This is a genomic window from Lysinibacillus sp. 10T31, from assembly GCF_056394365.1.
Genome location: NZ_JBFTHS010000036.1, coordinates 1 through 50,468, shown reverse-complemented (window position 1 = coordinate 50,468; position 50,468 = coordinate 1). Strand labels below are relative to the sequence as shown.

48 protein-coding genes, 1 other RNA gene, 1 pseudogene and 1 riboswitch are annotated in these 50,468 nt (G+C 36.5%); of the genes and pseudogenes, 27 read left to right on the top strand and 23 right to left on the bottom strand.

From position 1 onward, the window contains the following. Both AC1DCY_RS19200 and AC1DCY_RS19195 read right to left on the bottom strand, forming a co-directional pair. Positions 1 to 200 (bottom strand): annotated as a pseudogene (locus AC1DCY_RS19200) (hypothetical protein); the annotation flags it as partial. Between the two features lie 18 nt (positions 201 to 218). Then, positions 219 to 1,349 (bottom strand): CamS family sex pheromone protein, encoded by a 1,131-nt coding sequence (locus AC1DCY_RS19195; protein WP_477352756.1) that lies wholly within the window; start codon positions 1,347 to 1,349, stop codon positions 219 to 221. Between the two features lie 357 nt (positions 1,350 to 1,706). Between AC1DCY_RS19195 and AC1DCY_RS19190 the strand changes: the two genes are divergently transcribed. Both AC1DCY_RS19190 and AC1DCY_RS19185 read left to right on the top strand, forming a co-directional pair. Further along, positions 1,707 to 2,294 carry a hypothetical protein gene (locus tag AC1DCY_RS19190; RefSeq protein WP_477352754.1) on the top strand — a complete coding sequence of 196 codons (588 nt, stop codon included), beginning with the start codon at positions 1,707 to 1,709 and terminating at the stop codon, positions 2,292 to 2,294. A 401-nt stretch (positions 2,295 to 2,695) separates the two neighbouring features. Then, positions 2,696 to 3,877 (top strand): NupC/NupG family nucleoside CNT transporter, encoded by a 1,182-nt coding sequence (locus tag AC1DCY_RS19185; RefSeq protein ID WP_477352752.1) that lies wholly within the window; start codon positions 2,696 to 2,698, stop codon positions 3,875 to 3,877. A gap of 213 nt (positions 3,878 to 4,090) precedes the next feature. Here AC1DCY_RS19185 and AC1DCY_RS19180 read toward each other — a convergent pair whose 3' ends face one another. Further along, positions 4,091 to 4,333 (bottom strand): DUF3923 family protein, encoded by a 243-nt coding sequence (locus AC1DCY_RS19180; RefSeq protein WP_477352760.1) that lies wholly within the window; start codon positions 4,331 to 4,333, stop codon positions 4,091 to 4,093. A 726-nt stretch (positions 4,334 to 5,059) separates the two neighbouring features. Between AC1DCY_RS19180 and AC1DCY_RS19175 the strand changes: the two genes are divergently transcribed. The 3 genes from AC1DCY_RS19175 to AC1DCY_RS19165 are packed head-to-tail and all read left to right on the top strand — an operon-like array spanning position 5,060 to position 5,999. Further along, entirely contained in the window at positions 5,060 to 5,539 is a 480-nt protein-coding gene (locus AC1DCY_RS19175; protein WP_477352750.1) for a DUF2975 domain-containing protein, read from the top strand. An 8-nt stretch (positions 5,540 to 5,547) separates the two neighbouring features. Next, positions 5,548 to 5,751, top strand: a complete 204-nt coding sequence (locus AC1DCY_RS19170) for a helix-turn-helix domain-containing protein (protein ID WP_049667274.1) — start codon at positions 5,548 to 5,550, stop codon at positions 5,749 to 5,751. Positions 5,752 to 5,780: 29 nt separating this feature from the next. Next, a complete protein-coding gene (locus tag AC1DCY_RS19165; protein ID WP_477352748.1) occupies positions 5,781 to 5,999 on the top strand; it encodes a DUF3955 domain-containing protein in 219 nt (72 codons plus the stop codon). 458 nt (positions 6,000 to 6,457) lie between these two features. Here AC1DCY_RS19165 and ssrS read toward each other — a convergent pair. Then, a non-coding RNA gene (gene ssrS / locus AC1DCY_RS19160) (6S RNA) lies at positions 6,458 to 6,650 on the bottom strand. A 247-nt stretch (positions 6,651 to 6,897) separates the two neighbouring features. Here ssrS and AC1DCY_RS19155 point away from each other — a divergent pair. Further along, positions 6,898 to 7,236 (top strand): zinc ribbon domain-containing protein YjdM, encoded by a 339-nt coding sequence (locus AC1DCY_RS19155; protein WP_402775111.1) that lies wholly within the window; start codon positions 6,898 to 6,900, stop codon positions 7,234 to 7,236. 140 nt (positions 7,237 to 7,376) lie between these two features. Here AC1DCY_RS19155 and AC1DCY_RS19150 read toward each other — a convergent pair whose 3' ends face one another. Together AC1DCY_RS19150 and AC1DCY_RS19145 are read right to left on the bottom strand one after the other, a co-directional pair. Beyond that, on the bottom strand, positions 7,377 to 7,889 hold the full coding sequence (locus tag AC1DCY_RS19150) for a zf-HC2 domain-containing protein (protein ID WP_477352746.1): 513 nt from the start codon (positions 7,887 to 7,889) through the stop codon (positions 7,377 to 7,379). 106 nt (positions 7,890 to 7,995) lie between these two features. After that, positions 7,996 to 8,634 carry a YfbR-like 5'-deoxynucleotidase gene (locus AC1DCY_RS19145; RefSeq protein WP_477352744.1) on the bottom strand — a complete coding sequence of 213 codons (639 nt, stop codon included), beginning with the start codon at positions 8,632 to 8,634 and terminating at the stop codon, positions 7,996 to 7,998. A 404-nt stretch (positions 8,635 to 9,038) separates the two neighbouring features. Here AC1DCY_RS19145 and AC1DCY_RS19140 point away from each other — a divergent pair, with 404 nt between their 5' ends. After that, the gene (locus AC1DCY_RS19140; protein WP_477352742.1) at positions 9,039 to 9,479 is read left to right on the top strand and encodes a DUF2269 family protein; all 441 of its coding nucleotides are present in this window, start codon (positions 9,039 to 9,041) and stop codon (positions 9,477 to 9,479) included. Between the two features lie 617 nt (positions 9,480 to 10,096). Here AC1DCY_RS19140 and AC1DCY_RS19135 read toward each other — a convergent pair. The 4 genes from AC1DCY_RS19135 to AC1DCY_RS19120 all read right to left on the bottom strand — a co-directional run bounded on the left by AC1DCY_RS19135 (position 10,097) and on the right by AC1DCY_RS19120 (position 14,475). Beyond that, a complete protein-coding gene (locus AC1DCY_RS19135) occupies positions 10,097 to 11,941 on the bottom strand; it encodes an FtsX-like permease family protein (protein WP_477352741.1) in 1,845 nt (614 codons plus the stop codon). Beyond that, entirely contained in the window at positions 11,931 to 12,692 is a 762-nt protein-coding gene (locus AC1DCY_RS19130; protein WP_477352740.1) for an ABC transporter ATP-binding protein, read from the bottom strand. The genes AC1DCY_RS19135 and AC1DCY_RS19130 overlap by 11 nt, the downstream gene beginning before the upstream one ends. A 116-nt stretch (positions 12,693 to 12,808) precedes the next feature. Further along, entirely contained in the window at positions 12,809 to 13,789 is a 981-nt protein-coding gene (locus AC1DCY_RS19125) for a sensor histidine kinase (RefSeq protein ID WP_477352738.1), read from the bottom strand. After that, positions 13,786 to 14,475, bottom strand: coding sequence for a response regulator transcription factor (locus tag AC1DCY_RS19120; protein ID WP_460013710.1), 690 nt, complete (start codon positions 14,473 to 14,475; stop codon positions 13,786 to 13,788). Before AC1DCY_RS19120 ends, AC1DCY_RS19125 begins: the two co-directional genes overlap by 4 nt. A gap of 98 nt (positions 14,476 to 14,573) precedes the next feature. Between AC1DCY_RS19120 and AC1DCY_RS19115 the strand changes: the two genes are divergently transcribed. Beyond that, the gene (locus tag AC1DCY_RS19115) at positions 14,574 to 14,882 is read left to right on the top strand and encodes a hypothetical protein (protein ID WP_477352736.1); all 309 of its coding nucleotides are present in this window, start codon (positions 14,574 to 14,576) and stop codon (positions 14,880 to 14,882) included. Between the two features lie 105 nt (positions 14,883 to 14,987). Here the strand turns inward: AC1DCY_RS19115 and AC1DCY_RS19110 are convergent, their stop codons facing one another. Further along, the gene (locus tag AC1DCY_RS19110) at positions 14,988 to 18,032 is read right to left on the bottom strand and encodes a hybrid sensor histidine kinase/response regulator (RefSeq protein ID WP_477352735.1); all 3,045 of its coding nucleotides are present in this window, start codon (positions 18,030 to 18,032) and stop codon (positions 14,988 to 14,990) included. 636 nt (positions 18,033 to 18,668) lie between these two features. Here AC1DCY_RS19110 and AC1DCY_RS19105 point away from each other — a divergent pair. Beyond that, complete coding sequence (locus AC1DCY_RS19105; protein WP_477352733.1) at positions 18,669 to 19,691, top strand: GGDEF domain-containing protein; 1,023 nt, start codon at positions 18,669 to 18,671, stop codon at positions 19,689 to 19,691. A 372-nt stretch (positions 19,692 to 20,063) separates the two neighbouring features. On the opposite strand, the gene AC1DCY_RS19100 is transcribed toward AC1DCY_RS19105, so the two are convergent. After that, positions 20,064 to 21,194 (bottom strand): response regulator, encoded by a 1,131-nt coding sequence (locus tag AC1DCY_RS19100; RefSeq protein WP_477352758.1) that lies wholly within the window; start codon positions 21,192 to 21,194, stop codon positions 20,064 to 20,066. A 60-nt stretch (positions 21,195 to 21,254) separates the two neighbouring features. Continuing rightward, entirely contained in the window at positions 21,255 to 21,629 is a 375-nt protein-coding gene (locus AC1DCY_RS19095; RefSeq protein ID WP_477352732.1) for a YjfB family protein, read from the bottom strand. Positions 21,630 to 21,715: 86 nt separating this feature from the next. On the opposite strand from AC1DCY_RS19095, the gene AC1DCY_RS19090 reads away from it, so the two are divergent. The 10 genes from AC1DCY_RS19090 to nhaC all read left to right on the top strand — a co-directional run bounded on the left by AC1DCY_RS19090 (position 21,716) and on the right by nhaC (position 31,343). Beyond that, positions 21,716 to 22,498: a 3D domain-containing protein gene (locus AC1DCY_RS19090; RefSeq protein WP_477352731.1), complete on the top strand. Its 783-nt coding sequence runs from the start codon at positions 21,716 to 21,718 to the stop codon at positions 22,496 to 22,498. A gap of 187 nt (positions 22,499 to 22,685) precedes the next feature. Further along, positions 22,686 to 23,237, top strand: a complete 552-nt coding sequence (locus tag AC1DCY_RS19085) for a superoxide dismutase family protein (RefSeq protein WP_370082891.1) — start codon at positions 22,686 to 22,688, stop codon at positions 23,235 to 23,237. A gap of 271 nt (positions 23,238 to 23,508) precedes the next feature. Further along, the gene (locus AC1DCY_RS19080; RefSeq protein WP_477352729.1) at positions 23,509 to 23,715 is read left to right on the top strand and encodes a hypothetical protein; all 207 of its coding nucleotides are present in this window, start codon (positions 23,509 to 23,511) and stop codon (positions 23,713 to 23,715) included. A 9-nt stretch (positions 23,716 to 23,724) separates the two neighbouring features. Further along, entirely contained in the window at positions 23,725 to 23,892 is a 168-nt protein-coding gene (locus AC1DCY_RS19075; protein WP_477352727.1) for a hypothetical protein, read from the top strand. 255 nt (positions 23,893 to 24,147) lie between these two features. Next, a complete protein-coding gene (locus AC1DCY_RS19070) occupies positions 24,148 to 25,140 on the top strand; it encodes a TAXI family TRAP transporter solute-binding subunit (protein WP_477352725.1) in 993 nt (330 codons plus the stop codon). A 142-nt stretch (positions 25,141 to 25,282) separates the two neighbouring features. After that, positions 25,283 to 25,798 carry a DUF1850 domain-containing protein gene (locus AC1DCY_RS19065; protein WP_477352723.1) on the top strand — a complete coding sequence of 172 codons (516 nt, stop codon included), beginning with the start codon at positions 25,283 to 25,285 and terminating at the stop codon, positions 25,796 to 25,798. Further along, the gene (locus AC1DCY_RS19060; RefSeq protein ID WP_477352721.1) at positions 25,795 to 27,834 is read left to right on the top strand and encodes a TRAP transporter permease; all 2,040 of its coding nucleotides are present in this window, start codon (positions 25,795 to 25,797) and stop codon (positions 27,832 to 27,834) included. Before AC1DCY_RS19065 ends, AC1DCY_RS19060 begins: the two co-directional genes overlap by 4 nt. A gap of 201 nt (positions 27,835 to 28,035) precedes the next feature. Continuing rightward, a complete protein-coding gene (locus AC1DCY_RS19055) occupies positions 28,036 to 28,179 on the top strand; it encodes a hypothetical protein (protein ID WP_477352720.1) in 144 nt (47 codons plus the stop codon). Between the two features lie 327 nt (positions 28,180 to 28,506). Continuing rightward, entirely contained in the window at positions 28,507 to 29,622 is a 1,116-nt protein-coding gene (locus tag AC1DCY_RS19050; RefSeq protein WP_477352719.1) for an amidohydrolase, read from the top strand. A gap of 275 nt (positions 29,623 to 29,897) precedes the next feature. Next, the gene (gene nhaC, locus AC1DCY_RS19045) at positions 29,898 to 31,343 is read left to right on the top strand and encodes a Na+/H+ antiporter NhaC (RefSeq protein WP_477352717.1); all 1,446 of its coding nucleotides are present in this window, start codon (positions 29,898 to 29,900) and stop codon (positions 31,341 to 31,343) included. A gap of 107 nt (positions 31,344 to 31,450) precedes the next feature. Here the strand turns inward: nhaC and AC1DCY_RS19040 are convergent, their stop codons facing one another. After that, positions 31,451 to 32,692, bottom strand: coding sequence for a hypothetical protein (locus tag AC1DCY_RS19040; protein WP_477352715.1), 1,242 nt, complete (start codon positions 32,690 to 32,692; stop codon positions 31,451 to 31,453). A gap of 83 nt (positions 32,693 to 32,775) precedes the next feature. Between AC1DCY_RS19040 and AC1DCY_RS19035 the strand changes: the two genes are divergently transcribed. After that, complete coding sequence (locus AC1DCY_RS19035; protein WP_477352713.1) at positions 32,776 to 33,888, top strand: mandelate racemase/muconate lactonizing enzyme family protein; 1,113 nt, start codon at positions 32,776 to 32,778, stop codon at positions 33,886 to 33,888. Positions 33,889 to 33,900: 12 nt separating this feature from the next. Beyond that, positions 33,901 to 34,581: a GNAT family protein gene (locus AC1DCY_RS19030; protein WP_477352712.1), complete on the top strand. Its 681-nt coding sequence runs from the start codon at positions 33,901 to 33,903 to the stop codon at positions 34,579 to 34,581. 68 nt (positions 34,582 to 34,649) lie between these two features. Here the strand turns inward: AC1DCY_RS19030 and AC1DCY_RS19025 are convergent, their stop codons facing one another. Continuing rightward, the gene (locus tag AC1DCY_RS19025) at positions 34,650 to 35,357 is read right to left on the bottom strand and encodes a Fe-S oxidoreductase (protein WP_477352710.1); all 708 of its coding nucleotides are present in this window, start codon (positions 35,355 to 35,357) and stop codon (positions 34,650 to 34,652) included. 119 nt (positions 35,358 to 35,476) lie between these two features. On the opposite strand from AC1DCY_RS19025, the gene AC1DCY_RS19020 reads away from it, so the two are divergent. Both AC1DCY_RS19020 and AC1DCY_RS19015 read left to right on the top strand, forming a co-directional pair. Then, positions 35,477 to 35,908 carry a DUF4395 domain-containing protein gene (locus AC1DCY_RS19020; protein ID WP_477352709.1) on the top strand — a complete coding sequence of 144 codons (432 nt, stop codon included), beginning with the start codon at positions 35,477 to 35,479 and terminating at the stop codon, positions 35,906 to 35,908. A 453-nt stretch (positions 35,909 to 36,361) separates the two neighbouring features. After that, complete coding sequence (locus tag AC1DCY_RS19015) at positions 36,362 to 36,850, top strand: N-acetyltransferase family protein (RefSeq protein WP_477352707.1); 489 nt, start codon at positions 36,362 to 36,364, stop codon at positions 36,848 to 36,850. Between the two features lie 78 nt (positions 36,851 to 36,928). Here the strand turns inward: AC1DCY_RS19015 and AC1DCY_RS19010 are convergent, their stop codons facing one another. From AC1DCY_RS19010 to AC1DCY_RS19000, 3 genes are all read right to left on the bottom strand, one after another. After that, positions 36,929 to 37,894: a DMT family transporter gene (locus AC1DCY_RS19010; RefSeq protein WP_477352706.1), complete on the bottom strand. Its 966-nt coding sequence runs from the start codon at positions 37,892 to 37,894 to the stop codon at positions 36,929 to 36,931. 86 nt (positions 37,895 to 37,980) lie between these two features. Then, a complete protein-coding gene (gene pepT, locus AC1DCY_RS19005; RefSeq protein ID WP_477352704.1) occupies positions 37,981 to 39,210 on the bottom strand; it encodes a peptidase T in 1,230 nt (409 codons plus the stop codon). Between the two features lie 121 nt (positions 39,211 to 39,331). Continuing rightward, positions 39,332 to 39,985: a lysoplasmalogenase gene (locus AC1DCY_RS19000; RefSeq protein WP_477352702.1), complete on the bottom strand. Its 654-nt coding sequence runs from the start codon at positions 39,983 to 39,985 to the stop codon at positions 39,332 to 39,334. 163 nt (positions 39,986 to 40,148) lie between these two features. On the opposite strand from AC1DCY_RS19000, the gene AC1DCY_RS18995 reads away from it, so the two are divergent. Beyond that, positions 40,149 to 41,828: a hypothetical protein gene (locus AC1DCY_RS18995; RefSeq protein ID WP_477352700.1), complete on the top strand. Its 1,680-nt coding sequence runs from the start codon at positions 40,149 to 40,151 to the stop codon at positions 41,826 to 41,828. Positions 41,829 to 41,891: 63 nt separating this feature from the next. On the opposite strand, the gene AC1DCY_RS18990 is transcribed toward AC1DCY_RS18995, so the two are convergent. Together AC1DCY_RS18990 and chrR are read right to left on the bottom strand one after the other, a co-directional pair. Next, positions 41,892 to 42,317 carry a hypothetical protein gene (locus AC1DCY_RS18990; protein ID WP_477352699.1) on the bottom strand — a complete coding sequence of 142 codons (426 nt, stop codon included), beginning with the start codon at positions 42,315 to 42,317 and terminating at the stop codon, positions 41,892 to 41,894. A gap of 209 nt (positions 42,318 to 42,526) precedes the next feature. Beyond that, positions 42,527 to 43,258, bottom strand: coding sequence for a class II chromate reductase ChrR (gene chrR, locus AC1DCY_RS18985; protein ID WP_477352697.1), 732 nt, complete (start codon positions 43,256 to 43,258; stop codon positions 42,527 to 42,529). Between the two features lie 284 nt (positions 43,259 to 43,542). On the opposite strand from chrR, the gene AC1DCY_RS18980 reads away from it, so the two are divergent. Together AC1DCY_RS18980 and AC1DCY_RS18975 are read left to right on the top strand one after the other, a co-directional pair. Then, complete coding sequence (locus tag AC1DCY_RS18980; RefSeq protein ID WP_477352695.1) at positions 43,543 to 45,063, top strand: succinate CoA transferase; 1,521 nt, start codon at positions 43,543 to 43,545, stop codon at positions 45,061 to 45,063. Positions 45,064 to 45,197: 134 nt separating this feature from the next. Continuing rightward, positions 45,198 to 45,569, top strand: coding sequence for a hypothetical protein (locus AC1DCY_RS18975; protein WP_477352693.1), 372 nt, complete (start codon positions 45,198 to 45,200; stop codon positions 45,567 to 45,569). On the opposite strand, the gene AC1DCY_RS18970 is transcribed toward AC1DCY_RS18975, so the two are convergent. From AC1DCY_RS18970 to AC1DCY_RS18960, 3 genes are all read right to left on the bottom strand, one after another. After that, positions 45,561 to 47,042: a DASS family sodium-coupled anion symporter gene (locus AC1DCY_RS18970; RefSeq protein WP_477352691.1), complete on the bottom strand. Its 1,482-nt coding sequence runs from the start codon at positions 47,040 to 47,042 to the stop codon at positions 45,561 to 45,563. The genes AC1DCY_RS18975 and AC1DCY_RS18970 overlap by 9 nt on opposite strands. Before the next feature lie 187 nt (positions 47,043 to 47,229). Then, positions 47,230 to 47,862 (bottom strand): glycerol-3-phosphate acyltransferase, encoded by a 633-nt coding sequence (locus AC1DCY_RS18965; protein WP_477352689.1) that lies wholly within the window; start codon positions 47,860 to 47,862, stop codon positions 47,230 to 47,232. A 35-nt stretch (positions 47,863 to 47,897) separates the two neighbouring features. Beyond that, the gene (locus tag AC1DCY_RS18960; RefSeq protein ID WP_477352687.1) at positions 47,898 to 48,152 is read right to left on the bottom strand and encodes a hypothetical protein; all 255 of its coding nucleotides are present in this window, start codon (positions 48,150 to 48,152) and stop codon (positions 47,898 to 47,900) included. Between the two features lie 244 nt (positions 48,153 to 48,396). After that, positions 48,397 to 48,509: riboswitch (SAM riboswitch) on the top strand. Positions 48,510 to 48,625: 116 nt separating this feature from the next. Between AC1DCY_RS18960 and AC1DCY_RS18955 the strand changes: the two genes are divergently transcribed. Next, positions 48,626 to 49,927: an O-acetylhomoserine aminocarboxypropyltransferase/cysteine synthase family protein gene (locus AC1DCY_RS18955; RefSeq protein ID WP_477352686.1), complete on the top strand. Its 1,302-nt coding sequence runs from the start codon at positions 48,626 to 48,628 to the stop codon at positions 49,925 to 49,927. Positions 49,928 to 50,468 lie beyond the last annotated feature (541 nt).

Genomic DNA, 50,468 nt, shown 5'->3' with positions numbered 1-50,468 from the left:
GCTTTCGCACAGATAAAACCCTGTTGCTGACGCTTCGCTTTCGCACAGATAAAACCCTGTTGCTGACGCTTCGCTTTCGCACAGATAAAACCCTGTTGCTGACGCTTCGCTTTCGCACAGATAAAACCCTGTTGCTGACGCTTCGCTTTCGCTACAGAAAATACTTGTAGCTGACGCTTTGCTTTCGCTACATAAAACATTTGCTGAAAGAAGTTAAATTACATTGGAGTTACATAAATCTGTTTTTCAGTTGGATCCCAGAGGACAATCCCAACATCTTGATTTTGATCTATAATACGAATAGAAATGGGAATATAATCAAGTAAAATAGTATTCAATTTAGTACTAGTCAACTGTAAAAGGCCAATCAATTCAGTATCATTTATTAAAGGCACATTAACATCCATTCTTAATTCCGTTAAATTCCCGTTCTCATATCGAAGTTTACCAACTATTTTAGGATTTAAATGTTTAAAGCCTTCTTGAATATCTTCTTTGAAAATTAATAATTTACTATAACTTTCTTTGTCTAAACTATAAAGTGAATCTGAAGGGAATGTATAATTTTTTATATCTATACCAGCCCATTTATCTATTTTATCCTCGCCTTCAGGAATAAATGTTTGAGCTAAAAATATTCCTGGAATTATATCGTTTTTGTTGGATTCTTGATATAAAGTTAGGTGAATAGGAACATTAGGTATTTTACTATTGCTTCTTATGTCTTGTATTATAGTTGCGGCTATTTTCTTACCGTAATTTTCTACGTCATTAACCTTATCTTCATTAGTATCGACTTTAACTTGATCCGTATAAGTTAAGCCTTTATCATCATGTACTCTAATGTCATAAAATTCATTTAAGGATATGGCTAAAGACATTCCTTCAATTTTTCCATTTTCTTTGTTAATAAAATTTTGTTCTAAGACATGGGATAATATTTTAGGATTATTTTTTTCATCCTCTAAAATATCTCCAGTACTTTTTTCAATAGGTGGGTTTAAACCAAAACCTTCTTTTGATTTTCTATCTAACCAATTATTGATCATTTTTTTATCCAAATATTGACCTTCCTGCATATAAAACTTCTTTGTAGGAAAGTAATTGACTGATAAATCCATTAATCCTTTTTCAATTTCACTGACGTTTAATGAATTGTTCATATTACTAAGTATCAACCCTCTTGAAACGTTAGGTTGTGCAGGTTGTTTAATTTCATATATTTCCTTTTGTTGTATTGATGATACATACGTTTTCTTATCATTTTTAATAACTTGATCATCATCACTACAAGAAGCTAAAAGAAATAGTGGTGATAGAAAAAACAACATACTCTTCTTTATATTCATTTTAAAATACTCCTTACTTGATTCTTATATAATTATCGCGTATCAAAAGTTACGATAACTTCAGTTTGGCTAATCAAAAGTGAAATTGTTCCGATAAATCTTCAATGTATTCCTATAAAAATGAATTCATCACAATAACGTGGCCGCCTCGCTTCGTTGCAGGGTCTCATCTGTGACACAATACCCAAGGAGTTGCTTAGTCTGTAACTTTTGGTAATACAACATTATATTTACATTTTAAGTTTGATTCTGGTAAAAGTATATAATAAAAACTGATATCTTTTTCGTACGTCATAAAATCAAAATTTGCCTTACGCCATCGCTTTAATTTTTTAATAAATTGGAGGCATTGATAAAATGAATTTTCCTGAGTTTAAAAACTGTCTTTTGACAATAAGCGAAATCATTTATTTTGATAGCAATGAGTATCTTCGTGAAAAAACTTCTAATCCTTTTAGATTAAAGGAAATCATAGACATTGCTGAAAATTTAGTGGCGAGTATAACGAATGAAGATGAGAAATATTTTCTAATGGGAACGCTGGGGAATTTATATAGAATTTACGGAGAACCACAAAAAGCCGTTAACATTTTAACTGAATGCGTTTTTATTACTAGCAATCAGCACAACAGCAATCGTGAAATCGCGGCATTAATACGTCTTGGAGAGGCAATCAAATATAAAGGTAATCCAATGAAAGCATTAGAAATCTTCAACGAAGTTTTAGAGAAATGTAAGGCAAACAATAACTTGTTATATTTGGACTTTGCCATACAACATAAAGGGAAGTGTTTGTTAGAATTAGGGGGAATTGCTGAAGCAGAAAAATGCTTTGAAGAAGCATTAAAGTTAAGGGAATTTAAAGGTGATATATCACTTATTGAATCTACCCGACAAGCATTGAATTTTATAAAGAAACGGAATGCTAAAAACTTTACTGAATAGCCGTTAAAAGATCACACATTTTTTATGTAAAATAAATTGAAGGATTTATGGGCGATAAATTATCCTTATAAGTTCATTTAATTAAGTATAATTTGAATAAAGTTTACAAAAACTTGTAGTAAGCTGAGGCCATCATTTATGATGGTCTTTTTTTATAAAACGATAATTTTGAAAGCGGATACACTTTTCGCAGAGTTTTTTTCTTGTAACTATTGAATTGCTAGTGAAAACAATGTATAGTGAAGTGATTTGTCTGACGTCTGACTATCTACATATATTCAGTTTTAAGATCTAAAGCTGTTATTCAAGTTTCAATAATGGAGCATAATGAGTGACAGAAGGATTTGTAGTTTCGGATATCGAACGCGCAAAAATAATCAATATTATTTATGGAGGAACTCATGAGATACTTAATATCCATTTGTGGATTGCTACTTGTTTTTGGTTTAGCTCTGTTAATGAGTAAAAACAAAAAAGAAATAAAATATAAAAACATAATTATGATGTTAATCATTCAATTTATATTTGCAGCATTACTGCTAAATACGAAATTTGGTTATGTTCTAATCAAAGGATTTACAAATGTATTTGATCATTTATTGTCTTACGCAAGTACGGGCGTAACTTTTGTTTTTGGTGGTTTAGCGAATAAAGGAGAGTATTCCTTCTTCCTAAATGTGTTATTACCAATTATTTTTATATCTGTATTGATAGGGATTTTACAGCATTTCAGAATTCTTCCTTTCATCATGAAATGGATAGGTTTACTTTTAAGTAAAGTAAGTGGTATGGGGAAATTGGAATCCTATAATGCTGTTGCTTCTGCAATGGTAGGTCAATCTGAGGTATTTATTACTGTAAAAAAACAATTAGATAAGATTACTCCACAGCGAATGTATACATTATGCGCATCAGCAATGTCGACCGTTTCGATGTCAGTTGTTGGAGCATATATGACGATGATTGAACCAAAATATGTTGTGACGGCGATTGTCTTGAACTTGTTTGGTGGATTTATTATTGCTTCAATCATTAATCCGTATAGTGTAAAAGAAAGTGAAGATATCTTAGCGATTGAAGATGAAAATAAGCAAACTTTCTTCCAAATGCTTGGAGAATATATCATGGATGGATTTAAAGTAGCCGTCATTGTTGGAGCTATGCTGATCGGTTTCGTAGCATTAATGGATTTAATCAATTCAGTATTTGATATGATTTTCGGTATATCCTTCCAAGACATTTTAGGTTATATCTTTGCACCAATAGCTTTCCTAATGGGTGTACCATGGGCAGATGCTGTTTCTGCCGGAGGAATTATGGCAACTAAATTAGTAACGAATGAATTTGTTGCAATGGTAAGCCTTGGAGAAGTGGCTAAGTCTATGAGTGCACATACACTGGCTATTATTTCTGTATTTGTTGTATCCTTTGCAAACTTTTCATCGATCGGTATTATTGCTGGAGCAGTAAAAGGTTTGAATGAAAGGCAAGGAGATGTAGTTGCTCGTTTTGGTTTAAAGTTGTTGTACGGAGCAACACTTGTTAGTATCTTAACAGCTACAATTGTTGGTTTGGTTATTTAATTTATAAAAAAGAAGCAGTTGACTGCACTCCAATATGTATTGGGTGCAGTTTTTTTTATGGCTAAAGTGTGTGATTTTTGTACTTCATGAATGTTCAACGGTACAGTTTAGTTGAAGAATAGAAGGGGAGTAAGATAGCACACAGGCGCTTTTACATTAGTACATAAAAAAGCCACTTTATTTAAGTGACTTAGAAAACTAAGACCACCGTTGTTAAGATAGTCTTTTTGTTGAATTATTGGTTGTACCTTTTCTAAGAAAATGAATAAAAATGAGTAGTATTAGTTGAAATAGTGCAACAATCATAAATGCAATACCCAAAACAATGAATGAGACCATTCTAACTTCAGGAGTTTGAACTACCCCTGCATAATCAACTTCTCTTACGCCAATATATATTGCCCCAGCAGTAAAAATGAATAGCCATACAATATTTATAGCCCACCATATTTTCATACCCAAAATAAATATCTCCTTTCTATTCATAATTGTATTTGGTTTGCTACCGTAACTTAGGGATGATTTCCTTTCCAGCGAGGCGTTTCCAGAGGCGTCCGATGTGCCGCTTTGAGGAAACAGAATTTTGGTCACAAAGAGAGTCGCTAAAGAACTAAAATAAGGAGTATTCTAAGTAGAAACCCTCTTAATAAATGTCATCCCAGGTGATGAATTTAATGCTCCGATTATTGTTTTTAATTGTAACGTTTTCCCTTTTAACTGGAAACAAACTTTAGGCGGTGCTACTTCTCAGCCTCAAGACTGATTTCCTAATGTTTCTGCGCTCTCTCTTAATTTACTCATCATTTCGATATAAAAAGATATCCTCATTTGTTTAGTTAAATAAACAAGTAGTCGAGCAAACATCGTTTTGGCTGAGTTGCATATATCGAGCTAGATGGCAAGTTATGCCGTGTTAGAACAGGTACATTTTCAGGCAAGGAAGCAGCCAAAGCAGGGGCAAGTAAAGTAGAAACAGTTAATTAGCACAGGTAACAGATGTTATATCCAAATAATATTAAGTCCTAGGTGCTAATTAATTTTAGTCTGGGCTTTTTGTCTTTATACCATTAATGGTGATTTATAGTGAATTAATAAAAATTTATCGTTTTACGATAAAAAAATATTGACTAAGGATGTGTTATCGATTATTCTAACATAAGAAAGTTGAGAAGGCGGTGAATTATGAAACATAAGGAATTAGCAAAGTGGTTAAAAATTATTATTTTTTTCTGCTGCGTATTTGGTTTATTGTTCTGCGTCTATGTTGGGCCAGAAACAGGGAAGAATATATTGTCAGATTCTCATTCCTTAAAGGAATTATATAAACCTTTTATCGCATTTATTTGGATAACGGGTATACCTTACTTTTATGCTTTATGTATAGGCTGGAGTATCTGTTCAGACATTAATTTAGGCAACGATTTTACATTGAAAAATGCAAAAAGGTTAATGCGTATAAGTGTTTTAGCAATGACAGAAGGAGTTTTATATGTTATTGCACTACTTTATGTATTTATTAGTGGGAACTACAATACTAATCTTTTAATGATTCTTTTGCTAATACTATTTTTTGCAGTAGTTATTTCTGTATTTACTTCTTTACTTTCTTATTTAATGGGTAAAGCTAGTGAAATTAAAGAGGATAACGAATTAACGATTTGAGGTGTAACATGGGCATCATAGTTAATCTTGATGTAATGCTAGCTAAAAGGAAAATGAGTGTTACAGAACTATCAGAAAAGCTTGGTATCACAATGGCAAACGTCTCAATTCTAAAAAATGGAAAAGCAAAAGCGATTAAATTTTCAACATTAGAGAAGATATGTGAAGTATTAGACTGTCAACCAGGTGATATCTTGGAATATAAAAAATAAATAAACTAACTTTATTGGAGGAAAATATTATGAAAATGAAATATGTTATCGCATCTACACCAATACTTTTAGGAGTAATATGTTTAATTGCAAAAGCTATCATTGGAAGTAAAGTAGCTATAGATGGCACTTTAGAAGAACCTTTTTTCTTAATTCCAATTGGAATTTTATTATTCTTCTTAGGAATTGTGTCACTAGCTGGTGTGGCTTTGATTTCAATGTTTAAGAAAACACAAGTTTCAAATTAAAGTAATCAATTCAACCAACCATTAAAATAACCAGGTATTCATATGAGCGCCTGGTTTTATTTTATCTCCCTAACAATTGCTTTTTCTTCGCGTCAAATTCTTCCGGAGTCAATAACTCATCATTTAATAAATAATTCAATTCGCGAATTTCATCACCAAATCATACATGTCCTTTTCCTGTTAGCTGCAGGTATAGAGGCAGTTTTGGGCATGGTCTTAGATATCTAAATACCTGTTTTAATTTCAAGTGCAATATGTACTGGTACATCGTCAATGATAGCTATGTTTCCAGAAGATACGAATTCAATTTGCTTAGAGCTTTTAAGTAATAAATCGAATAAATCATCATATATAGATGAAACAGTGAATAGAGAACGACTAGCATTTTGATAAAAAAAAATCACCCTCCAATAATGGAGAGTGATTCGTTCAAAAGCCTTGTGGCTGTATGATTAAATTAAAAAGCCGCGTATGCCGTAGTTATTATAGAAAGTTTTAAACCACCACTCCTCAAAGTGGGTGTTCGCAGAAGCTTTCCTGCTTATCCTCATGCACCTTAGTGTGAGGCCCGTCATTCCAACTCCAATAATAAAACTCCCTTTTACAGCTTAAAGGTTAAAACTTAATATTGTACGAACAATGCAGCCTTTAAGGATATAATAAGACATGTTAAACAAACTTGCAAGTAAGATGGTTTGTACAAAAAAGTCAATGGGCAAGTGACCCAATTCATACGTTTTCAAAATGAAATATCTCCAAAAACATGAAACAGATTCATACTTTTTTCACAAATGCGAACGAAAAATACGAACAACCTTTACTTAGTAGGGCTTAGTATGTAAGATAAAGGAGCATATATAGGGTTTACCTAGAGAATAAGTAAAAGGAGGAAGCGGAAATGGCAGCTTATCCAAATTGTCCAAAATGTAATTCTGAATACACATATGAGGATGGAACAAACTTTGTATGTCCAGAATGTGCGCATGAGTGGAGCACAGATGTCACGGAGCAGGACACAGATACGTTAATCGTAAAGGATGCTCATGGCAATCTACTTGCAGACGGTGATTCCGTTACAGTTATTAAGGATTTAAAAGTTAAGGGCAGTTCTTCAACTTTAAAAATTGGGACCAAGGTGAAAAGCATTCGTCTCGTTGAAGGCGATCACAATATTGATTGTAAAATCGATGGCTTTGGTGCAATGAAATTAAAGTCAGAGTTCGTAAAAAAAGCATAAGTAAAAAAGAGTCGTGAAAATGAAGCGCCCAACTAGGAATGATGTTGGGAAGCTATTCAAAAAACGACTCTTTTTTTATTTCTGGATAAAGGAAGTTGCCTCAAATACATTGAGACAACTCCTTTTTGCAAGGTGTAACATTATTTTGTAAATCTACGAAATAGAATAGCAAAAGCAGCACCGAATAGTGCAAAAATAGTATGTAAAATGGCTATGAAGCTAGCTCCAATCAACAGTGTACCAATTTCCGTTAAGGAGTAGTGGGTGACATAGAGTGAATTATTGATATTGTTAATAATAGCCCATACGAAAACAGGTACAAAGCTGATAGCAAAAACAATCCAAATATTTTTGTAAAAGAAATAAGTAAGGCAGCCAAAAATTGCGTAAGATATAGCAAAGCTTGTTTGATTACCTAGTAAGGAAGAGTTAATGGCAAACATAAAGGATAGTACGATAAAAACAAGATGGAAAAATGTTATCGTTCTTTTCATTAATAAATGATAGCCTGGTGATTGCTTTGAAGTAGCGAGCTGCCGACAATGCTCACAAGTAGCTAAATGTTGTTCGACGAATTCTACAGTAGTTGCTTGGAGCACTTGTTTTTTATACAAAGGTAATAAATCCTCTACAATTGAACATTCCTGTGACAAAAGCTTCCCTCCAATCGAAATCTCCTTCCATTATACGACTTTTTTAAGAAAATAAAAAAAGCCTTCCGTGAGTTAATTCGTTCGGAAAACTTGTACATGCACCCTATTAATTTGATGTTAATACTTCATTGGTCAAAGCTTGAATATCAATATGTGTTTTTTCCTTCACAGCATCCTTCAGAATCTCAGTACGGAAATAGTGAACCGACGCTTCAAGAGGAATAGTTAAAATCTTGGAAAGGGCTGATTGATACATATGCACAAATTCTTTATCGGTGTTTCCTCGTTTTAACTCAGCAAAGGCTTCATAAAATTGATCAAGCTTATCAGCAAATTCAAGTAGGCGACCCTCTATTGTTTTATCCTTACCTTCTTTCATGCGCTCAAAGAAGACAGCCTGAAACTCTTGTGGAATCTCATCAATAATAAATTTCTCCATCATTTTATCTTCCACATGTGCAAGCATTTGTTTAAGCTCTGGGCTTGCATGCTTTACCGGTGTTTTAATATCGCCGATAAATACTTCAGCAAAGTCGTGGTTGATGGTTTTTTCATATAATGATTTCCAATTGATCGTAGCTCCGTTCATTTCTTCAAGTGTGGCAAAAAACATCGCATACTGCGATACCTTCCAAGAGTGAGCAGCCACATTGTGCTCCTCAAATTTGAAGCGTCCAGGGCAACGAATAATACGCTCTAAATCGTTAAGGCTTGTAAAAAATTGATGAATTCCTATAAAAATCACTCCTTTTTGGTCTATATGTGCATGTTACTATAATCCATACCCTCTTTGTGCAAATTTCAAACATCTTAACAATGATTCATTTTGCGTTTACAAAGGATTCACAATTGACGATAAAGCGCGTTTATGTTGGTGCTATAATGAGGGGGACTGAATCAATTATGCCTCGCCATAATTTAAGTAACTTAAACCCGCATTCATCTCACCACCTATAGAGGGGGGAGACATTTGTAACTACCGTTTCACTTACGTTACATTAAACACGTGTAGCTGACGCTTCGCTTTCGCTACATAAAAACACTTGTAGCTGACGCTTCGCTTTCGCTACATAAAAACACTTGTAGCTGACGCTTCGCTTTCGCTACATAAAAACACTTGCTGAAAAAAGTTAAAAGGGAGTATGCACCGTGATTTCAACTTATACACTTCTTCTTTACATACATATTTTAAGTGCCATTCTTTCGATTGGGCCATTGTTCGTTGTTTTAACAATTGTTAAAAAAATGCGTACAGCATCTCATGTTGAAATGTCACCATATATTGAGGCTTTTAAAGGAGCAATTACGATCGTCAAGCATTCGGGGCATGTTCTTGTTGCATCTGGTATTTTATTAATGTGGCAAGCGGGCTATCAGTGGAGTACCTCGTGGATAGTTCTTACATTTCTTGTGATGTTGGCCTCCATTGTTTTTTTAGCAAGAGCGTTCAAACCGACTTTACAGACATTTAATACACCTGCCTATGACCAGCAAAAATTTGCTTCATTGTTACATCGCAAAGCATGGATGTACATTTTATTATTGCTAATTATGTTATGGCTAATGGTAGCAAAGCCTGTACTTTGGTAAGAAGCTGGCTCATCACCAAAACGTGTGGTTGATTTCCGTTCCGACTGGGCGCTTTCCTGGGGGCGTCCGATGAGCCGCTTCGCTTCGCTGCAGGGTCTCATCTGTGACGCTTATCCCCAAGGAGTCGCCCAGTCTCCACTCCAATCAACCACTTCACATAGCAAATATCTTCTGGCATGACACTCTAATTTATAGTTATAAAACGATACTAAAGCAATTTTATGCAATAGCGTAGATGCTAACGTAGCGGCAGCAACAGATGTCTTAGGAAACGAAGCATTAGAATAACAGGCGTACAATTGCGTCACTGTAATAAGTCTTTTTTGTAGATTAAGTTGGGTAGCAATAGTGTTCACTTTTGAAATGAATAAAATTTCTAAAAGTTCTACACTATTGCTGATTGGAGTGAAGGGCTACTCGACTCCCGTGGGAAAGCGAGACAGGCGAAGACCCTGCACGGAGCGAATGTTTTCCGTGCGAAAGCGAAGCGACAGCAACGCCAGCGGAGGAAGCGGCTCGACGCTCGCCCACAGGAAAGCGAGTAGCCTGCACCTTCATTCAATGCGCCACAACATTCTCAAAGATCACCTTTAATTTTGTTTTTCAACATTTTTTCATCAATTGCTAAGCAAGCGTTTGAAATAGCTTTTGCGAATAAATATAAAACTAACGAAGAACAGGACAAAGAAGCATAAAGAGCTCATCATTGAGACTTGTAAAAATGATGTTGAAACCATTGTTCGCATAGCAAATAATGTAGCAAATAACATTGTAGTGGCTATCGCGAATGGTACAAATATAAGGATTGTCAGCTCTTTAGAAACAACAGTGAATAACTCTTTTTTAGATAGCCCGAGTTTTCGTATGCCTACATACTTTTCTTTTTCCTGAAGAAGTGTCGTTTGTAAATAGAAGTAGAGTATGCTCATAGCTGCACTTAAGAAAATTAAGCTCAACATAGATCCGATAAAGAACATAACACTTTTTGTAAACATCTCTGCGTCATACAATTCGATTTTTGAAGTTACATAACGTTCTTCATATATATGTGGGAAATCTTCAATAATTTTTTTCGCCAACTCTGTATGTGCCGTCCAATTGTCTAGCTCAAATAAATAGGTTTTGTAGACAGGAAATCTGATGCTGTTATAAACTTCATCAGGCACAATAAAATACGTTTGTTGGAAACCTGTTGTTAATAGATTTTTTTCATTTATAGATAAAAGCTTAAATTGCTTCAGATATTTGTCACCACTTACATTGGTAATTGGTAATGTTTTACGATTACCAGCAACTGCTGTAAATTCATTTGCACCTAAGCTAACCTTTTCATTGTGTAACAAGTTATAATCGGAAGCTGACATATAACCGAGTCGTTGATCTTCATTCGATTTAAATTCAATAAAATATTTTTGTGAATCCACTGCGGATAATTGTTTTTCAATATTTTTAATATCAGCTTCTACCATACTTGGATCAGCTTTTGGCGTGGCAATATACTGAAAACTGTATGGATAATTCGCCTCACTATCTTTTTCAACATTGTAGTAAGAACTAAATAAAATGCTTGTACATAAAAATACGCCGCTTAATAAAATAGTCATTAAAAATAGCATATTTGCATGTGATTTCATTTTTGCATTCAGATTGGAAGCCAGTAGCATATTCGTTTGTTTCATATAGGCTGACGATTTCTCAAAAGCTTTTAGCAGGAAACGCATTCCTTGTGAGATGATTAAATAAATTGTACAAAGAACACTCACGAAAAACACTACATAGAAAAGAATACCGAGACTATCTACAATGTCATGTTCTATTTTTAAAAAATAGCCTAAACCAATAGAAATCATAATACTAATGAATAATAAAAGATAATGTGGTTTTATCGACTTTTCGATGACAACATCACTTTTTAATAGTTGAATGGAAGCTTCTTTATTAATAAATCTTGTCATTACTTTTGAAATAACAACGAATAATACAAGGAATAAACCAATCGTTAACATGATAGCTTTAATAGGGAAATACATACTGAAAGTTTCTGCATTTAAAACAACTTTGGCACCCATTAAGAAGAGAGGCGAAATGACAAGCCCAAGAATGATGGCTGTAATAATCGCCAATACACCGATAAGAATATTTTCACGAAAAACGAGCGTGCGAATTTGTTTCATGGATGCACCAGTAATCATAAAAATACCTAGTGTTTTTGTTTTCTTCTTTAAAAAGGCCATGATGGAATAGGCGATATAGATAAATGAAAACAAATAGACGAGCAAACTTGCTAATATTAATGCAAGGCCAAGTGTTGAGTCTGGATCTAAACCTGCAAGACTTGGATGAAATACAATGACTGTAAATAAAAAGAAAATAATGATAGAAAACATACTGCTAAGAAAATACGAAACATAGGTCCATTTATCACGTAAAATATTTTGGATAACGATATGATTAAAGCTCATGTTGTCCACCACCTAAAAAAGCAAGTGTGTCCATGATTTCCTGGTAAAATTGTTTGCGATTATGACCACGATGAATTTCGTTATATAATTTACCATCCTTAATGAATATAATACGATTTGCGAAGCTTGCTACATAAGGATCATGTGTCACCATTAAAATGGAAGTTTTCAGTTCTGTATGAATAGAACTAAATAAATTCATGACATCATTTACTGCTTTTGAATCGAGATTTCCTGTAGGTTCATCTGCCAACAATAAACTTGGTTCATGAATAACCGCACGAGCAATAGCTACACGTTGTTTTTGCCCACCAGAAATTTCATAAATTCGTTTTGAAAGAAGCTCTTCAATTCCAAGAAATTGAGATACATGTTGAAGTCGTTGCCGCATTTTATCGGCAGGTAAACTATCTAAAGTTAACGGTAATAAAATATTTTCTTTCACCGTTAATGTGTGTACAAGATTAAAATCTTGAAAGACAAAGCCTAATTCTGAACGGCGGAACTTTGCAAGCTCTTCATCATCTAATGAATAGGGATTTCTACCATTTATAAGAATTTCGCCAATAGTAGGGCGATCGATTGTTGACACGCTATTTAAAAATGTAGTTTTTCCACTTCCTGAAGGCCCCATAACGGCTACGAATTCATTCTCACCAAGTTGAAAATCTATGCCATTCAATGCCTTATATGTGATTTCTCCGATATATTCTTTTTGCAGATTGGTCACTTGTAGGATTGAGTTTCCCATCTTTGAACAACTCCCTTACTTCGATTGAATAGCTTAAGTATAAAGAAGGAGTAGCATTTTACCTATTTGGTTAAATGACGTCAATATGACAAAGTTGTCATATTACGAGCTTACAATCATGATTTTTTCACGCTATATGAAAAATCTATGGAGAAGGTAGTGACGCACTCATGGGACTGTAAAGTAAAAGGGTGCTCTAATTCAGTTAAAATCTTTTTCACTAAATACAAGCCTATACCTGTTGCCTCACCGCTCGTTCTACCTTTCACACCTGTATAAAATAAATCAAAGACACGTGAAATTTCACTCTCAGGAATCGTATCTCCATAGTTTTTAATTCGTAAAGTAGCTTCGTCATAAATAATTTGAATAGAACTTTCGGATTCACAGTACTTAATGGCGTTATTGATGATTTGATAAAGTACAATTTTTAACCATTTTCGATCTGAATAAATAATAGTATTTTCAACAAGCGTCACTTTTGGAAAAACTTCTTTGGCAATGAAATAATCCTTTAAATCGTTAACAACTTCTTTAATAAGCTCTTTTAATGAGAGTGCTTCTATTTTTAAATCAGCCACAAGATTGGACGTGCGTTCATATGTTAGCAGCTGATTAAGGGTAAACGTCAGCTTATCGCATTCTTGGTTAATTGTTTGCAAATGCTCGGATTGGCTATTTGCATTAGATTGAATAAGCAGTTGAATAACCGACAATGGCGTTTTCATTTGATGGGCAAAATGTGAAAGCACAAGTTGCTTTTCGTTTTCTTGCTCCTCTAAATGTTGCTGCTGTGTTAAGTATAGATATTGCATTTGTCGTAGTTTTTGGCTGTAGGCTTGCTCAATCCCAGCCTGTGGTTCATACAGATGGAGGTCATCGCTTGTTAATGTGTTGTTCTGTAAATGAGCATAGAGCTTTTTTCTGCGATAATAACGTCCGATCAGCCAAATGGTAAATAGGAAGCTAACGAGAAAGATAAAATAAAGATAGTGTGAAGATAAATCATCCAATGAATGAATGATCCAAGGTAATAACAGAAAGCTTACACAATAAAGAATGATGACACTAACATGATCTCGAAAGAACAGCTTCATTCTTCTGCCTCCACTAATTGATAACCAAGTCCACGAATTGTTTTAATTTCTAGTCTAGATTGGATAGTCTCGAATTTTTTGCGTAATCGGCCAATGTTAACAGATAAAGTGTTTTCTTCAACAAAGGATTCATCATCCCAAATGGCACTTAACAATTTTTGGCGAGGAACAACATTAGGATAAGCTTCAAATAGTAGTTTGCTGAGCTGCATCTCTTTTAACGTTAACAGGCTCTCATGTTTCTCGGTGTAAAGGCGAACTGTATTAGCATTTAACGTTGTATTAGCAATAGATATTGAATTAGATTCGGAGGAAGCATATTCTCCGTATGTACGACGAATAAGACCATTCACTTTTGCCATAAGCACATCTAACGAGAAGGGCTTAGTGATAAAATCATCCGCACCATTTTCAATACCGTGCACTTGATCGATGTCATTTACACGCGCAGATACAATGATGATAGGGCATTTGGATAGCTGACGGATTTTGCGTGACCAAAAGTACCCATCATAAGTTGGCAGGTTAATGTCCATAACAACGAGATGAGGTTGAATAGCTTGAAATTCTTCTGCTATATGATTAAATTGTTGGACGGTATGGCATTCAAATTGATATTTTGATAAATGCTCCACAATAATCTTTGAAATATTGGGATCATCCTCTATTATGTATATTTTGTACATAGTATCGACCTTTCTTTATAAGGTATCATTTAAAAATGGCGAATTTATCAAAATATACGATGTTGATTAGTTGATTGGAGTGGAGACTGGGCGACTCCTTGGGGATCAGCAATAGAGGAACGAAGGCTAAAATCATCACATCCTGTGATAACGCCTTCGTGACCAACATCGTGTTGGCCCGAGACCCTGCAGCGAAGCGGATGTTTTCTGTGCGAAAGCGTAGCGGCAGCAACAAAAGCGGCTCATCGGACGCCCCCAGGAAGCTTTGCTCTGTGCGAAAGCGAAGCGACAGCAATTGTTTTATCTGTGCGAAAGCGAAGCGACAGCAACAACAAAGCGCCCAGTCGGAACGGAAATCAACCACACGTTATGCTGATAATCTTCTTTATTTATATAATGTACCCTGATTTTTAAAATTCCATTAATATTCGTCATTGAATATAGTAGTAATTGTAACTTGAAAGTATAAAAAAGAGCCACCACCAACTCAATTGAGAAGGTGATGACCTCTTTCATTTATTTTTTGGAATATGGAAGGTGACAGTTGTTCCTTCATTTAATGTGCTTTTAATTTGTAACCTCTGTCCGTAAATCCTTTTAAGACGTAAATCTGTATTACGTAGACCTACGCCAGTGTTTGGCGAATTACTACCGGATTGTAGTTCATCTAATATACTTGGATCAATCCCAACGCCATCATCTACAACACTTACTGCTACATGATCCGGAAAATCCTTTATACGGATACAAACTGTACCGCCTTCTTCCTGTTTCAATACACCATGACAAATGGCATTTTCGACTAAAGTTTGTAAGGAGATAGGGGGAATATCAATATTAATATTGTCATCTATATCCCATTCAATGTTTAGTAAGTTCCCAAAACGCTGCTGATTAATATAGAGATATGACCGAACTAGCTCCAACTCATCCTTAAGTGGTACTACTCGCTGTAGATTCCGTACATCAAAACTTGCATGTAGATACTCACCAAAATGATGCATTAAATCAACCATTCGATCTGTATCGATCGTACTAAGTGATGCAATCGAATTTAATGTATTAAATAAAAAATGAGGATGTATTTGAGCTTGAAGCCAAGCTGTTTCCAAATGTAATCGTTGATTGATACTATATTTTAAGTCGATTAAGGCTCTACTTCTTACCTTTAGCTCTAAAGAATTAATTGGCTTCGTCACATAATCATTTGCACCATGGGCGAAACCAATATAGACATCCTCGGAATAACTACGAGCTGTTAGTAATAAGACAGGCAATTCAAGTAATGAGTAGTGTTCTCGAATACTTTCGATTAAAGCATAGCCAGATATATATGGTAGCATCGCATCGATAATGACTAAATCCCAATCGTCTTGCTGTAGTACTTCTAAAGCCTTTTCACTGCTAGTAACGGTAGTAACAGCATATTCTGTAGTTGCAAATAAGCTACGCATAATTGTTAAGTTCACAGGGTCATCATCGACCATTAAAATTTTGAATTGGTTTTCCATTGTCGGGGATGAATTATATTCTGCAATAGGAAGCTGCATGTCCGCTTCCTCTAGATAAGCTTGCTCTTCATTAACGTTTTCCTCTGCTAATGGTAAGGTGAAAAAGACATCCGAGCCTTTGTTAGGAACAGAATGTATTTGCAAAGTTCCACCATGTAATTCGATAAGCTTCTTTGAAATTAATAACCCCAGACCGATGCCATCATTGTTGTCATTGCCTTGTTCGTAAGGGGAAAATAGACGACTTTGGGTAGCATCATCCATTCCTAACCCAGTGTCACGAATGTGGATAACAGCCATAGTATTTTCTATATGGGCACTGATTTTTATTGATCCTGCACTCGTATATTTAATGGCGTTGTGCAGGAGATTAAACAGAATTTGAATCAATCTATTTTCATCAACCATTACATTAGGAAATGTCCTAGGAATCGTTGAATTCATTTGAATTTGTTTGCCACTTGTTATAAAGCGTAACATGTCGAAAACGCCATAAACGCTACCTTGAATACTGACGTTCTTTTTATGGAGATGTAAATTACCTTCCTTTAAACGAGAAAAATCTTGTATGTCATTTAATGTAAAGGACATGCTTCTCCCGATATCAATAAGATGCTGCAGGTTTTGCTTATCGTCAGCCATAAGCTTATTGTTTGGGTTATCATAAATGGATTGTCCTAATGTAATCATTTTATTCATAGGATCCCACAGTTTTTGTGAGCTACTGGATAAAAACTCATCCTTTAATGCATCGTCCTTTTGTAATTTAGTAATCAATAGATTAATTTGCGCTTGGTTTTCAAAAAAGCGTTTAAACCAATAACCCGAAAAACCGAGCATGACAAATAAATAATCGAACGGATACATGGGTATATCAAAATCATAGCTGGTTTTAATATACGCCCATATGATGCCATTCATTGTACCAAGGGCTGTCAATGCAATAAAGGCAGTGCTTTGTTTTTGATTTTCAAGATACTCTCTTAAAGCGAGTACTACTACAAATAAAAATGAAACGACATAAAGTATAAAGTAAAGAGAATTTATTGTGAATAACCAATTAATCGGTAAGACGATAGTGAAAAATGCTGAAAGGCCATAGAAAGCAAAGAGCCACTGAAAGCTTTTAGCATTATGATATTTGACTAGTAAAACACGCATAAATTGGATAAAGAAAAAAGAAGACCCGAGATAAATGATAGTAGATAGCTTAAATGACCATACATAATCGAGATGTAACCAAGTGATAATAGATTGGTCATATGAAATTAATTCATCTGCTAAAGGCAAAAGAAAACCTACTGTGAACAGTAAAACGATTGGCTTTGGATAAATAAAAAAGAACACAAGGGTGCTAAAAAGTGCGAACAATATGAGTGTTATCGAAATTGTTGCAAGAGATAGATCGTTAATCATTTGGTGATGTGCCATAGCTGAAGCAGAGCCAAATAAAACTCTTTTATCAATGTTAGGACTTACTGATGTATCAAAATTAGATACATGTAAAATTAAGTCAATTTCAGGCTGCTTATTTGTAAAGTAAAGAGTATAAGGATCGGCTTGACCTTTATGACTATGTGAATCAGTAGCTACTTTCCCTGATTGTTCAACCAACTTCCCATTAATATATAATGCTGAAGCAGTCGACACTGCAGGAATCCGAACGGCATAACGATGATCTTCGGGAGCATCGTGATTGAGTAAGATTTTTAAACGGTATGTACCATATCGTTGTGTCGTTGCCTTTGAATCTCGCATGGGAATCGCCCGAGTAGTTTGTTCAAATGATTTGGGAGACTTGTCATGATCAATGTTTAAGGGATCTAGTAATAATCCGGGATAGTAAAGCCATTCACCATCTAAGTTAAGGACTTCTTCATCGGACAGCTGCAGTTCATGTATATCGAATATACCTTTCTTTGCAAGCGGTTGATCACTTGAAGGGAGAAAGTATGCAAGCCATAGTAAACGAAGTGTAGTAAGCACTATAAATATTAAAATAATGAAAAGTGAATGTCGTATAGTCGTTTTTTTCAACAGTGACATAAGAGCCTCCAAAATTTTTCTTGTAATCAATTATGCCTCGGTATAATTGCGTCCGGAATCGGCTTTGTGCTTAGGCTAACATCCTTTAAGAACTCATTTCCGATTCTGTAACATCCGCCGGAGGCTTTTACTTCTGTAGCTGACGCTGCGCTTTCGGTCAAAAGACATTTGTACCTGTCGCTATGCTTTCGGTACAGAAAGTAATTGCTGAAAGAAGTTAAAAGAACTACATTTACCATGCCATGAAATTTAGAAAATAGAAATAAGAAATTTTTAAAAATGATACTTTCAGACTAATCAGAAAGTATTGAGAGGAGCGGATTTCCGCTGTGGGCTACTTGTATACCTACGGGGTGACGAGCAACTTCCACAACTAAAAAGGGCGTCACATAAGAAAAATATCAACAAAAAAATCCCTTTGTTGATTATCTATATGTTCATAAAAAACATGCCTGATTGAGAGAGAATTGTTGATATGACAGCATTTTAGAGAGGAAGGAGGCGAGTGTCCTTCCTCCTTCCAAGAGTGGAATGTATCTACATATTTCGGTAAATATCTATTCAATTTTTAAGTTTTCTTTAAGAGTTATGACGTATGATGATGGAATAAAATCTCAATGGGAGAAATGATCTATTGTGGGTAAACTCAAGTTAAAGTTATCGTTTGTTATTGTTAGTATGACGGTAATGGTAGTACTTGCAACTTTTGGTGTTAGTATTTGGAGTAGCTATCAAAATTTTAACGATATTTTAATGCAAAAAAAAATCGTCATGCAGGAAAATTATGTGAAAGAAGTTTCGATAATCACTGAGAGCTACATACAAGAAAAACTTAGGGAACCAAATCAAGATAAATCAATCGAACCTTATATGGTGCAAGTGGTTGACAAGTTACTTGATGAAAGCGTAGTTTCTCTTAGCACGTTCATAAAAAGTATACTCATGCCTTTACTATTATGGTTAGTTACAATACTTGTATTAACTGTATGGCTTTCTTTCAAAATTGCACGACCTTTAAAACAGCTTTTTATTAGTGTGGAGAAAGAAGAAGTACAGAAGCTTGAAGAAATTAATGACTGGTATTACGAAGCATATTCCTTAAAAAAAGTAGTACAAAACATGGTTATTAGTTCGGAAAGCGAAATATTTGATTTAACTAATCAACTGAATTTTGACGCCTTAACAGGAATACCTAACCGTGGAAGAATGGATCAAATTTTAAATGAATTAATCCTCGATAAAGTGCCGCACTCAATAGTTTTAATAGATTTAGATGACTTTAAAAGTATAAATGATACATATGGTCATACTGTAGGGGATGAAGTTTTAAAAGCTTTCGCCAGTCATATGCAGGAGAACATAGGGAAACAAGGAATGTGCTTTCGATATGGTGGGGAAGAGTTTATGGTTATATTGCCATCCACGACAATAGATGTAGCTATAGAATTAGCGGAGAATTTACGCATTAAGCAGGCCATGTTAGATACTGCTTGTGAAAGACCTGTTACAATGTCTGCTGGTATTACATCGTTTACAACAAATATTAAAACGGCTAATCAGATCATTGCTATTGCAGATCAGGCATTGTATAAGGCGAAGCAGTCTGGAAGGAATTGTATTTGTGTCATTGAAGAATTAAGTGAAAAAATAATTAAATAAATTTTCAGCCAAACCAAAAATAAATATTTAAACAAGGCCATTGATGGAAGATTATATATAAGTTGATTGGAGTGGAGACTGAGCGACCCCTTGGGGACCAGCGATAGGGAAACGAAGGCTAAAACCACCACGTCCTGTGATAACGCCTTCGTGACCAACACCGTGCTGTTGCGCTTTCGCGCAAAAAACATTTATTGGCCCAAGCGGCTCATCGGACGCCCTCAGGAAGCTCTGCTCTGCGCGAAAGCGAAGCGTCAGCGGCAAAGCGCCCAGCCGGAACGGAAATCAACCCCAAGCTAGACCGTTGATTTCCATTACTGGTGAAATGAATGCGAGATAAGTGGACATCGAGAGTTATCTTCTCGATGTCTTTTATAGATTAAAATTTCCGACAGATATAGCGTTAAATAGCTCAGTTGTTTCTTGCTCTGGTAAAATACCGAGATCTGCTAACAAGGTACTTTTAAAGGTATTGTAAACCTTCACTGCACTTGCTCGATTATCCACTTCTATATAGTGCTGTATTAGCTGTTGTATGATTTTATCGGAATATGGATTATGTTCTATCATTAAAAGTAAAATTTGCTCTCGTTTTTTTACATCATGTATAGCTGTATAATGCTCTACTAAATCATGAAGTAAAAGAGTAAATTTGTTGTTCATAAAATTTGCCTTACTTGTAATCCAGGGAAAATCTAAGGCGGCCATATACTCACCTTGGTAGCTTTGTATTAGTGCCTCAGCCTTCTCTACGTCAAACTTGGCGGTCTCCATTTTAGCATTTAAAATATGCTCTAAGTCATGGACATCACATTGAAAATCCTCAATTTGCAAAATATAACAGCCATTTGAATACTGTATGACTTCTGAATAGCCCAATGTTGAAAGCGTAGTGCGTAGATAGGAAACTGTTGTATGTAACTGAACTCTTGCCTTTTTAAATTCTGTATCTGCCCATAAAGCTTCGATGATTGTATCACGAGGTACCTGGCTATTAAGATTGGAAAAAAGAAAGGCGAATAATTCTTTTGTTTTAAGCGTTCTCCAATGGACGGCTTTGTTATTGTGTAAAACAACGAATCCTCCGAAACATTGTATTGTAAGCGCGGGTGTATTTCGTATTTGTAAAGGAGTCGATTTATTTTCTAGGTGAAGGAGTTCTTGGATTCTATTAATAGTTGTCTCTAGACGAGCTTTTGAAATAGGCTTTAGTAAATAGTCAATGGAGTGAATTTCAAATGCTTGGATAGCATAGTCCCGATACGCAGTGACAAATACGATAAAAATATTTTTGTTCCATTTTTTTAATAACTGGGCAATCTCTAAACCATTCATGCCAGGCATTTCAACATCTAAAAATGCAACTTGGAAATCCAAGCTCGGTCCCTCTGCCTGCAAATCTTTTACAGTTGAAAAAAATTTAATGACCTCTATTGAATTAAATTCCTTTAATTTTTTCTCCATGTTTACAAGAGCTAATGGCTCATCATCCATTACTATCACTCGAATCAAAAAGAGCACCAACTTTCAAATATTAATTTAACTTCATTAAAGTGAAGTAGGTTAAATTGAAATATCAATGGCTGACCCTTTGTATGGATGTATGGCTACTTGCTGCTGAGGCAGATCTTTTAATAATTCGGTAGCAGCTGCAGTATTTAGATTGAGCGCATTTTGCATAACACTCATTTGTACAGTTTGTTGTAGCTCCATAATCTGAGAAGACATTATTGTATTAACTTCCATCCTACATTCCTCCTTTACCATATTATCGGATAAAAACACTGATTTTCCAACATATAAAATTGCAAATAGTTGCAATAGTTTTACCGTAAAATTGTTTAATTTACCAAAAATATAATCGATATTGTATATTTTTCCTCCTTTATAGCAATAATTCGTAATATCAGGTCCGTTGTCCTGAGTTATTAATTGCATTCTCTAGCATTGCTTGCATTTAAAGAGCCTAACTCTAGTGTGCTAGTAGCAGACTGCAAAATATTTAAATATGGAGGTTATAAAATATGAAAAAACAAGCTTTAGCTTTAGCTGTAACATTGACCTTGGGATTAAGTTTATTTGCCAGTACATCATCTGCAAAGGACAAACTCGCTTTTAATCCATTCGACACATTGTGGGGAATCTCGAAAATTTACAATTTAACTTTAGGAGATTATGAGCCAATTGTCGACACAGACGCAAGATGGTTTTATCCAGAGCAAGATTTAAATGTATTCGAATCGAAAAATGATAATTCAATGAAAGACCAACACTTTGTTGAGGCTGGCGATACATTATTTACAATTGCGCGTGTAAATGGTGTGTCAGTGGAAGAATTAAAGGAATGGAATAACCTTGCATCTGATCTGATTTATGTAGGTGAATCATTGGCTATCAAATCATCGGCGGCAAAACCTAAAACTTCCGAAAACAGAACTAAAAACGTAGCGACGACATCAAGTAAGAAGAAAGTAACAACATCAAGCACAAACTCAGTAAGTGCTCCAGCAAATACGGGCAAAACATTAACAATGCGAGCAACAGCCTATACAGCGTATTGTGAAGGGTGTTCGGGGATTACAGCGAATGGAACAGACATCAGATCTAATCCAAACTTAAAGGTAATTGCTGTAGACCCACGTGTAATTCCTCTTGGGACAAGGGTTTGGGTTGAAGGTTATGGTGAAGCAATCGCAGCAGATACTGGCGGAGCAATAAAGGGTAATAAAATTGACGTATTTATTCCTACCGAGGGACAAGCTCGTCAGTGGGGCGTCAAAAATGTAACTGTAAAAATTTTAAATTAATGTAAGCGGAAGGGTATCTTCGTGGAATGGAGATATCCTTTTATTTTGCATTGTTTTTAAGAATCAACTTTGAATAAAAGCTAAGTGTACAAAGTTTACTCTGTAACCAACAATTCACAAAATTCTCAGTAAAGTTGCATAAGTGGAAGGATTGTTGGCAACCATCAGAAATAGAGGAGGTATTTTTATGAAAAAAATGAGCTTAATAATTATTTCTTTATTAGTATTTGTCGGTGGTTGTAGTTTCTTTGAAAAGAAGGAGCAAAAAGTGGCAGTTAACGCAAGTTCAGGACCAACTGCAACTGCGAAAGTAATTGGTAAAAATAATGAAAGCTATGGCAATGCATATTTTGAGGAAGAGGACAATGGGGTTAAGGTGACACTCGCACTATCAGGATTGCCAGCCGGAAAACATGGCATTCATATTCACTCCGTTGGGAAGTGTGAACCACCAACATTTGAATCGGCAGGTCCTCATTTTAATCCAACGAGTAAAGAGCATGGGAAGGATAATCCTAAGGGATATCATTTAGGAGATCTTCCGAATTTAGAGGTTGGAGAAGATGGTAAAGTGGATCTGAATTTCTTAGCTGAAGGGTTAACTTTAGAAAAAGATGCTGCTAACTCATTGTTACGTGATGGTGGCACTACATTAATCATTCATGAATCCGAGGACGATTATAAAACAGATCCTTCCGGTAATTCTGGTGCTAGAATTGCTTGTGGCATTATTCAATAAGGAAAATGAATCGACTGTATCTGAAGTAAATCACTTTAGATACAGTATTTTTGTTTTGAGGGTAAAAATCGACAATCATTTTGGTTCATTACTAAAAGTGGGGAGGATATTTGTTAAAAAGAACGCTGACTCCATGGGGATCAGCGGCTAAAAGCATCACATCCTGTGATAACGCCTTTGTGACTGACATCGTGTTAGCTTGACGCCCTCCAGGAAGCTTTGCTCTGTGCGAAAGTGAAGCGACAGCAACAAATGTTTTATATGTACGAAAGTGAAGCGACAGCAACAAATGTTTTATATGTACGAAAGTGAAGCGACAGCAACAAATGTTTTATATGTRCGAAAGYGAAGCGACAGCAACAAATGTTTTATCTGTGCGAAAGCGAAGCGACAGCAACAAATGWTTTATCTGTGCGAAAGCGAAGCGACAGCAACAAATGTTTTATCTGTGCGAAAGCGAAGCGACAGCAACAAATGATTTATCTGTGTGAAAGTGAAGCGACAGCAACAAATGTTTTATCTGTGCGAAAGCGAAGCGACAGCAACAAATGTTTTATCTGCGCGAAAGCGTAGCGTCAGCGGCAAAGCGCCCAGACGGAACGGAAATCAACCCCACGTTATGGTGACGAGTATTTTCTTGGGAAAGAAGAAGTGAACGATCATTTTTATAAAGAAGATGCAATTTTTATACATATAGATACTGGAAATGTTTTATCAGAAAAAGAATTTAATAGCCTATTGTAGATAAATTTAGTGTGAAGTAGTTATTGATAAACTTCTAAAATAATGGGGATTTAAGGGAAATTGTATAATTATAAAAGACTGAATTTACAATAAATAGATTGACATTATTATACTGTGTTTGATAATTTTAAATAGATTATTATTTTTAACCAAAGGGGGAAGTCCTATGAAGAAAAAACAGTTCAGGCTATTAATGCTAATAAGTGCCTTTGCGCTATTGATTTTAGCTGCATGTGGGTCTGGTAGCGAAACAGGTTCGAAGGACTCGAATAAGGGAGAATCGGCATCATCTGAAAAGCCTAAATTTCTGAACTTATTAACAGGTGGAACACAAGGTACTTACTATGCATTGGGTGGAACGTTTGCGGATTTAATTTCAAAAGAAACAGGCATCAAAACAACTGCTGAAGTTTCTCAAGCATCTGCTGCCAACATGACTGCTTTGCAAGATGGTAAAGGTGAAATTGCCTTTGTACAATCAGATATTGCTTATTATGCCACTGAAGGAACAAAGATGTTTGATGGTAAAAAAATCGATGCAATTGCTGCTTTAGGTGCACTTTATCCAGAAACAGTACAATTAGTAACAACTGAAGCATCAGGCATTAAAACATACGCTGATTTAAAAGGGAAAAAGGTTTCTGTAGGTGCTCCAGGTTCTGGAACTTACGCAAATGCTGAACAATTACTTGAAATTCATGGTCTAACGATGGATGATATCAAAGCACAAAACCTTGATTTTGGTGAGTCTGCTGACGGTCTTCAATCTGGTCAAATCGATGCAGCGTTTATTACTGCGGGTACGCCAACAGGTGCTGTTGAGGCATTAAATGCAACAACTAAAGTAAATATTATCGGTATGGATGCTGGTAAAGCAGAGGAGTTAATTGCTAAATATCCTTACTACGCAAAAGATACAGTAAAAGCTGGTACGTATGGTCTTGCAAAAGATACTGAAACAGTTTCAGTACTTGCAATGCTAGCGGTTAAAAAAGATCTTCCAGAAGATGTTGTTTATTCGATGACGAAAGCTATTTATGATAACAAAGATAAAATTTCCCACCCTAAAGGGGCTTATATCGAAGCTAAGACAGGTTTACAAGGTATCAGTATTGACGTTCACCCAGGTGCTCAAAAATACTTTGATGAACATAAATAACGGAACATTCGGATTATAAATTTAGAATAGCTTATTTCGAGTGAAAAATTATTTTCTTAAATACGAAGAGGCTCGGATTGCGTAAAGCTTCGAGTCTTTTTTCTTCCGTACGAATAGCTTTTTAAGTGGGGGAACAGATGCAGTGCGAAAGAGAACATTAATAATTGTTTTAGCTTTTTTATGTATTTGCTTTAGTATAGTCATTTTTCTTCCTCTTCAAAAGGTATTCGCATTTACGGAAACACGTATAAATGATCCGATAGTGCATTATATACCACTGACAACTGAGGATACATTTGAAATTAGATACACTCACTCTATCCATAAAACGGATGTACTCGAGCATTATAAATGTGTAGATGGAACAAGTATTCAAATGTTAGGGATGGAGTATGAAAGTTTAGCGATCGGCATGCCTAGCTATGCAGAGGAAAATCAAACATTAACAGAACGCGATGGTAAATATTTTTTGCAGTTTGACAATGAAGTCATTGAAAATTTTACGATCTATATAGGCGATTTGGATTTAGACCTTGTATTAGATTACGAGAATTATGAATACGATTTAAAAATAGACTTACAAAGGGGAAAATCCTATTTATTTGAGGTGAAGCGTTTATCGCTTTATGAACAATGGAAAGGAGTAAGGATGAAATGACGACACAGCATAAATCAAACGACGACGTAAAAAAAGAAGAATTCGAACAAATATCAGCTGAAGAACAACAGGCAATACTTGAGAAATATGATATTGAATCCAATGTACGAACAGTATCGGGCATTATGAAGCATGTCATTTTCTTTGGACTACTAGCATTTTCATTGTTTCAGCTTTACACAGCAATTTACGGCCAATTCCCAGCGCAAATTCAGCGTACGATACATTTAGGTTTTGGTTTGACCCTAATTTTCTTACTATTCCCTGCTCGAAAAAAAGCAGCAAAGAATAAAATAGTATGGTTCGACTATATTTTAGCGGTATTATCCATTGTAGTAGGTTCGTATTGGACGATGAATTATAAAGAGCTTGTTAATAGCAATGGTACCATCACGCAAACAGATTTTATTGTAGGTCTCATAGCTGTCGTGTTGGTGCTTGAAGCAGCTCGCCGTGCAGTAGGTTTACCGATTACCATCATTGCTATATGTTTCTTAATCTATGCCTATTTCGGACCATATTTCCCGGATTTTATGGCGCATAGAGGGCAAGATTTTGAGAGTATTGTTAATCTCATGTATTTTACGACAGATGGGATTTTTGGAACACCGATTAGTGTTTCTGCCACATTTATTTTTGTGTTTTTACTCTTTGGAGCATTCCTTGTCAAAACAGGCGTTGGCCAATACTTCAATGATTTAGCAGTAGCTATTGCAGGTAAATTAATTGGTGGTCCTGCAAAAGTAGCGGTATTTTCTAGTGCACTACAAGGTACGATTTCAGGAAGCTCTGTAGCGAATGTTGTAACATCTGGATCATATACGATTCCGATGATGAAAAAGCTAGGGTACCGTAAAGAATTCGCAGGTGCGGTTGAGGCAGCAGCATCTACAGGTGGGCAATTAATGCCTCCGATTATGGGTGCGGCAGCGTTTTTAATGGTTGAATTTATCGGTCGCGGAATTACGTATTGGGATATTGCGAAGGCGGCGGCGATACCTGCATTGCTTTATTTTACAGGTATTTGGATTATGACTCACTTCGAAGCGAAACGTGTAGGCTTGAAAGGCTTACGTGACGATCAAATGCCAAATCGTCGAGAGGTATTTAAGAAAATTTACCTTTTATTACCGATAATCTCTATCATCGTTTTAATGTTAACAGGTACAGCAGTAATGCATGCAGCGCTTTACGGTATTCTTATTTCTATAGGTGTTTCTATGTTTAATAAAGAAACGCGTTTAAAACCAATGGATGTTATTGATGCATTAGTTGAAGGGGCTCGTACAGCACTTGGTGTTGTAGCGGCAACGGCTTGTGCGGGTATTATCGTAGGGGTTGTTGTGAAAACGGGTCTAGGCTTAAGTTTAGCTAATAGTTTAGTAGAATTAGCTGGTGGTAGTATTATTTTAACGCTGATTTTTGTGATGATTGCTTCCTTAATTCTTGGGATGGGGGCTCCGACAACAGCGAACTATGTAATTACGTCAACAATTGCTGCTCCAGCAATCGTGGCATTATTATCACCAAATACACCACAGGAATTAGTACCAGTAGTCGTTTTATTATCGGCACACTTCTTTGTATTCTACTTTGGTATCATTGCTGATATAACCCCACCGGTTGCACTTGCTGCCTTTGCGGCTTCGGGAATCTCTGGTGGAGATCCGATTAAAACAGGTGTAAACTCAGCGAAGCTTGCTATTGCAGCATTTATTATTCCGTATATGATTGTATTTTCACCGGCATTGTTAATGATTGATACAACTATACCTGAAATTATATGGGTAGTAATCACGGCCATTACAGGAATGGTAGCTATAGGTGCGGGAGTAATTGGTTACTGGTATCGCAAAATGCTTTGGTTTGAACGCATTATTGCGATTGCAGCGGGTTTACTTCTGATCTATCCAGAAAAATTCTCGGATTGGGCTGGTTTAGCAATCTTTATTGTTATGTTTGTAATTCAATATGTAACACAGAGTAAAGATAACGGTGATGACAATCAAAATAGTAAAACGAATGCGATGGCTTAAGTAAAGAGTACAAAGGCTTAGGATAAAGGGAGATGTATCATAATTTGATACATCTCTTTTTCTGATAGAATTTTAATCTAAAAAGTAGATTATTTTTATACTTTTTATGCATAATGAGCATCGTTTATTGCTTTTTTTACAAAGGTCATTGTATAATTCTTTTATCAGAAAATTCAATTAAATATAACAAGAGGTGATTGAATGAAAAAGATGTTGAACTCAAAATTTGAAACGTATCTAATGGATCAGGAAATGGAGCTTACTATGGAAGTGGAAAAAGATGAGGAGCAAATAATGATGGTACATTATGAAGAGTATCCAGAAGGTTTTTTTACAAGTTTATAATATTTATTTGAGGGGCTGTGCTAAAGGTAGAAATTACTTTTAACATAGTCCTTCGTTTTTTTTACATAAAAGTTGGGGGAAATATTTGTAGAAATATATGCTATGAATCTAGGTTGATTGGAGTGGAGACTGGGCGACTCCTTAGGGATTAGCGTCACAGGTGAGACCCTGGAGCGAGCAACGCGAGTGAAGCGGCTCATCGGACGCCCCTAGGAAAGCGCCCAGTCGGAACGGAAATCAACCCACACGCTATGGTCAATGTCCTCTTTTTCTTATTAAATAGTTTCCTGTATAATGAGAAACAAAAATGCGTATAGAGGTGTAGTTATGTCAAATGCTGTAATCTTAGAAGAAACAATTTACCAATGGTTTGATCATTTTCATAAATACCCGGAGGTAAGCTGGAAGGAATTTGAAACTACTAAAAAAATTGCGTCGATTTTAGATGAGTTGAACGTAACCTATCGTTTGTTAGGGGATGTTCCGGGGTTAATTGCTGAAATTGGTACAGGTGATGAAATTGTTGCTGTACGTGCAGATATAGATGCTTTGTGGCAGGAAGTAGATGGGAAGTGGCAAGCTAATCATTCATGTGGACATGATGCAAATATAACGATGGTACTTGGTGCTTTATTACTGCTGAAAGATCGACCATTGCAACATCGTATTCGTTTTATTTTCCAGCCTGCTGAAGAACTTGGGAATGGAGCTTGTGCAGCCTTTGAGCGAGGAGCTGTTGATGACGTTTCGCATTTATTCGGTGTTCATTTAAGACCAATTGAAGAGCTACCACTTGGCAAGGTATCACCTGCTATCCATCATGGTGCGGCTTATTTTTTAGAAGGAACAATACGAGGTACTGATGCACATGGTGCTAGACCTCATCAAGGGCAAAATGCAATCGATGTTATTATGGCCGTACAGCAAATGCTCCATAGCATACATTTATCACCTTTCGAGCCTCATTCTGCAAAGTTAACGAAGATTGTTGCAGACGGTGGTAGTACGAATATTATTCCAGGAACTGCTAGCTTCTCAATGGATATTCGGGCGCAACGTAATAGCCAACTAGAATTACTTCGTAGTCGTATTGAGTTTGGTTTAAAATCAATCCAGCAGCAGTTTGAGATTGATATGGATTGGAAATGGTTAGATTTTACACCTGGCGCTGAGGTTTCTTCAGTTGCTGCGCGTATGGCTAAAGATGCAATAATTGAAACACTTGGGGAAGAGCATTTAGCTGGAGAAATCACAACACCTGGAAGTGATGATTTCCATTTTTATACAGTCGAAAAACCTGAATTAAAAGCAACGATGATTGGTATTGGGGCCAACTTAACTCCGGGATTACATCATCCGAAAATGACTTTTGAACGAATTGCATTAATGGATGCTGCAAAAGTACTTGCTTGTGTGTTAGAAAAAAAACCTGAATACGAATAATGATAGCGAGAGGGAGTTATATCAAAAGTACAAAATTCTTTTGATATAATTCCTTTTTCTTTTCTTTTTTGCCGAAATGTATGAATATTTCGCATTGTCCCTAATAGCTATTTGAAAGCGTTTTTATACGCTAAAATAGTCGAAATTGCTCGAGAAGCATAAATTTTTTGCGTTGACTTTTAATTTTTCGAATATTATGCTAAAAAACATATAAAAATATTTGCGTCTTTGACAACCGAGAATGACAACTGGTGCAAAAAAGGGGATGGGATTATATGAAAAAGGAAATAAATGCGGGTTGGGCACTTCTGACTTTTGCAATAATGATTATAGCTATGCTAATTACAGTAGTTGTGTTAAAGCAAAGTCCTCACGTACCACTTATTGTTGGAACAACTGTAGCAGCCATTGTTGCTAAAATGCATGGATTTAAGTGGATAGAAATTGAGGAAATGATGTATAAGGGGATACGTCTAGCTTTACCAGCGATTGTTATTATTATTTTAGTAGGTTTGACAATTGGTGCATGGATTGGCGGCGGTGTTGTCGCAACAATGATTTATTTTGGTTTAAAATTAATTTCTCCAGCTTGGTTTTTAGTAACAATCATGCTGTTATGTGCAATTGTTTCACTGGCGATTGGTAGCTCATGGTCGACGATGGCAACAATCGGTGTTGCTGGTATGGGTATTGGTTTAAGTATGGGAATCCCTGCAGCAATGATTGCTGGAGCAGTTATTTCGGGATCATACTTTGGTGATAAGATGTCACCATTATCGGATACTACTAATCTCGCAGCAGGTTTAACAGGTACCGACTTATTTGATCATATTAAGCACATGCTTTTTACGACAATTCCAGCTTTAGTTATTGCGATCATTGTATTTGGAATTATGGGAAGAAGCTTCGCAGATATCTCAATGAAATCAGAAAGTATTTTAACGACATTAAAAGTAATGGAGGAAAGCTTTGTTATTTCTCCTTGGTTATTACTTGTACCAGTTGGTGTAATTGTATTGGTAGCGAAAAAAGTACCTGCGATTCCAGCTTTAGTTGTCGGAATTATCTCAGGATTCTTACTACAAATCTTTGTACAAGGCGGTACACCTACAATGGCTGTACATGCTTTACAAGAAGGATTTGTGATTTCAACTGGCAATGACATGGTGGACAACCTATTTAATCGTGGTGGTTTAGATTCGATGATGAATACGGTTTCAATGACAATTGTAGCTATGACATTCGGTGGGGTGTTAGAATATTCCGGCATGTTAAAAGCACTTATGAATGTTATTGTGAAGTTTGCTAAATCAACAGGAAGCCTAGTTGCTTCAACGATTGCTGCATGTATTACAACAAATGCTACATGTTCTGAGCAGTATATTTCAATTGTTGTACCATCACGTATGTTTGCGAATGTTTATAGAGAGCGTGGCTTGCATTCGAAAAACTTATCTCGTGCGTTAGAAGATGGGGGAACACTAACTTCTGTATTCTTCCCATGGAATACTTGTGGAGTCTTTATTTTAGCAACATTAGGTGTAGGTGCAATGGAATATGCGCCATATGCAATTATTAATTTCCTTGTACCTATTATTTCAATTTTTTATGCATATATCGGATTTGCGATTGTTAAGCTGACACCGGAAGAAATGGAAGCAGCAGAGAAGCGCAAAAAAGAGGAAGAACTAAATGATGCTGATATGGTCATGGCTGACTAAATCTCTTCTGATAGTTAACTAAAGTCTCGCAGATGCAAAGGCATCTGCGAGAGCTTTTCAGTTAATTTCTTTCAGCGGGACGCAATTATGCCGAGGCATAATTGATCTTAGTAGGTTGCAAAGTTCAATTCATATATTGTAAGTGGGCGACCTTGTTGGTGAGTCATTTCTTCACCAACAACTTTAGCATAGCCGTTATCCACTAATTTTTTTATAATGCGCTCTGTTGTGCGGCGTGTAACCTGTAAGTATTCTGCAAGATTATGGGATGTAAATTGTGCTGATTGTCGCTCTCGGCTAAAATGAATGATTTTGGAAATATTTAATGGACTTAAGCTTGTTTGCTTTGCCATTTGTAAAACGTAGGGATCATCTGTCTTTAAAGCTAGTCTTACTTCTGATTTTGGGAATGGACCTAGCAAATTTTTATGTTCATCTAGTATATAAATCTCACAAGGTTTAGCAAATGTTAATGCATTCTTAGCATTTTGGTTAGCCTCAAATATTGAATGACCATAACCAAATGCTAGTTTAAATGGCTTATCGGTTTGTTGTAATAAGTTCTGTAAATTCTCTTTTTCAAGTGCCTTTTGCAAATGCCCAGATGTTGTATATAGCTCAAAAGAGTAAGGTGAAATTTCTTTATAAGTTGCATGTGTAGCTGCTGTAATGTGCGTTAACATGTTATAGTCTATAGGTTTATTTTCAGGAGCTTCTAATAGTCCAACAACGGCTTTGACAGATTCGGATTTTGTAAGAAGTGATTGAGATTTCGTTTCCTCTAAGCATTGAATAATGGAGTTTGTTGCATCTAACATGCGCATTGCAGGTATTTGAAGAGCTTGTAATTCATCAAACACACTATGAATACTTGTTACGACAAAGTCAATGCTGTTAGCTTCCCATAAAGCTATATGATGTTGCAATATAGATTGAGTAGGTTTAGTAATAGAAATAGGCTGAATATATGGTTTTGGTCCATAATACTCTATTTCTGTTAGAACATTTTCGACTATAGCAGGATTCATAACATCAATGGAAATTCTATTTAAAGGTACTGCATGATTGGCTATAAGCGATAGCAAAGTTGTGGAAATTGCCGTCTCATCTTGTTTTATATAATTCCAAGGTATTGGTAGTTCTGACAGTGCAGATTGTGCATGTAAATAGGGCAACGTTCCTCCGAATAAAAGTGCATCACATGGCTTAATTTCCTTTAACAAAACGGGTGCCTCTATAGGTTGATTGTAAAGATAAAAATCTATTTGAATATTCTCTATGTTTTGTGCGATACTATTTATACGCTTCATAAATGCTTTAGAGCAGATAACCGCTATTTTAGTAGACATAGGCAACGTTCCTTTTCTTCTATATTTTTTCAATAATTAGCGACGTATTAGCGACAACTATATTATACAGGAGACTGATAAAAATGAAAATCCAACAAGTAGAAATTTTTGCAATTCATTTACCACTTATTGATCCATTCATCATCAGTTATGCTACATATGATACGATGCCTTCAATTATTTTGAAGGTTACGACAGACACAGGTATTGTAGGCTATGGTGAAGCAGTACCAGACGAGCACGTAACAGGGGAGACATGGGAGAGCACATATGCTGTATTAAAGAACCAGCTTGCTCCTTCAATCATTGGAGAAAATCCATTGGCCTTTGAAAAACTTCACGATAAATTGAACAAAGTCGTGAAGGATGTGCCAGCAGCGAAAGCAGCGATTGACATTGCTTGTTTCGATATTGCAGGGAAAGCGTTACAAGTTCCGGTGTACCAACTACTAGGTGGACGCTATCATGAGAAATTCCCGATTACGCATGTACTGAGCATTGGAACACCTGAGGCGATGGCAGAAGAGGCAGCTAACCGTGTAGAGATGGGCTATCGATCATTTAAAATGAAGGTAGGAACAGAGGTAGCTCATGATGTTGCTCGTATCAAAGCAGTACGTGAACGTGTTGGTGAAGACATCGCAATTCGTGTAGATGTAAACCAAGGATGGGGCAATGCGTCCACTACATTACAAGGTTTACGTGCATTAAAGGATCTAAATATCGATTGGTTAGAGCAGCCTGTAGACAGTGAAGATATTGATGGCATGGTAGAAGTGAAGTCAAAAACAGATGTACCATTAATGATTGATGAAGGACTTCGCGGTGTACGTGAAATGCGTGAAATTATTGCAAAGCGTGCCGCAGATAAGGTCAATATTAAATTAATGAAATGCGGTGGAATTTATCCTGCTATGAAACTAGCGGTGATGGCTGAAATGGCAGGCATTGAATGTCAAATCGGTTCAATGGTAGAATCATCAGTTGGTTCAGCAGCTGGCTTCCATGTAGCATTCTCTAAAAAAATAATGACAAGTGTAGAATTAACAGGTCCATTAAAATTCTCTAAGGATGTCGGAAACTTACACTATGATGTGCCATTTATCTGTTTAAATGAAAAACCAGGATTAGGTGTAGACGTAGATGAAGCGATCCTTAAAGAATTATGTAAGTTCTCAACAATTGTAACAGCCTAAGGAGGCGGCGAAATGGAAAAAATTTATGAAGGTACACTTGGAGAAACGCCGTTTTTTGTTACAACATTAAAACTTCAGCATTTGCAAGAAATTGAAAATTTACAGCTTGAGGTTTATGAATCATTAGCAGATCAAAGTATATTACAGCCATTAAGCACTGAGGAATTTGACTATATTTTAAGCGGCAATGGCATGATGATAGGTGCTTACGTAGGAGATGAGTTAATTGCCTTTCGCGCATTATTGAACCCACCTGTTGATGACGAACATCTTGGCTATGATTGTGGGATTGCCGAGGACGAATTTCATAAAGTTTTATATCAAGAAATATCGAATGTCTCACCAACATATCGTGGCCATGGATTACAAAAAACATTAGCCCAAGTTGTCATGGGCCATATCGATTTAGAAAAATATGATTATGTATGCTCAACGGTAAAGCCATATAATATCCCTAGCTTGAAAGATAAATTTTCTCAAGGGCTAGTCGTAAAGGGATTAAAGATTAAGTATGTAGATAAGCTACGATATATTTTCTATAAAGACTTGCGACAAGAGCTATCAACCTTTACAGAAAAGAAGACGATTTCAATGGATGATACAGTTGGTCAGCAACAGCTTTTGAAACAGGGCTATATAGGTACTTCTATGTATGAGGATCAAAATGATTGGTTCGTCGTTTATGAAAAATAAATAATAGTAAAAAGCCTTATCTTTCACATATTGTTGTGAGAGGTAGGGCTTTTTTGTTTAGGGTACTTTTATTTTATCGGGCAAAAGCCACAAGCCATTAAACCAGGTATGTCTTTAGAAAAACAACATGATTTTCGTACGGGGACGTTCACTAAATTAGTAGGGCTTTGACCTCCTGTATATTGTGCCCACCAAGATTTGTTAGAGAAACGAGCCCATGTTTTAGGGTCCTCTAGAGCTTCAATATCATCCATTGCTTGATCGGCTAGACCGGGATTAGAAAGCAATATATGATAATGCCAAAGTAGATATCCAAAGAAATTCTCCCAAATAGTAAGAGGGGAAATAGATGTTACTTTACGGAGCTGTTGAACGATAACATGCCCATCATATAGAATCTTCTCAATAACGGCTTGACGTTCTTCCTCCTCGACATATCGCCAATCGTTTGGGTTCACAAACATTGCGACTGTAAAACTGTCGAATTCTTTTGCTGCATCAAAGCGAAGCTCGATTGGTTTACCGGCCCACACCTCGTCGTAGGCAGCTAGCATGTAAAGTTGCATAGCGAAAAACATACCGTAGCGGCGTGCAAAATGAGAAATAGCGGCTGTTTCCGTTGCTGCGTCTGTAATTCCCATCATAAGGTTTAAAAAGTCAGGATGGTAAAAGTCCTTATGTATATCCGCTAATGTAAATAATGTCCGCTTTGGTTCTGTCGTATAAATGCTATAGGAATTCAATTGTCGAACTTGATCCATCGTTAATGCTGGCATTGTCATCACCTTCTCTTTCAATCTTCTGCTACTACAATTATAAATTAATCATTTTTGCTTCACAAATGGAATGCAATATAGTAAAATACATTAAACATATCTGAAAGGTAGGTTTTATAATGTCACAGCCTCATGCAATTCCAAGGCCGCTCGTTCGACTCAATCAATGGACGATTCTGTTAAGTGTCATTCTAACGTGGGCAACTGGGTTCACTTGGATTTTAGCAATTCCTTTAGTAGCAAATTTTCTTGGTATTGTATGCAATTTTAATCCTATTATTCGAGTAGGGAAGCTGTTTTTAAAAAAGGCGCCATCTACATATATACCAGAGGATGCACAACAGCAAAAATTTAATTCTAGAATAGCTTGCTTATGTTTAGCAGGCGGAATTTTAGGTTTCTTGCTTAAATGGCAGGTGGTTGGCTATGTCTTTACGGGAATGGTTGCTATAGCTTCATCGATAGCAATTGCAGGCTTTTGTATAGGTTGTTTCCTACATTTTCAGCTAAAGCAATGGCAATATCGTCGTTCGCTGAAAAAAGTATTTTAGGCGTTAAAAAAACTTAAAATAATTTTCAGATTAATGTTGACTTTATAATTGATAATGATTATCATTATCGTATAAAGATTATTCCTCCTCTACAATACAGTGTAGAGAGGATGAACTTTAGCTACTTTTCTCCAGAAGTTTGCTAGTTCATGAAGACGCTCCTAAAACCCCCCTCATTTTTTGGGAACGTAAAATCTCTAGACGACTCACTCCATTGTGATTGAGTCGTCTTTTTTTGATTGGAACTGCAATTGTTCCGATAAAAGCTAAAATTGTTCCGATAAAACGAGATATTATTCCGATAAAAGCTAAAATTGTTCCGATAAAATGAGATAATGTTCCGATAAATCTTCAAAGTATTCCTATAAAAATGAAATCCTCGCAAAGTCATGATAGTTATACCAAAAATTACAATTTAATATATAATATACCTTAACAAGGGGTGATTATTTCATGTTTTATATTAGAAATTTCGAAGGTAATGAAAAAGAGTTTGAGTTCTTTCTAGATATGTTATATGAATCTATTCATATTCCTGAGAATAAACCATCAAAAGAAGTTTTACTAAACTCGCCTGGCATAAGAAAATATCATGAAGGTTGGGGGAGAAAGGGAGATAAAGTGTTGTTTGCTGTTGACGTAGAAAATCAAACTGTTGGTGCAGCCTGGTACAGATTGTTTGACGACAATAATAAAAGCTATGGTTATATTGATGGCAACACGCCTGAAATAGGAATGGCTGTTTCAAAAGAAGTAAGAGGAAGAGGGGTGGGGACTTTACTGATGCATAAAATAATTCAACAAGCAAAGGATGAAGGATACAATACCATTTCACTTAGTGTAGACCTCGAAAATGACACGGCCATTAATATGTATCAAAAACTAGGCTTTAAAGATTATGAAGTAGTAGGGACATCTAAAACAATGATTTATAAATTTTAGTGTTCTCTAGAATAAAAAATGTACACGACTAAAAGGTAATTTAGTAATGTACATTTTTTCAAATACTTATCTTTAACATTACTGAGTTGAACTGCTACTATGAACAGCGCTTTTTTTCCCTAGTATCATCGTATAGTAGCTATGTAACAGCATGCCCACAATAATGACACCTAGGCCTGCGAGTGCAATTGGATTTGGGAATGCGATACCGAGCAATAATACTTCACCAATAATGACAAAGAGTATTTCGGTCGATTGTGTTGCTTCAACTGCCGCAAGCTTGCCTTGGTGATCGCGAACACGGTCCGTTGCAATGAAAAATAAAGTTGTGGCGATGACACCAGAGCTTATACCTACAAGCAATGATTGTGTCACTTGGTTGATGGAAGGAAGCCCAACCGTTGCTAATGCATAGATAGCTAGAATAATCCATGCAGGCATCGAGGCGATGGTCATTCCGAGAACTCGTTGATATGTATCGATGCGTCCGTCACAGATTTCCATCATTTTGCGATTACCAAGAGGGTAAGCAAATGCAGCGATGGCAACAGGTAAAATGCCAAGCATTAAACTTTTAAATGGAACAGATTGTGCCTGTGGTATTTGAATAAGTAAAATGCCGACCAAGATGACACATGAAATTAGAAATGAAATAAGCGGTATTTTTTGACGTACTGTTTTCCCAGCTACTACTGAAACAAATAGGGGAGCTAATAATACGCCAGCGACAATTGTAAATTGCCATGTTCCGGAAACGAGCCACCCTGGGCCGAATGCTGCTGCAAATGTCAGTGGTGCATAGAACAATACGAATCCTATAAAGCTCCAAAGCAGCCAGGCTACAGGCTGTGCTTTCATTTCACCTGATAGTTGGGTAAAACCTTTTCGATAGAAGACAATCACAAGTAAAAACGGTAGCATGAAGAAATAGCGCAAAGATGCACTCCACAGCCAGCTACCACCTTGCATTTCCATTGCATGATTTAATATAAATGTAACAGCGAAAAAAAGTGAGGCTAAAATGCCTAATGCAATTTCTTTCAATAAATTCACCTCATTTCATGTAATTTGAAAATTCAGTCATTATTTCCAGGAAAATTACGAAGAAGGGGGTAAACCCTTCTTCGCAATTATTTTCCTTGTTGTTCAAAGAGCTGTACGATTTCGATAATTACTTGTGTAGCTTTCTCCATCGTTTCTCCAGATACATATTCGAATTTACCATGCATATTTTCGCCACCTGCAAAAATATTTGGTGTTGGTAAGCCCATGTAAGATAGCTGTGAACCATCAGTACCGCCACGGATCGGTAGTGTAATTGGTGTAATATCTAACTTTTCCATTGCTGTGCGTGCAATGTCAACGATTTCTTTTACAGGCTCAATTTTTTCGCCCATATTATAGTATTGATCTTCCATAGTAATGCTTAAAGCATGCTCACCATATTGGGCTTTAATTTTTGCCGCAGCATCAAGCATTAATTGTTTTTTCGCCTCGAACTTTTGACGGTCATGGTCACGGACGATATAAGAAAGCTCAGTATGCTCGATTGCGCCGTTAAAGCCCATTAAGTGAATAAAGCCCTCATAGCCATCTGTTTTTTCTGGTACTTCATCAGTAGGCATTTCATTTTGGAAGGCGATCGCCATTGTGATGGCATTGACCATTTTATTTTTCGCAGAACCAGGGTGTACACTCGTTCCTTTTGTCACAACTTTTGCGCCTGCTGCATTAAAGCTTTCATATTGTAGCTCGCCAAGTGGTCCGCCATCCATCGTATAAGCATAGTCAGCTCCAAATGCAGCCACATCAAATTTATGAGGACCGCGGCCAATTTCTTCGTCAGGTGTAAACGCTACACGCAATTTACCATGTTTAATAGAAGGAGTGTTTACTAGGTATTCCATAGCCGTCATAATTTCTGCGATACCAGCTTTATCGTCAGCGCCCAATAATGTAGTACCATCCGTTGTAATTAACGTTTGACCTACATAATTTTTAAGTTCAGGAAAATCTGTTGGCGTCATCGCTAGATTTTCATTTAGCTGAATAGCTCCACCATCATAGTTGTCAATGCGCTGTGGATTAACGTTTGTGCCAGTAAAATCTGTTGTAGTGTCCACATGTGCTAAGAAACCAATAGTAGGCACTTTTTTATCTGTATTTGCTTCGAGTGTCGCAAATAAATATCCATTTTCATCTAATGTAATGTCAGTTAAGCCTATTGCAGCAAGTTCATCTTTTAGTACATGCAATAAATCAAATTGTTTTTGTGTTGAAGGAGTTGTTTCGCTTGTGAAATCAGATTGTGTATCAATTTTTGCATAACGAATTAAACGCTCAATTACTTGTTCTTTCATAAGTATGGCCTCCTAATGTGTATGTTTAACTTCTTTCAGCCTCCGGCGGATGTCACGTAATCGGGCTTTGTGCAAGCATAAAACCAATTACGGATACAATTATGCCTCGGCACAATTGATATTATTGTAACACTTTACTTCGGATTTCGGAATATTGAGAAATACTTAAGGCAATGAGTATTTGGGCACTGTAATATGTCAACATAATAAACTCATGTGAAAATGGTAAAGGCATAACGAATTTATCAACAGCTAAATAGGAATCTGATGAAATAAATAGCAGAGCGCCAATCGTCGCAAATGTAGAACCTGTACGAATCGCAGTCCAACCCATCGTTAATATGACCGAAATATAGGCAATTACCGCAATACCAAGCACGACTTCTCCTGATGAAAACACTGTACCTGCAATCCACACACCCATACTTGCACCGTAAACGAGTAAGAGAATCTTCGCCCAAGTAGGTACTTGTCGTTCATTAGTAGAAGAAAAGGCGAAGATATAAAAAATATGCCCGATTAAGAAGCTTGTTAACCCAATTAGAAACCACTGAAGTGTATAATCGCCGACCATACAAAACACAAGTCCAATGACAATCAGTAGTTGATACTTTTTAATACCTAAATTTTTTTGTGTAGCAGCTAAGATAATAATTAGAAGCATTGGAATGACTTTAAAGATAAGTATCAAGTTTTCTGGGATATGGGACAGGAAAAAAATATAATAAAAACCAAACAAAATAATCAATGCTAATAAAATAATTTTTTTAGACAAAATTCTCATCTCCTTTTCTTTGAAATTCTTTATCTATGATAGAATTTCCTTTATTTCTATTGTAAAGGAAATGCACAAAGGATACCCATTCATCTTATGTATGAAACTTTTTTGGTATGTAGCCGTAAATAAGTGGACAGTAAGGTTAGAAAGGGTGAACAAAATGACTAAGCTATTAATAGCTTCGGCAGTTATTGGACTAATTGCGAGTGTTTTATTAACACCGATTATAACGAAAAAACGAGAGGATGGTGGATCTAAAAAGGTAATTGGATACTTTTTTATCGGTGTATTTGTACTAGGATTTTTAGCTACTGGTATAACAGTATATGTGACAAAAATGGATGTAAACTGGCTTGCTTTTTGGCCCGCTATTATTCTATTAACATTAGGCGGTGCGCTTCTTGCAAGTGGTATTGAAAGAAAAATAAAGGGTGTTTTATTTTTAGCTAGTTTAGGTGTTGCAGTGTATGTATTATCAGCTCCTTTATGGAATGCTAATGAAAAATTTAAATCAGCTGAAATGAAGGAAGAGGTTGAAATTAAACCATTCGATGAAACACAAACACCAGCTAGTGTTCCTCCTAAATTTGCGCGAAATAAGATGAAAAAAGCGTTCGGACAAGTACCGAATACGAGTTATTATGAGCTAGGGCGCTTACAAATTCAAAAAGTGAAAGGTGAGTATGTTTATATAGCACCAGTTGAGTTCTCGGGTTTCTTTAAATGGATGAACGGCGATACGACTCCTGGTTACTTTATAATGAGTGCAACGGATTCAGCGGACAATCCTAAATTTGTTAAGCAGGAAATGAAGTATGTTCCTTCTGCTTATTTAAATTCAAATTTAGAGCGTCATATACGTTTACAACATCCATTCCTTGTTTTTTGTGGAGATGTACAACTTGAAATAGATGATGAGGGTAAACCATACTACATCCGTTCATATGGTGAATTTGTTTCAGCACGTAATGGCTTCGATGTAAAAGGGATCGTGCTTGTAGATGCGCTAACAGGAAAATCAGAAGTTATTAAGCTTGAGGATGTCCCAGAATTTATTGATGGAGCGGTTTCTCCAGAGACAGTAAGCTTACAAAATAGTTATTTCGGTAATTATGTACATGGATTTTGGAACAGTAAGTTTGGTAAGAAAGATGTAAAACTTCCTTCCGATGAGGGAACAGAGGCAAATGTTAGCCCAATTTTTGACGAGAAGGGCGATATGTATTATTTCACAGACTTTACGAGCCCTAAAGAGGGTGTCGACTCAATGCTCGGCTATTCCTTAACAAATGCTCGAACAGGTCAAGCAACTTATTATACTGGAAATCAAGAAGCTTCTTATATGGATTCACAAGGTAACTTGCAAATTATCGAGAAGAAATTTATAGAGAAAAAATGGTCTGGAGAAATGCCGGTATTGTATAACTTTTACGGTGAGGCTAGCTGGTTGACTGCGGTACTCGACTCAAATGGTTTCTTACAAAATTATTTCATCGTATCTGCGGCAAATCCTGAAATTTCCGTATATGCGACAACGCCTAAAGAGGCATTAAAATTATACAAAACAGCCTTAAGTCGCGGTGGGGCTACAGTCGAAGGAAGCTCACATGCGGAAGAGAAAAATGCAAGTGGAAAGGTGCTTCGCGTTTACAAGGAACGTCTCGGGGACTATACAGTTGTATCATTTTTACTAAATAACGGTGAAAACTATTTGGTAAGCTCAGAAACAGAACCGCTTGCAATTTATTTGCAAGAAGGTGATGATGTCATTCTCACTTATGGTGATACAGGAGAGCAGTTCTTACCAGTGCGAAAACTGATTATTAAAGGATTACAATAATGTAGCTTTCGCTAAATAAAAAAAGACGATCTCGTAGTACTATGCTACGAAGATCGTCTCTTTTTATATTGGTTGAGATTTTATATAGTGAAGCATCTTTTCTTGGTGATTAGTAAAAAGCGCTTTTGCATGATCGTTTAACGCAAATATTTCATGAATGTACCCTTGCAGTAAATTATGTTCATATTCAAAATGATAAGAATCTTCGTTTTCTAATATATGCGCGTATAAAAGTGCATGTAACACAACGACCTCTAGATTTTGTGTATTTGTAATAAATTTTAAGTTGAGGATAGTAGTGTGTGAAACGAATTGATTAACATAATCAATAGCATTTTGATAAACAGCTAAGTCAATATGTGGTTCAAGTCGTTTTCTTAATAATGTACACTCATTATTTAAGTCTTGAATTTTTAAAAATAAACCTCTTACACTTCGCTTATGTTGTTGTTCTAAGGTACGAGCAAGATGTTTATTGACATAGGACATATATAAATAACTCCTTTTCACATAACGGTCATCTATTAGTATTAATGTAATTGTTTAAAAAGGAAAGAGTCTTTTTGTTTAATTTATACCTAAATTTAACATATCATGCTGGTCAAAAATACTAGGTGTAGAGTGAGGGCGAATGTAGAAGATGAAAAAAGTGGAGTTACTATCATACGATAGTAACTCCACATAGCTTGTTGATAAAGTTATTTCCAATTGAAACCTTTTTTTGCTAAAAATTCATTGATATGAGGACGGCGTTGTTCAATTAAAAAATCAGCCATTTGCTTTGTCCAGTTATCAATTTTCCGATTGGATGAGCGAGTATTGTAGTATGCTTCCATTGTGTCGTTATAAGCTGGTAAAAGCTCCTCGTATTTGTCAGCATTGTATTCATTTTCATGTAATACTGCTGCAACCGGTAAACGAGGTTTTACTTCATTGCGACGAGTAGGGACCCCAATAGTTAAGCCGAATAATGGGAAAACATGGTCAGGCAGATTGAATAATTCGCTGATTTCTTCTGGCTTATTACGCACTCCACCAATATAACAAATTCCATATCCCATAGATTCTGCAGCAACGACAAAGTTTTGAGCGAATAATGATACATCAGCTACTCCAACAAGTACATTTTCTGCCGAATCAGCTACAATATCTACGCCTTCTAATTTACCTGCTGATTGCAGACGCTTGAAGTCTACACAGAAGACAAAGGCGCCGCCAGAAGTTTCGTATTGACGAGGATTACCAGAGAGCAATCCTAATTTTTCTTTTTTCTCCGCATCTGTTACCCATATCACACTATAAGCTTGTACAAAATGTGATGTAGCAGCCATTTGTGCAGTAGCAATTAATTCTTCAATAATTTCCTTTGAAATTGGATTTCCATCATAAATACGAACCGAAGAGTGGTTTCGTAATAATTCTTTAACCATCAATAAAATCTCCTTTTCCCCTTTATATATATCAAGAGCATATCACGCTTTTTCTTCAAAATCGAATTTTTCCGATATTGAAGTTATTTTCAGATAATTTGCGAATGCATTAAATATCTCGTAAAATTAAATATTTTGTTAGTTATAGATTAAAAATTCTAAATAGTTTAAAATTATGTATGGGCGGTTTATTTGGTTGGATTTCTAATAATTGGATGACTATACCAGGAGATTAAACCGAGTAATTTAGTTAAATAAAATAAAGTGGGATGGAGGAATAAGGAATGGCAGAAAAGTTGGCGAAAAAGCTTCGTAATGAACAGCTACGGAGCAAGGTTGTAACAGCAGAAGAAGCAGCATCATGGATTAAGGATGGTATGGTACTTGGGATGAGCGGTTTTACACGTGCTGGTGATGTTAAAGTGGTGCCCCTTGCACTTGTGGAGAAAGCTAAAAAAGAGAGCTTCAAAGTAGATGTATATACAGGTGCATCACTTGGCCCAGAAGTTGATCAATACTTAGCAGAAGCTGGCGTTATTCGTAAACGTGGACCTTTCCAAGCGGATGCCGGTATTCGTAATAAAATCAACAGTGGCGAAATTACATTCGTTGATGCGCATTTATCACATAATGCGGAGCTAGTACGTCAAGGGATTATTGGTCCTATTGATTTTGCGATTATTGAAGCGGCTGCTGTTACAGAAGACGGCTTATTAATTCCTACAACTTCAGTTGGTAACTCCCCAATTTTTGTGCAAGAAGCAGACCAAATCATCATTGAGTTGAACGTAGCTCAGCTTGATGCATTAGAGGGTGTCCATGATATTTTTGTACCAGGACCACAGGGGAAACGTGATCCAATTCCATTACAAAATGTATCCGATCGACTTGGAACAATTGGTATACCACTAGATTTAGATAAAGTAAAAGGCATAGTGATTTCAGATATTTTAGATGCGCCATCAACGATCGTTCCTGCAGATGAAGAGACAGATATTATGGCCAATCATTTATTAAACTTCCTACGTGAAGAAATTAAAGTAGGTCGTTTAACAACAAGCTTAAGGCCAATTCAATCAGGTGTAGGCTCAGTAGCAAATGCCGTTTTATTAGGCTTTAAAGATTCTGAGTTTGAGAACTTAGAAGTATATTCAGAAGTACTGCAAGATGCAGTATTCGAATTAATTGATGCAGGGAAGGTAAACTTTGCATCTGCTACTTCTATTACCCTTTCCGAGGAAGTAGGAAACCAAGTTTATGGTAATTTCGAAAAATATGCAGATAAACTAGTATTACGTCCGCAAGAAATTTCTAACCAACCAGAAATTATTCGCCGACTCGGATTAATTTCTGTTAATACAGCACTGGAAGTGGATATTTACGGAAATGTAAATTCTACGCATGTTTCTGGCACAAAAATGATGAATGGAATCGGCGGCTCCGGAGACTTTGCGCGTAATGCACGATTAGGTATTTTCGTCACAAAATCTTACGCGAAAGGCGGAAATATTTCTAGTATCGTCCCAATGGTTTCGCATGTAGACCATACAGAACATGATGTAGACGTAATCGTCACAGAGCAGGGAGTAGCAGACTTACGTGGACTTGCTCCAAAAGAACGAGTTGGGCTCATTATCGATCATTGTGCACATCCGGAATACCGTGAGCAATTATGGAAGTATTTTAACGATGCCAATGAAGCAACAGGTGGACACCATACACCACACAATTTAGAAAAAGCGCTCTCATGGCACGTGAATTACGCAAAAAATGGTACGATGAAGAACCCTGCTTTATCGAAATAACAAATTAAAAGCCTTGAAGGACAGTTGACTTGTTCCTTCAAGGCTTCTTGTTGTTTTAATAACGGCTTTTTCTGGCTCATCATCAAAAGTTGTGGATGACATTTATAAAAACATATGTCATGTATATTAGTTGATTGGAGCGAGCAGCGCGAGTGAAGCGGCTCATCGGACGCCCCCCAGGAAGCTTTGCTCTGTGCGAAAGCGAAGCGACAGCAACAAATGTTTTATCTGTGCGAAAGCGTAGCGACAGCAACAAATGTTTTATCTGTGCGAAAGCGAAGCGACAGCAACAACAAATGTTTTCTGTAGCGAAAGCAAAGCGGCAGCTACAAATGTTTTATCTGCGCGAAAGCGAAGCGTCAGCGGCAAATGTTTTATCTGCGCGAAAGCGAAGCGGCAGCGGCAAATGTTTTATCTGTGCGAAAGCGAAGCGACAGCAACAAAGCGCCCAGCCGGAACGGAAATCAACCACGCGTTATGGTGATGATCCCTTATCTTTACAATAATCCGATCCATTTCCAATACGTTGCGGAAAATAGAAGAACTAGGATGTATCCAAAAATCGTTAATGGAATACCAGATTTTAAGAAATCTTTTGTTGTAAAGGCTCCTGTACCATACGCAAGCATATTTTGCGGTGCACTAATAGGTAAGAGGAAGCCAAAGCTAATAACGAATTGTTGTACGATAACGAAACCAACCTGATCGACATTAGTCGTTAATGTTGAGGCTAAAACGATAAATACAGGTATAAGCGCAGATGCTAAGCTTGTTGCACTCGCAAAGCCTAAATGAATAAGAATATTAAATAAAGTAACAATCGCAATTGTTGCAAGAATTGGCATAGAATCTAAACCAAGTGAACCGAATACTTTATCAGATAACCACGACGCACCTTTTGTATTAAGCAAGACCGTGCCTAGCATAATTCCTACAGCGAAGACGATAATTGTCCCCCAAGGAATATGTGGTTCAACTTGCTTCCATGAATAGACTCCGATTTTTGGCATTAATAAAATGGCAATAGCAACGATTGTGACGGTTGTCGTATCGAATGGGTGAAGTTTGCCCTCAGTAGCCCAGAAAAATAGTAAAATTGCCGATGTTATGATTAATCGAATTTCGGGAGCTTTTAATGGACCAAGTTCCGCAAGCTGTTTTTTTATTACGTCTCTACCACCTTCAATATTACTTGTTTCAGGCTTAATTAGTGTAATCATAATGAAAAATAGAGCGACTGACATGATGATTGAGAAGGGAGCAGCATAAAGTAACCAAGCACCCCAAGAAATATCCACACCAAACTGTTCTTTGATGAAGTTTAAAGCGACCATATTTTGAGCTGCTGCCGTCTTTATACCGATATTCCAAATAGAGACAGCTTGCACAGAGGTAATGACAAGAAGAGCAGCAAGTCGACTATCACGTGGTAAACCAAATGCTGCTACCATTCCAAGTAGTATTGGCACAACTGCGCCTGCACGTGCAGTAGCAGAGGGGACAAAGAATGCGAGTGCAATAGATACTAAAATAGCACCGAATACAATGGCTTTGGTTTTTGTTCCTACGAGTGAAAGGATCCATAGCGCAAGTCGTTTATGTAAATTGGTAATCTGCATGGCTGCCGCTAGGAAAAGTGCTGCGGCTACTAGTGCTACTGCTGAATTACTAAATCCACTTAATGCTAATTTTAATGCATCCGAAGTTCCTAGCACTCTCGTTGGATCTTCCATTGATGGAGCTAACCCTAGTAAGATTGTAACGAGAGCAATAATCATAGCAGAGCTAACGGGATAGGATACTGCTTCTGTAACCCAAAGGATAACCGCAAAAGCTAAAATAGCTAAAGCACGTTGGCCGGCTACAGGTAAATCGCCGTTGTTAGGTAAAAAAGTAATGATGATTAATGAAGCGAAGGCTAATCCAATCCAGAGTGGTTTCAAATTACGTTTCGGTTTTGCTTGTACAGAAGTAGACATACATTTTCATCCTTTCTTAAACATGACTGTAATTTTCCCATCGGCTAGTAAAATGCTTTATTAAGAAAGTTAATTTGTCTATTTATTGTAAAAAAACTAGTATGTGAAATACCCTCTATTTATAGCGATAATGGGCAGTTGCGAGAAAATATATGGCCATAGAAAAGACAAAAATATCCAAAAGATATTATTTTTTCTTTTTGAATGCTGAAGTCACTTTAGGCTCAGTTCCCATCATCAACCGCTTAATATTTTCGATATGCAAAATGATTGCTATACCAAAAAGTGATAGGGCTATAATCGTTGGGACTGTTCCAGGAATCCATAAATATGTGGCTGTACAGAAAACGAGATAAAATTCAAGTACACCGATAATTAAATAATTTGTCACGAAAGATAAAATAACAAATAAAATGAGTGCGAATAAGCCAATTTTCCAATCAATCGCAAGTAATATTCCTATGATTGAAGCAGTTCCTTTACCGCCATTGAAGCCCATATAAAATGGGAAATTATGACCTAGAATGACACCGGCAGCTACAATATAGATGAAGAGCCAAACTTGTACTTCTGTTAATTGTGTGATATCTGCTAAATAAACATGTACACCGATTATAGCTGCAACGCCTTTGCCGATATCGATCAGTGCAACTAATATGCCGTATTTCCAGCCAAGGGAAAGTGTTGCATTAGAGGCACCTGCATTGCCATGACCAGTCTTTTTTAAATCTACTCCGGATAAAAACTGAGCAACTTTAGAGCCGTGAATACAGCCAATCAAATAACCAACAAGAAGAAAAATGATAATGGCTTTTATCATAAAAATCCTCCTTTCAAAATAAAATAGGCTCATCATTAAAAGTTAGGAATGATGTTTGTTATAACATATGCCATGAAGCTGATTGGAGTGGAGACTGGGCGACTCCTTGGGGGATTAGCGATAGAGGAACGAAGGCTAAAACCATCACGTCCTGTGATAACGCCTTCGTGACCAACATCGTGTTGTTGCTGCTGCTGCTTCGCTTTCGCGCAAAAAACATTTGCTGCTGCCGCTTCGCTTTCGCGCAAAAAACATTTGCTGCTGCCACTTCGCTTTCGCGCAAAAAACATCTGTTGGCCCGAGCGAGCACCGCGAGTGAAGCGGCTTATCGGACGCCCCCAAGAAAGCGCCCAGTCGGAACGGAAATCAACCCCACATTTTGGTGATAAAACAATTAAATACCTAAAATAGTGTATGCGTTCGTATTACGTAAAAAAGCAGACAGAAGTTTCGGAAAAAATAAAATTTTAGTGTTGACAGAGAAAAAGTCTATGTTTATACTGTGTAACAACGATGGAAATTGAATCTCATATACTCTTATCAAGAGCGGCGGAGGGATAGGCCCTATGATGCCCGGCAACCAGTAAGTGATGAACTTGCTAAGGTGCTAATTCCTACAGATTCTTATTGGATCTGGCAGATAAGGGGAGGAAAACTTGCAACCGCAACCCTCTTCTTAGCTGAAGAGGGTTTTTGTTTTCTACTGAAAAATCCTCCTCATCTCCGGTACCATCGTAAAAAAATAACCATTTGGAGGTATACAATGACAAAATTTAAACCAGAAACATTACTGTTACACGGTGGCCAAGAGCCAGACCCGGTAACAGGGTCACGAACAGTACCGGTATATCGCTCAACGGCGTTCGTTTTTAAAGACACTGCTCATGCGCAACGTCTTTTTGCCTTAGAGGAAGCCGGCAATATTTACACACGAATTACAAACCCAACTGTAGATGTTTTTGAAAAACGCGTCGCTTTATTAGAAGGCGGTACAGCAGCAGTAGCACTTTCATCTGGTGCAGCAGCTATCGCATTTTCCATTTTAAATCTTGCAGGGGCAGGTGATGAAATTGTTGCAGGTAGCTCTTTATACGGAGGCACTTATAATTTATTCGCCAACACACTACCAAACTACGGTATTAAAACGATTTTTGTAGACGAAACAAATCCAGAAAATATCCGAGCTGCTATTACTGATAAAACAAAGGCAGTGTTCGCTGAAGTTTACGGTAACCCAAGTTTAAAGGTACTAGATATTGAAGCAGTAGCAAATATAGCACATGAAAACGGCTTGCCATTAATTATTGATAGCACATTTGCTTCACCATATGGCTCTACACCAATTGACTACGGTGCAGATATCGTTGTTCATTCCGCAACAAAATGGATTGGTGGTCATGGAACAACTTTAGGTGGTGTTGTAGTAGATGCAGGGAAGTTCGATTGGACTCGTGGACGTTTCCCGGGCTTTACTGAGCCAGATGCTTCTTATCACGGTTTGCGTTATGGTATTGACACAGCAGATGCAGCATTTGCCACAAAACTGCGTGTGCAATTACTACGTGACTTTGGTCCAACATTAAGTGCAGATGCAGCATTTAATTTATTACAAGGTTTAGAAACGCTTCATTTACGTATCCCTAAACACAATGAAAATGCATTAGCGGTAGCTGAATATTTACGAAACCACCCATCTGTGGAATATGTAAATTACAACGGCTTAGAAGATTTCCCTACCCATAATTTAGCTAAAAAATATTTGAAAAATGGCTTCGGTTCAGTGCTTACATTTGGTATTAAAGGTGGACGTGAAGCAGGGCGTAAATTAATTGATAGTGTGAAATTATTCTCGCACGTAGCAAATGTAGGGGATGCCAAATCATTAATTATTCATCCAGCATCTACTACACATCAGCAACTGTCAGCTGAGGAGCTAATCCAAACTGGCGTAACCGAGTCGCTCATTCGCTTATCCATCGGTTTAGAGGCAGTAGAGGACATTATTGCAGATTTAGAACAAGCAATTGAACAAGTAACAGCTTCACAACAAGAAGTAGAAGCTTAATAAATAAAATACATTGGCTAATGTTGTAGCGTTTACGTATTTTCTCATTCGATAGGCCTCATTCGGTAATGCGTCAAACGTTGCTACATCATCCGCTCACCTCATTTGGTGAGAGTAATGAAATAGTTTAAAATTAATACCAAGTAATTTTATAAGTATTATTGACTTAATTAATTCCTTGTTTTATACTAGGAAATAAGAAAAGTGTTCGAAAGGCTACCGACCTAGAACCAATTTAATTAAGTTTTCATAAGTGCTCCCCCACTTTTGAAATATATGAAGAAGAGTAGTTACTCAGCCAGTAGCTACTCTTATCTACAAAACTGATGATAAAGGAGTGTTTTAAATGGGAAATGTGTATAGTGCGCAAAACATTGCATCTTATCTTATTTATGGTTCTATAATATTTGTTGGGGTATTCACACAATTCCACGCATAAAAAAAGCACAGATTCACCGATTTATATATACTTGAATTGTCGAGAAACAAGTAATAGAAAGGTGAACTGTGCAAATGAATTTTAACATGAATATCCCAGGAT

What these genes read in the sequence shown, in the direction of transcription:
- AC1DCY_RS19195 (WP_477352756.1), bottom strand. Translation starts at nt 1,349, where the DNA reads ATGAATATAAAGAAGAGTATGTTGTTTTTTCTATCACCACTATTTCTT.
- AC1DCY_RS19190 (WP_477352754.1), top strand. Translation starts at nt 1,707, where the DNA reads ATGAATTTTCCTGAGTTTAAAAACTGTCTTTTGACAATAAGCGAAATC.
- AC1DCY_RS19185 (WP_477352752.1), top strand. Translation starts at nt 2,696, where the DNA reads ATGAGATACTTAATATCCATTTGTGGATTGCTACTTGTTTTTGGTTTA.
- AC1DCY_RS19180 (WP_477352760.1), bottom strand. Translation starts at nt 4,333, where the DNA reads ATGAAAATATGGTGGGCTATAAATATTGTATGGCTATTCATTTTTACT.
- AC1DCY_RS19175 (WP_477352750.1), top strand. Translation starts at nt 5,060, where the DNA reads ATGAAACATAAGGAATTAGCAAAGTGGTTAAAAATTATTATTTTTTTC.
- AC1DCY_RS19170 (WP_049667274.1), top strand. Translation starts at nt 5,548, where the DNA reads ATGGGCATCATAGTTAATCTTGATGTAATGCTAGCTAAAAGGAAAATG.
- AC1DCY_RS19165 (WP_477352748.1), top strand. Translation starts at nt 5,781, where the DNA reads ATGAAAATGAAATATGTTATCGCATCTACACCAATACTTTTAGGAGTA.
- AC1DCY_RS19155 (WP_402775111.1), top strand. Translation starts at nt 6,898, where the DNA reads ATGGCAGCTTATCCAAATTGTCCAAAATGTAATTCTGAATACACATAT.
- AC1DCY_RS19135 (WP_477352741.1), bottom strand. Translation starts at nt 11,941, where the DNA reads ATGAGCTTTAATCATATCGTTATCCAAAATATTTTACGTGATAAATGG.
- AC1DCY_RS19130 (WP_477352740.1), bottom strand. Translation starts at nt 12,692, where the DNA reads ATGGGAAACTCAATCCTACAAGTGACCAATCTGCAAAAAGAATATATC.
- AC1DCY_RS19125 (WP_477352738.1), bottom strand. Translation starts at nt 13,789, where the DNA reads ATGAAGCTGTTCTTTCGAGATCATGTTAGTGTCATCATTCTTTATTGT.
- AC1DCY_RS19120 (WP_460013710.1), bottom strand. Translation starts at nt 14,475, where the DNA reads ATGTACAAAATATACATAATAGAGGATGATCCCAATATTTCAAAGATT.
- AC1DCY_RS19110 (WP_477352735.1), bottom strand. Translation starts at nt 18,032, where the DNA reads ATGTCACTGTTGAAAAAAACGACTATACGACATTCACTTTTCATTATT.
- AC1DCY_RS19095 (WP_477352732.1), bottom strand. Translation starts at nt 21,629, where the DNA reads ATGCAATTAATAACTCAGGACAACGGACCTGATATTACGAATTATTGC.
- AC1DCY_RS19090 (WP_477352731.1), top strand. Translation starts at nt 21,716, where the DNA reads ATGAAAAAACAAGCTTTAGCTTTAGCTGTAACATTGACCTTGGGATTA.
- AC1DCY_RS19085 (WP_370082891.1), top strand. Translation starts at nt 22,686, where the DNA reads ATGAAAAAAATGAGCTTAATAATTATTTCTTTATTAGTATTTGTCGGT.
- AC1DCY_RS19070 (WP_477352725.1), top strand. Translation starts at nt 24,148, where the DNA reads ATGAAGAAAAAACAGTTCAGGCTATTAATGCTAATAAGTGCCTTTGCG.
- AC1DCY_RS19060 (WP_477352721.1), top strand. Translation starts at nt 25,795, where the DNA reads ATGACGACACAGCATAAATCAAACGACGACGTAAAAAAAGAAGAATTC.
- AC1DCY_RS19055 (WP_477352720.1), top strand. Translation starts at nt 28,036, where the DNA reads ATGAAAAAGATGTTGAACTCAAAATTTGAAACGTATCTAATGGATCAG.
- AC1DCY_RS19050 (WP_477352719.1), top strand. Translation starts at nt 28,507, where the DNA reads ATGTCAAATGCTGTAATCTTAGAAGAAACAATTTACCAATGGTTTGAT.
- nhaC (WP_477352717.1), top strand. Translation starts at nt 29,898, where the DNA reads ATGAAAAAGGAAATAAATGCGGGTTGGGCACTTCTGACTTTTGCAATA.
- AC1DCY_RS19040 (WP_477352715.1), bottom strand. Translation starts at nt 32,692, where the DNA reads ATGTCTACTAAAATAGCGGTTATCTGCTCTAAAGCATTTATGAAGCGT.
- AC1DCY_RS19035 (WP_477352713.1), top strand. Translation starts at nt 32,776, where the DNA reads ATGAAAATCCAACAAGTAGAAATTTTTGCAATTCATTTACCACTTATT.
- AC1DCY_RS19030 (WP_477352712.1), top strand. Translation starts at nt 33,901, where the DNA reads ATGGAAAAAATTTATGAAGGTACACTTGGAGAAACGCCGTTTTTTGTT.
- AC1DCY_RS19025 (WP_477352710.1), bottom strand. Translation starts at nt 35,357, where the DNA reads ATGCCAGCATTAACGATGGATCAAGTTCGACAATTGAATTCCTATAGC.
- AC1DCY_RS19020 (WP_477352709.1), top strand. Translation starts at nt 35,477, where the DNA reads ATGTCACAGCCTCATGCAATTCCAAGGCCGCTCGTTCGACTCAATCAA.
- AC1DCY_RS19015 (WP_477352707.1), top strand. Translation starts at nt 36,362, where the DNA reads ATGTTTTATATTAGAAATTTCGAAGGTAATGAAAAAGAGTTTGAGTTC.
- pepT (WP_477352704.1), bottom strand. Translation starts at nt 39,210, where the DNA reads ATGAAAGAACAAGTAATTGAGCGTTTAATTCGTTATGCAAAAATTGAT.
- AC1DCY_RS18995 (WP_477352700.1), top strand. Translation starts at nt 40,149, where the DNA reads ATGACTAAGCTATTAATAGCTTCGGCAGTTATTGGACTAATTGCGAGT.
- AC1DCY_RS18990 (WP_477352699.1), bottom strand. Translation starts at nt 42,317, where the DNA reads ATGTCCTATGTCAATAAACATCTTGCTCGTACCTTAGAACAACAACAT.
- chrR (WP_477352697.1), bottom strand. Translation starts at nt 43,258, where the DNA reads ATGGTTAAAGAATTATTACGAAACCACTCTTCGGTTCGTATTTATGAT.
- AC1DCY_RS18980 (WP_477352695.1), top strand. Translation starts at nt 43,543, where the DNA reads ATGGCAGAAAAGTTGGCGAAAAAGCTTCGTAATGAACAGCTACGGAGC.
- AC1DCY_RS18970 (WP_477352691.1), bottom strand. Translation starts at nt 47,042, where the DNA reads ATGTCTACTTCTGTACAAGCAAAACCGAAACGTAATTTGAAACCACTC.
- AC1DCY_RS18965 (WP_477352689.1), bottom strand. Translation starts at nt 47,862, where the DNA reads ATGATAAAAGCCATTATCATTTTTCTTCTTGTTGGTTATTTGATTGGC.
- AC1DCY_RS18960 (WP_477352687.1), bottom strand. Translation starts at nt 48,152, where the DNA reads ATGTTTTTTGCGCGAAAGCGAAGTGGCAGCAGCAAATGTTTTTTGCGC.
- AC1DCY_RS18955 (WP_477352686.1), top strand. Translation starts at nt 48,626, where the DNA reads ATGACAAAATTTAAACCAGAAACATTACTGTTACACGGTGGCCAAGAG.